This is a genomic window from Wolbachia endosymbiont (group A) of Pogonocherus hispidulus (assembly GCF_964028195.1).
Classification (GTDB): domain Bacteria; phylum Pseudomonadota; class Alphaproteobacteria; order Rickettsiales; family Anaplasmataceae; genus Wolbachia.
Window position 1 is genome coordinate 692,056 of sequence record NZ_OZ034750.1, and the last position, 57,671, is coordinate 749,726.

Genomic DNA, 57,671 nt, shown 5'->3' on the forward strand with positions numbered 1-57,671 from the left:
TCACTTCTCCTTCTTTGTTTTGTAATATTTGTGGTATTAGCGCTGACTTTTCCATCAGCATATGTGCAAACTGTGAAATCATATGCATGAAGCGAAGTTCAGGATTAAGCCTGTGAAGTAACGAATTAGGAATGTCGTTTAAAAATCGCGCTATATCTTTCAATACATTTCTACTTAGCATAAATAAATTAGTTGTACCATTGCTCACTTGAGTAAGGTAATGCTGATCATTAATGAATAGTTGAAATGTTTGCCAATTCTCAATATTTCCCCATCTTTCAATAAATAGCTCCTCTTCTGATAGTTCCTTCTTAGAAGCTGGATAGTACACTAATTTTCCTGCAGGATACTTTTGCCAGTGCTTATAAGCTATCTGTAAAATATTATGGAAGTTTTTTTCAAAAAAAAGTGGATTATCTGTTAAAATACTACTGATACAATCAAAAAGGTTAGGAATAGTTGATAAATCAATATCATTTAAAATTGCTTGGTTATGTATTCTAATTTTAGAACATGCCTTAAATATATCATCTATCTTTAAAATGTTTTGAGCATTTTCTAATTTTCCATTCCCAAAATCATCGATAAGTGCTGACAAATTACAATTATGAATATTAAAAATCATGAAGGGGTTTTTATCAATTTCTGCAGCAATAAGATAAATTACAGCAGCAATGTGTTTACAAGGCATAGCCCAATCAGGACAGTTGCAATTTGCATTCATCTCTTCCCAATTTGAAGGAAACAATTTAATCCCAAGATCATTAAGCTTATCAAACAAGCTGGTTGGTAATTGCCTATTTATTAATTTAGATAGTATAGAAGGTGAAGTTTCAATTATTTGGCGAATAGTATGTTGTTCTGATGAACTTAATTCATTAAGTATAATTTCGACTTTATATGGGTGAGCACGAATTTTATATGCTGAGCTATGAACTTTAGCTGTAACTATGTGACCATTAATTTTAATACCAAAAGCTCGACCAGTATTAGCACAAGTTCTGCCACGTGGAAGACGGTTATCATAATCAATTCTATTGAAGCACTGAAGCCATTTCTCTCCCCACCATGTTCTTCCATAGATAGTCATTTTTTAAAATCGTATATTTCAATATAAATAAATTGAATATTAACCTTATAGATAATTTTTTTTAAACCCACCTTAGAAAAACTATAGTGTTTCTTCAGAGCAAGCTACCAATTTTAGAACGGTTTAACATCAATTACTACTATAAAACGCCAACAGAAATAAGTTAAAATAAGCATTTGTTTGTTGCTATAGATCAAATTTACTTATGTTGAGCTGCATAAAAGTGCAACCAAGACTATACAAAAAGACTTAAAACTCTCAAAACCTTATGAATTTATATGTAACCAGTGCTCCTAATTTATTTACAATTCATCACTCTCTGGGACCATACACCATAAATTGGGGTTAAAAGGTTTGCTTGGCAAAATTAATGTTTAGTGCTATACTTAATTAGTTATTAATAGAGGATTAAAATATGGTTATTCGAGCTGATTCCCTGGATTCAAGTTGGGTTGATGTAAGCGGAGAAATAATTGGAACTGAAGATCGTCACCATTCTAGAGATTCAGGCATTGAAGATCAACCTGACCAAGACTCTACAACTACATTAGAATTTAAGCTGACACAATCTTTGCTTGATCAGGTAAAAGCTGATAAAAATGATCCCAGTGTAAATTCTGGTAAACAAGCGTATAAAGATCTTCCTAGAATGAGTTTTGTAATCAATGGTCAAGCTATAGATAAGGAATTTGTTAGCCAACAGTGCAATACGCATAGTGAAGGAGTTAAAGATGACAATTACCGCCAAACTGCAAAGCAAGTCTTCACAGAAATGTTCAAGCATGCTAAAGCAGAAGTTCCAAACGATCACATACTGGAAGAATTAATTACTAGTTGTAATCAAGCGGGGTATGAGTTTGCGATGTATGGTCAAATTCAGCCTATACTTGCTCAGTATAATTTAACACCAACAATTCCTGAAAAAACAATGGGCATTCATTGTAATAGTGCAAATTCTGTAAGTGTTGAGTATAGTGAGGTTATAGTTGTAAAAAATCCAGATTCAGAACAATTGGAAGAATATAAATGTGATAGTAAGCTAAGGTTCACGCTTAAGTCTCAAGATGGTAAAGTAGAGTATGAAAATGGCAAAGTAACATTTACCGTTCCTCAAGAATTAAATAACTACAAAACTGATGGTAAAAGTTTATTAGGTGATATTAAGGAATGTTTTGAAGATGTTGATAACCGAACTATTGAGGATTTAACCGATAACATTGGTGATGAACGTCAGTTTAATGAGGAACCTAATGGAGATGATTCAAATCTAGAACAAGATGAATTTGAAATAACTGATATTCAAGAAGAGCAAGGGCCAAGTGTTTTAGGATCAAATAGAACTGAAATTGCAGGATTTAGCCAAGAGAAGTTATTAGAGATCATCAATTTTGTTAAGGTAGGCTATTATGTTGGTGATTATAATCTTAATAATAAAAAGTTTTCTGAGTTAGAGGAAAGATCTTATAGAGTTCCAGCTAAACTTAAGGAAGAAGGTTATAAAATAATTCAATTCTATAATATGCGTGATAATGAACAACCATATCGACATGCTGGTTATGTTTTTATAAAAGATAAGGGAATAACTATAGTTTACCGCGGTAGTCGTAATTGGTTTGACTACATGAAAGATGCTGAAATGATTTTGACTAGTTCAGGTGAGCTTTTGCCTGAAGGTGGAAAAATCCATTCAGGTTTTTACTCTTTATTTAAAGATTCTTGGGAAAGTGTTTACAAGATATTAAAAGGATATGCTAATGATCAACAGTTAGAAATTAAAGATTTTAAAATTAACCTTACAGGTCATAGTATGGGAGGTGCTATTGCCACCATAGCTGCTCTATGTTTAAGTGTAAGAGAGGGTGCAGAAGATTTTCATGTTGCAACTTTTGCTTCTCCAAGGGTTTTCGATTCTGCTGCTGCTGAGGTTTATGAAGAGCGCCTTGGAAAGAAAACTATTAGAGTAGTTAATCAATCAGATTTCATACCTTCATTACCACTTGGTTCTATGGGTTATAAACACGTGGGTGAACAATTAAGAATAAGTAGTAGTTCTTCACTTTATGCTCATCCATTGGACGTGTATCGCAATCTTATTGCAAATCTTAAACCTGACCAATTTAAGTCTGATAATAGTGTATCTATATACTATTATCTTTCTTACCTTGTTACAGTATTGTATAATGTATCCACTGTACCAAGTTACCTCATTCCAAATACCCATTCAAATGGTGATGAGCAATATTTTAAACAAGTAAAGAACAAACATAAAGATGCTTCACTTTCTGAAATGATGAAATATTCTGGATCTAGTAATGAACAGAAAGTAGTAATTTATGAGGATTCTGAACCTGGTGAAGACGGGTTTATAATCTTTCACACACTTGATAACTTGTTAGCCATGATGCTATCTTTACCTAGACATGGAAGAGGTGAAGGGTTAAAAGTTAACGTTCCTGATATTGCTTTTTTTGTTAACAATAATTATTATCTCAGTGGAAACACTATTAGTCTGAGGCTATTGAAAACCTTAGTTGATAACTATCCAGGAAGCTTGGCACTTATGAAGAAAAAGAGTAATAAACTTAATGGAGGTTCTTCTTCTACCGCAGCTATCTCAACGTTAACAATAGCTGAAGTTTCTTCAACAAATTCATCTTTAGGTGATCATAGCAATAATAATGTACAAATCGCAGTGCAGAGTGATGAGAATCAGCAAATGAATTCTGAAAAAGCTGGTAGCAGTAACACTCCAGGAATTCCTGAACAAATACTTGTACCAAGTAATGAAAAAGAGCTTGTAGCAAGTACAGGTTACGGTATGGGAGATGTCATTACCAAAACAGGAAATGCAGGAGATTTGCGTGTTGCAACTTTGGGTGCTCAACAGGTTGTTCCTCGTGGAGGGACTGTTAGTACTATTGAAGCATTAAAGAATTTGCCTAACAACAGAACAATTAAAATTTTTCTCCTTAATGGTCAGAGTGTTGCTCAAATTTTTAAAAAGTCTGATCGAGAGGTCGAATTTTCTTTCTCTAATGGTAATACCTATGAACTTAATTTGCATTTGATTAATGAAGAAAGTCTAAAAGTGCTATTTAATAAAGAAAATTCAGTTCTAGCTAATGCTATTAATGATTTTTCTACTGTTAAAATGCCAATTTTAGAACAAAAAAGTGGTAAGAATGAACAAGCTCCTATTCAATTAGCTGGACATGTAATACGAGAGGATTCCATACAAGTAGTACAACCGAAAAGTTTAGTAAATATTAGGGATAATAATGTTCAACTTGTAAACGAAAGTGATCAACCAATTCAGAATGATAATGTAGTAGCTTCTATTAGTAGCGATGATAATCATAGTGATTCAAGTAAAATTCAGTTAGATGAATCACGAACTGGTAGCGATCAAGTATCCAATCAATCTACCGGACATATAACAAAAATGGATAATGAGCAAGCTCCTCTCAGTGAGGGTAATTCTAAGCTTGAAAGTGATCAACAAGATCCACAACCAGAAGTTTTACCTATAGTGCTCAATGGCAATCCTAATAATATAGCTGTTACAAATGAAAATGTTAAAATGCCAATTCTAGAACAAAAAAGTGATACCAAAACCAACAACAAGCAGTCTACGAATCCAAACAATGTAGGTGTTACTGCACCATCTGTTCAACCAGCTCCACCTAAAAGTGTAGATAAGAATAGTGGTAAAGAAGATACACAATCAAAATCAACAGGGGTACATTTAGTAGCTAGTAAAAACCCTAAACGAGTAAATAATGCTCAAGGTAACAGCAAACAACCTAGTTACAACCCTGCTCCACAAAATGCAAAAAGTAAGTTGCCTGTGATAGCTGCTTCTATGTTAGCAATAACTGGAGTTGCTACAGGGATAGCTATTGCAGTTTACTTGGAAATGCTAATGGTAGGAATAGCAGTTGGAGCTTGTTGTCTGGTTGCTGCTGCAATCATATACTATTGTAATAAACCTTTAAATTCACTTGAAGGAAGTAGTGTTGATAAATTTACAGATGGGGCTTATTACACAGCGGTAAATTAAGGAATAAATATTATAGTTTACCATTTAATAATTTATTATCATTATGTTAATTATCATAAAATAAGAACCAAAGCCTGATTTAAAATGCGTACTCGATAAATACTTCTACGAAAGTACTATTGCTGATGTTTCAAGTAATCTACTGCTTACCAGTTATGATATACACAACAACTGTCGTGTGTCCAGAAAAGGCGAGTATGTTCAGTGGGAGGTAGACCCACCAGGATAAGAGTCGGAGTCCTGTAGCTAGGGTAGCAATATGGAGGGAAACCAAGATATTGAAGCCTACCGACAACGTTATCGTAAGGATAATGGCGAATTATCAGGTTGTAGCGAAAGCGAACACATAGGTGGCCTCGAAAGTGTGTAAAACTAAAGGCTGAGCTCACGGCAGTTGGGTGAAAGCAACATAGATAGCTGAAATACGAATGATACAGCATATCTACTTTAGCGGGGTGGTAGTGATGACATGATAATAAGGGAATACGAGGCAACTGGAGAAGCCCTCCTCATCCCAAGGAGAAATACCTTGGAGTGGTAGGTTCTATAACTGGAAACAGGAAATGAACTGAAGATGAAAGGGTGGCGGATGGGTGTGTAGTAGTGACGAAGTGAGGTAACGCTCATGGAGCAAAGGCACCCTACTAGTAGGAATCTTTTAACAAAAGGGAGGTAAAGGTAAAAATGATAAAAATGCCAATTAAATTACAAGACCTGAGAAGGAAGATATATACCAAAGCGAAGGCAAAACCGGAATGGCGATTCTGGGGAATCTATGTTCACGTATGTAAGATGGAGACGCTAGAAGAAGCATATAAGCTGACAAAGAAGAGTAATGGGGCACCAGGAATTGATAAGGTGACGTTCGAATCGATAGAAGCAGAAGGCTTAGAGAAGCATCTTCAACAAATCAGACGTGAACTAATAACCAAGACCTATAACCCAAATAGGAACCGGAGAAAGGAAATACCAAAAGCTGGAGGAAAACTCAGAGCGTTGAACATACCCTGCATTCGGGATAGAATAGTGCAAAGCGCACTAAAGCTAATAATTGAACCAATATTCGAATCTGACTTTCAGGACGGATCATATGGATATAGACCTAAGAGAAAAGCGCATGAAGCAATAAGCAGGGTAGCGAAAGCAGCAATCAAAGGCAATACAAAAGTTATTGACGTAGACCTAAAGTCCTACTTTGATAATGTGCGACATCATATTCTTATGGAAAAGATTTCCAAAAGGGTAAACGATAAAGAAATCATGCACTTGATTAAGCTAATCCTCAAAGTAGGAGGGAAACGAGGAATAGCACAAGGATCACCACTTTCACCACTACTAAGCAATATATACCTCAATGAGGTGGATAAAATGCTAGAGAAGGCAAAAGAGGTGACTAAAGAAGGAAAATATCAACATATAGAATACGCTAGATGGGCAGACGATCTAATGATACTGATAGATGGACACCAGAAATGGGAATGGCTTGAAAAATCAGTGCACAAAAGGTTACAAGAAGAATTAGCAAAAATAGAAGTAGAAGTAAACGAAGAAAAGACAAAAGTGATTAATCTTAAAGAAAAAGGGACATTCAGCTTCCTAGGATTTGATTTTCAACAGAACATCACAAAACAAGGAAAGTGGAATGTGAGGATAACACCCAAGATGAAAGCACGAACAAACCTACTTCAAAAATTGAAGGAAGTATTCCGCTGTTATAAATCGCAACCAATAGGAAAAGTGATTCATATCATTAATCCGATATTGAGAGGGTGGACAAACTACTTTAGGATTGGAAACACAAATCGAAGCTTTAGTTACGTCAAACATTGGGTAGAGAAGAAAATAAGACGCAATCTAATGAGAGCCAGAAAAGCAAAGAAAGGATTTGGCTGGAAGAGATGGAGTAGTGAATGGATATATAAAACTCTAGATCTTTATTCAGACTATAGAATAAGGTATTACATTCAGAAAGCCTTACCAGCACAATATGTTATAAATTTTGGTAAAGAAACTACTAGGAAAGCGTAGTGCGGGAAAATCGCATGCTGCGTTTGATGAGGCGGGAGCTGGAAACGTGAATATGGGAATTTTGGATTGAGGCCCAACATGAAAATAATGGATCAGCCACCAAACCCTAAAGAGGCGCGCCAGTTCTCGACCCTACCATTTTTCCTTAAAAGTTGGAGAGAAAACAGGAATTTCATCAAGTTAAAAGATGCACTCAGAGCAACAATAGCAGCACCAACTTATTTCTCCCCTAAATACTTAAAAATCAATCAAGAGGAAAGAATGTTGATAGATGGAGGGGTGTTTGCCAATAATCCAGCGGCGTGTGCAAGTGGCAAGAGATTATTTCCAAATGACAACATTATCCTGTTATCAATAGGTACTGGAGAAACAACCAAAAGTATAACTAATTCAAAGAGATTGGGAAAAATAGGGTGGATAAAGCCACTATTACACGTAATATTTGCCTCTGGACTGGACTGGACTGCGTAACTGAATCAAGTAATAGGTGATAGATACATAAGAATACAATCACAACTGAAAGTAGCATCAGCTGAGATGGATAATATTACATCAAAAAATATTAAATGTCTACAGCAAGAGGCAAATGCAATGGTAGAGGACAATCAGAAAGTGATAGAGAAATTCTATGATCTTATATCTTGATACGTAGAAATGCCAAAAAAATTCTGTAGCAAGGGATATCTCTTCTCCAAAAAAATGTTTTAAGAAGCTAAGCCAAAAACACTACTTAAAAAAAATGATTTACTGACAATTGCCATATTCGTCAAGTTAAGAAGTGGCATAAGAAAGAAGAGAAACGGTAAAAATTATTTTAGATATTAAATGATAAAATTAGTAATTTATAGACTCTTTTAAAAAAAATTATCTCATTTCAGATCAAAACTTCTCAAAAAAATAAATAAGATACCTACCTTAAATGGTTGCTATATTGGGTGTATTCTTTTAACTTGACCCGTATGCTTTTTTGGACATTTCTGAAATATTCAAAAATTTCAAATTCAAGTTTATATGATAGCGATAGTTCAAAACTTTAAACGGATAATTAAAATTACCTTCTTATATCTTTATTTGTTGCTACCCAAAAGTATACTATACTTGTCTCATTTTCACTATTCATACTTTTTCAACAGTCCGAAGACTTGATCTGACAAATCAGCTGTCATAACCTATATGAATCACACACTTTTAAAAATTCCTTACCTATTCTATGGTCCTTTCCCATACTTATGTCAATGCAATCAACGCTTACATTGTACCAGATACTACTCCTAATCCTTAAAAATGTAGCTTAGCATCTAAAATAAACATCATTAACAATTTGAGTCATACACTTTTGTTGTTACACTATTTTTCTTAATTGCCTTACCTTCCGAATAAGCTATAAATAAGGTTGATGGTATTAATATCAAAGTACCATATAAAGCACTTTTATCAGGTAATTCATTAAATATAACGTATGCTACTATTGCAGAAATTATTAGCTCTATGTATCTATACGGTGCAAGTGCAGTAGCATCAGTAAGAGCAAAAGCTTTTAACATGAAGAACAGAATTAGGTTTGAACTTATTCCTAAAATCAGCAGTAATATTAATTCTGACAAGGAAGGCATATGCCAATAAAATAACAAAGATGGAGTGGAAAAAATTGTTGTTGTTAGAGCTGAGTAAAATAATATACTTATTATTGTCTCCTTCATTACAAGCTTCTTATTAAGTACATCTAGTATAGCGAAGATTAATGCGGATACAATAAAAATAAGAATTTTAGGATTAAAATCCTCACTATAAGCTTTAGTAGTAATAGCAATACCAATAAAACCAATGACAGCTACTACCCATCTTTGCCAAATTATATTTTCTTCCAGAAAAGGAATTGCAAGAAGCATAACAAATAATGGTATTGAGAAACCTATAATTGTTGCAGTTACTATTGGGCAAATAGTCAACCCATAGGTCCATAAGGTCATTCCACAAAACAACAATGCACCTCTAGTTATTTGAATAGATATTCGACTTGTTTTACAAATTCCTATTCCATAGTAAAATATAAAAGGTATAAGAGTAATAGTGCTAAATAAAAAACGGAAAAAGATTATCTCAAAACTTTGAAGGTGTAAACCGAGACACTTTGATATAGTATCATTAACTACACTACTAAGTAAACTGAGTATAAACCAGGTAACTCCAAGCAAATAAGCTCTTAGTCTGTGATCCATAAAACTCCAAATTTAATATTTTATGAGATAACTTTACTGTACAAAAGATCAATAATAGAAAAGGTTTCTTCTATCTACTGTTTAACCATATTCATAAATATTTAGTAGAAATAATTTGAGAAGTGTTATATAAAATGCAGCTTTATTGCATAATTTTAATAAACAGAAATGCTAACTGATTTTTTTGTAATATATGATAATACTTGCGAATACTATCACATTATCAGGAAAAGTAATCGGGAGTACTGACGGCTGTGGCGATTTTACCAACTAGCTCCTCTGCTAGCATTAGCAATATGTGTTTTCAGCATCAATTTTAAAAGCATTAAATTTGAAGTTTATCAAACAACACGAATTAGCAGCAAAACTTTATGAAAATGCTTCAGTTGAGTTAGCTAAACAAGGATTTAGAATGGTTAATATATTGACTATTTTTACTTGTATCTTAAACACAATTCAATTTTCACACTCATCGGCAGTTAGGCCACTTGCTCGCACGATAATATCAATAGCAATACCTGCCTTAACTAGATCTTTTGCAACCTTGATTTTCTCTGCTTTTTTAACTTTTTCCTTGCCATTTTTCATACTTTCAGATAGAGATTTGACTAGTGATTCTTGTTCTCTGTACTCATCCATTAAACTCAATAGCTTTTTGCTTTCTCTTGTTTTAGGTAGCAGAACTTTAATATTCACTGATAATTCTCCTGCTATTTCATATAATTTATCTAATGATATGGCAGTATACCCTTTTTCATATTCGTGTATTTCCTTGAGCGTTAAATCAACTTTATCCGCCAAATCTTTTTGAGTGTATCTCCTTATCAATCTCCATTCTCTTATTCTTTGTCCTATTCTGTAATATATAGAATCAGTGCAGATTTCTCTCTCTGTACTATCATACTCGTAAATAGATAAACCCGTTGCCTGGGAAATAACATCAATAGAAACTCCTTCTTTCACTAGATTTTTTGCTATTTCCAACCTTGCCTCTTCTTGATTAATTTTTTCGCTAATATGAACAAACCTGACTAATGAAGGTACTATTTTGTCTAACTTTTGATTCTCGTATATTTTTGTTAGATAGAGTATTTCCTCGTCTTCATCTTTATACTCTCTTACTACTACTGATTCAGGTAGCAGATCTGTAACAGTAGCTGATAATGCTTTTGCTATTATATATAATACTTCAACAGGAATAGCGCTATAGCCACTTTCGTAGCTGTTCACCTCTTGATATGTTAAACCTATTTTACTTGCTAATTCTATTTGAGTATGCCCTCGCATTAACCTACAATTTTCTATTTTTTGCCCTATTTTGTAGCTTATAGGACTAACATCACTTACAGAAACAAACATGTATACCTCAATTTAAAAAACAATCTTTTTGATCAGCAGATAAACCAACTATTTGCAAAATAATATCAATAGAAATTCCCCCTTTTACTAGATCCTTTACAACTTCGATTCTTTCCGCTTTTCTCACTTTTTCTTCACAAATACGTATCTCTTCAAACAAAGATTTTATTAGTGCATTACGTAGTTCTTGGCTCTCAATTTCTTTGTATTCTTTAATCAAATCAGGTAGCTCATTTTCTATCTCATCTCCTGTTAGTTCAAGTAGGTCCATGATGTTAATTGATAACACCTTTGCTATTCCGTATAATTTATCAAGTGGAACAGCAGTCCTTCCTTGTTCATAGTTGCTTATTTCGTGACGGGTTGTATTCATTTTCTCTCCTAAATCTTTTTGAGTATACTCTCTCACTAGCCTCCATTCTTTTATCTTCTTTCCTATTTTGTAGTATATAGAACCAACTTTTTCTTCAACACATTCATCAGCAGACAGACCGATTGTTTTTGCAACAACATCAACAGAAATTCCTGCTTTAACCAGACCCTTTGCAATTTTTATTTTTTCCGATTTTCTACTACTTTTCTCACTAACTTGGACAAATTTGGTTAGCAAACAAAACATCTTACGTAACTCCTGATCGTTAATCTTTTTATATTCTCTTACTAGATTTAATATTTCTTCTTCATCTTCAAGACAGCTTTTTGATACAGGAATAAGATCCGTAATACTGATTGATAGTGCCTCAGTTATAGCATACAACCTTTCAATTGGAACTCTACGATTCCCTTTCTCATATTGCAATATCACCCAGTATTTTACACCAATTTTCTCTGCTAAATCTTTCTGAGTGTACCCTCGCTCTAACCTCCAGCTTTTTAATTTTTCTCCCACTTTATAATCTAGACTTTTTTCCACAAAAAGAACCTTGCATATAATATTTTCTATTATAGCTCAAAGGCTCCAGATATAATAGCCAGACTCTGGAACCTTTAAATTAAAGTGCCCTACAAGTTTCTTTACTATTTTCACGTACTTTGTCTGCCCATGAAAACAATTTTTCACTTGGGCTATCAACCTCCTTCATAAGCTGCTTGCTATTCCATATGCCACACCTCATAAAACTTCCCTTTTCTACTGCTTCTTTAAGTTTTACTCCAGCAAAAAGACAATTTTTTCCTATTTCTTCTCCTCTTTGTTGTAGTTCAGCCCACATTTCCTTGTTTTCTACTCTGACTTGTACTTGATCATATTTTTTTACATCGTGGTACAATATAATATTTAGCTTACCAATGCTTGTAGGAAATTCTAACATGATAGAGCTGCCATCTGAAATATCGGTATAGTTTCTTATACCTCCCTTCTCACTTTTAACTTCAACTGCATCATTACCAATTTTTAAAATATTACTTCCTAACTCTCTTTTTACTTCCAGTATTTTGGCTACTTCTATCTTACTATCCTCGGAAAATTCTATATACGATGTTGTATTGTCTATCTCGACATCTATTAATGCTCCTTCTTGAATAGCACTTTCACCAATTTTTCTCAAATTCTCAAGCTTCTTGTCTATATGAAGCTGAACTTCTCGTTGTAGCTCATTATAGATTTCACCTATCAGTTTATTCTGCAGTAGAGTATCATGAAACTCTGCGCCGCTTAGCATTAATTTACGTATTAGCTTTTTTCGATCAGCCTTATCAAATTTATGAAAATGTGTACCCAATACTACATACTCTGCAATGCTCCATTCCCCATCGTTATATGCATTTATTCTTGCTCCAGAGGCTAGTACTTGGTCTATAGTTTTGTGCAATTCATTTACGTTTTTTGCCTCTACCACAGCACTCTTAAACCAGCTCAACTTTTCGCTTTCGCTTATACTTGGCTTTATTTTTTGCAAAGCTGAAGCAAATGGATTTAGCCCTTCTGGATAATCTGCTTGATTACTCAAAGGTTTTGTGCCATAAATATAGTCAAATCCTTTCCTATAGTTGATTTGGTTTTCGCGAACTTCTCTACTAGGGAAAGGTACTACTTCTTTATCTCCAAGCTTTTTAGCATTATTAATTTTGCTTACAAAGGTAGGCTGCTGGCTAGTACGACCAATTCCTACAATAGCATTTAACATCTCACCTTTTGATAATCTATCAAGATCAACGTTTAACTCGTAAACACCCCCCTCTTTATCACTAAAAGGTACAATTATTTTATTATTCATATTAGCCTCCGCTATTAAATATACTTTCTAAGTGTATAGTTATTATACACTGTATTACTTATTATAAATTATAGTGAGTAGATTTGCAAATACTTTCTGCTATAACAATCCGTTTTCTCTAAAACTAAAATAGCCACTACTTGTGATGATAATATGATCAAATAATCTAACGCTTACAGTACTACATGCTGCTGCTAAGCTCTTCGTTACTGCTTGATCTTCTTCTGATGGTTCTAAACTTCCTCCAGGATGGTTATGCGATTATACATATTGATACTCCTATAAAAAATTTGGGTTGTTGAGTTTACCATTTTTAAAATCCATAAGGGTTCTAACAGTTTCTGGTCTATCTTCAAATAAATACTTGCCTCTGGTTTTGCTATAGTCTTTTTGTATTTTTATTTTATCTCTCCTTATTCTATCGTAAAGCCACTGCCTGGAAACTTCAAGGATTTTTGCAACTTGTGAAATAGTAAGGTAGCCAGGCACTTTAATGGGGTGTGATTGCTCCTTTTTTCGCATAATATTATTTTTTAACCGAATATTTTTTACTGTATTTTCTAAAACAATATTCTTTGATTGTGAGGGAGAACGATACCCTTGTGTTTCTAAGTACTTGGCAATTTCTATATCCGTTTTACCCTCTTTACTTGACTTTATTATCGATTGCTCCATTTCTGTTGCAGTAGTCAATGCACGAAAGGAGCTTACTGGAATAGGAGCATGGAAAGTGGTAGTTTCTCTACCATGCCATACAATACGTATCTGCAAGCAATCACGCATGATTCGGTGTGCTACTACCTTATCAATCAGACAACGAACAAAAGATTTTCTTTGCTGACGTGACAGAACTGACTTATGCCAAATTTCTGGTAGTTTCTTACCTACATCTAAAAATATTGTTTTCAGTTCCTCGGATAATTGAGGAGTAGGTTTACTTGGATACTGACGTTCAAATGTAATTTCCGCTTGCTTGAGTTCATTCAATGCCTGTTCCCAACGTCTTTCAAGTTCTGCAGCTACAAGACGATTGTCAGGATCAACTTGATTAAATTGTCGTTCTGCCAATCTTACTTGGTATCTTAAGCGTTCTAATTGTTGTAAATGAGCTTTATTAATTTCTTGTTCAGATTGTAGCTGCGAGTTAATAGCCTTAGTATAAGCATCTAGCTCAATTTGACTAAGTGCTGCAAAAAATTTAGGAATTACTTCATTATCAATAATATCAGCAGGTAAAAACTGACATGAAGGGGAAAGATCACGTTGATGTTGGTAACTGCATTTATAATGATTTCCTCCTTTATACTGTACTATCATTTTGTGTCCACATTCTCCACAATAGATTATTCCATGTAATAATGCTGCACCTGGTCTAGCTATTCCACGTGTTCTACAGCGACGGTAATCCGCATGATTATCTTTAAGTATGATCTGAATCTTTGTAAAGGTTTCCCAATCTATGTAAGCTGGGTATTTATCTTTAATTAGAACTTTCCATTCTTCCATTGGTAGTCTTTTTGTTGTTTTATTAGCAGAAGATAGTTTGTGACGCGTAGTACAAGAACGACCATAAGCAAATGCTCCAGCATAAGCAGGGTTTTTGAGCATTGAGATAATTGCGTCAAAAGTTGGTTTTTTCCAATGCACTTCTTTAAAATTGTCATACCTAGGAATGGTAAGTTGGTTATTGTTAAAATACCTTACAACTTGTGCTGCTGTTCGTTTTTCTAGAAAAGTGTCAAAAACAAGCTTAATATGCTGCTGAACTTCAAGGTTAGGATCCTTACTCACGGAATCATCAATGTTACGAACGAAACCCACTGGAAGAGATAAGGCTAAATCTCCTCTGGTTGCCTTATTTACTAGTCCAGCATTTAGTCTGGCTCTTATAGTAGATAACTCCATTTCAGCAAGCTGTCCTTTCAGACCAAGTAACAACCGACCATTAATAGTACCAGGGTCATACACACCATCCCGATCAGCTATCAAACACTGTTTATAGCCACATATATCCAATAACGGATACCAATCAGAACAATTACGTGACAAACGAGTCACATCGTAGGATAGGATAATCCCTACCTTTGATAAAGTGACTTTAGCGAGAATCTCTTTATACCCTTCACGCTTTTCAGCACTAGCACCTGTTAAGCCGAGATCATTATCAATAACAACAATATTATCAGCTTTCCACCCAAGATCAATAGCTCTTTGTTTCAGCGCATACTGTAACTCCAAACTTTCTTGATTGCTCAGTGCTTGATGAGGTGTTGATTGTCTTATGTAAATTATCGCTTCGCGTGTTAAATGTTGTGCTGTAATTAGCTCTGATGTATTCATGGATGACCTCTTTGGACACTAATAATATGTTTTCTAAAATTTCTGATTTGAGACATTGCGGCATTTTTTTCCACACTCTATTTGGTTTACATGGCATAATTTATACTCCTTTGCTAAAGAAACAAATTCGTATAATGAATCCCATGTTAATTTACTTGTGAGAAAATCTTGCTTACTGGCTAAGTTGGTAGCAAGAAACGGGATACGCAGAATTATGTTATTACGATGAATAACAAATACATTACTACTACAATGGGCTCTTGAACTGATAAAGGATATAGGAAAAGTTCTGCCAAATAGCGGATGAGTTGGATCTGTAACTGTAATCTCTTTTTGGTTGTTGAATGGGGTATTAAGGTGGTTGATCGTGCGATATTATTATTGACGTCGCTTTTCTTATTAATGCCTTTCTTGTTACTTCTCTTATGTAAAAGGGTACCTTATCCACTGTACCAGTGAACACTTCTTCCCCCTTTAAACGGCACTTTTGATCAAAATATATTATTTTCATCTTTTCCTCCTCTGAATAACCAATACTCACCCTTAAATATTTTACGATGATTTCCAAGTTATCCATTACAGGTCCTTTCTTTAACTCTTCTCTTGGTACCCTCTTTGAAGCTTCCTTTAGGCATAAAATTACTGCTACTGTAGAGTCAGTTATCCCTTCTATAGTTTTCAAATCATCTATTTCCTGGCCTAAAACTCCTCCTATTCCAAAACTATCTATTAGCTTTCTAGCAATAATGCGAGCTTCTTCCCTATCATGTACTGCACTTAGAAACGTTTCTATTACTTCACGATCAAGTAGAGCTTTACCGTTGCTTTCTAATGCTCTGAACTCTATTTCTTCTCTACGATCTCTACTACTTTTCTTATTATTCATAAAAATTACCCTTCACTAATAACAAAATGTTTTTATATATTTACTGCTGTTTTTTGTCAGCATTGGCATAAGGCCATAGCTTTTGAGTGAAGTCAAATCAATTTTTCAATCTTTTTTACTTATTTTTTTATCAAAAAGTAAAGATATTAATATATGCTGATTTTTTTTATTTAAATTTGTTGAATTTCGTCTAAAGAGATGCCTACTGTTTTTAAAATAATATTGATAGAAATTCCTTCCTTAACTAAATTCTTTGCAATTCTCATCTTTTCTACTTTCTTCACTTTCTCTTTGTAAACTTGTATGCTTTCAAACAGAGATTTTATTAATACATGACGTAGTTCTTGGCTTTTAATCTTTTTATATTCTTCTATTAACCTTGATAGCTCTGCTTCACTATTCTCATTTTCTCTTGTTTCTGGAAGCAGATCTGTAATATTAATTAATAGTACCTTTGCTATTTCATCTAACATTTCAAGTGAAACAGCAGCTCTCCCTTGTTCATACTCATATATTCCTTGATTTGTTATGCCAACTTTATTCGCTAAATCTTTTTGTGTATATCCTCGTATCAATCTCCACTCTTTTATCCTTTGCCCTACTTTGTATGGAATAGAAATTTTTTTCTCATCATTATCATATTCATCAATAGATAAACCGGTCGTTTGAGAGATAACATGAGCAGAAACTCCTTCCTTAACTAAACCCTTTGCCACCTCTACTTTTACTGCCTTTCCACTTTCTTCCTCACTAATACGGATGAATTTAGTTAATAAATAAAACGTTTCACGTAATTCTTGATCCTTAATCTCTTTATGTCTTCTTACTAGATTTAGTACCTCCTCTCCCTCATACCCTTTCTCATTTGATACTTCTTGTCCGCAAGCTAGATCTCTAGCAGTTGTTGATAATGCTTCTGCTAATTCATATAACTTCTTAATTGAAATTCTGCGTGTTCCTTTTTCATATTGCAGTATTACCTGATATGTTGTTCCGATTTTTTTTGCTAATTCTTTTTGAGTATATTTTCTTTTTAACCTCCAGCTTTTCACTTTTTCTGCTATCTGATACCTTATAGAGATATTTGCCATAAATATTATACAGGTTAATACTACCAAATAAAGATATACAAAAGGGATGCTTCTTTCTATGTTTGAATTTTAGTTGAATATTTCTTCACAATTGTGTATAATTATTAGTGCTTTCTAGGTTAATTCGTCATGGCTTTTTCTAAATTTCTTGATCCAAAAAACGACCTTAGTTTTAAAAAAATATTTGGCTCTGAAAAGAATAAAAATATCTTAATTCACTTCCTCAACGATATCTTAGGCTTTTCTACTTCTGATCAAATAATAGAAATTGAATTCCTTAGTACTATCATGGATCCTGAAATTGCCTCTGACAAACAAAGTATTGTTGATGTTCTTTGCAAAGACTCCATTGGTAATAGATTTGTCATCGAAATGCAGCTCGCTCGTGATAAAGGCTTTGAAAAACGTGCTCAACTTTATGCTGCTAAGGCTTACTCAAGACAACTAGATAAATCTGGTAATTACATTGATCTTCAGAAAGTCTTCTTTATTGCTATTTCCAATTGTAACCTTCTTCCTGAAGAAGTTGACTATATTTCTACTCATAATATACGCGATATCAAAACCAATGGGCATTACTTGAAAGATCTACAATTTGTCTTTATTGAGTTGCCTAAATTTACAAAAAATAGAGTAGAGCAGTTAGAGAATACTACAGAGAGATGGTGTTTCTTTTTTAGTGCGACCCTGAAAGTCGTGGTTTTGTGGTGGTTAAATTCCACTTTCCCTAGACATCGGGGATAATGTATATCTCACATTTTAAAGGGTGGCAACCTTTGGGATGCAAGCATGAGATAAAAGCAGGTAACACTAAACCTCATCCTGCAAACAGAGTTAGATATGATTACGAGAGGAACCTATGTTTGAATTGTCGTCAAAGCATAGTATGCGAAAAGAGGTTGAACTACGCATAGACCAAAATGGTACGAAGCAAAAGGGGAACTAAAGATTGAAGACTTTAGTTATTGATGTTCCCAGCTTCCGGCAAATAGTAGGAATCTAAGTTTAACGTGAAACGAAGCCATGGAACGGAGTAACCACATAAAAGCTCTTATATTCATAAAAATATAAGTAGGTAGCCAACCACAAGCTGCTATGTGGAAGGACTGTTTAAGAAGCTAATGCCCAAAGTAATATCTGGGATACGCAGACGTAAACACTTTAATTTGGAAGGTAAAGTGGTGAATAGTAGTGAATATGTTATGGACCAGCAAAAAGCTAGGTATGAATGGAATGGAATTCCTTGGCGAAAGCTGAAGAAATCTTCATTTAAGCTACAAAAACGAATTTACCAAGCTTCTAAATGTAATGATATCAGAAAGATGCATAATCTTCAGAGATTATTACTCAAATCAACAAGTGCAAAAACACTCGCTGTTAGGAAAGTAACACAGGACAATAGGGGGAAGAAGACTGCAGGTATTGATGGAAAGGCTAATCTTAATCAAAAAGAAAGATTACAACTATCATATTCTTTAGATATAAAAGAAAAAGCAAAGCCATCAAGACGCGTCTGGATCCCAAAACCTGGTAAGCCATCGGAGCATCGCCCGCTTGGTATACCTACTATATCGTGTCGAGCAAAACAAACACTTGTAAAAATGGCTTTAGAACCAGAATGGGAGGCAAAACTTGAGCCAAACACTTATGGTTTTAGACCTGGTAGATCATGTCATGATGCAATTGAAGCCATATTTGATGTGCTAAAACAGAAAACAGCATATGTATTAGATGCTGATATTTCTGGATGTTTTGACAATATTAACCATAATAAACTGCTTGAAAAGCTCAATACCACACCAACGTTAAAGAAAATCATAAGAGGATGGTTAAGGGCAGGCGTTATGGAAGATGGAAAGTTTCAATCCACAAAACGTGGTACAATTCAAGGAGGGACGATCTCACCGTTGCTAGCTTGTGTTGCATTACACGGATTAGAGCAACATATCAAAAAAGCATTAACAAACGAACTCTTTCAATGCATGAAAAGAAAATATGGTAGGATATCGCATAAAAATGCGCAAAAGTCTATTAGTGTAATTTTCTACTGTGATGATTGTGCGCCGTAGAAACACGGAAAGTGTTGAAGCTGTGCAGTAGATGAGGGAGGGCCCCTCGGAGCCGGTTTGCAAGAGCAGGCTTCAAACAGCCATAAGCTGCTTTGGTAAAGAGCTAAGGTAGTGAGCGTTATGGAAAAGGCACAATTATGTGTCATGTATGAAATAGAGAGACGAACGCAAGTGAACCACTGATGAAGTGTCGAAAGCGTAGAGACGACGTCAAAACCAGGGGGTAGTCGTTAACCTGGGATGAATCTACAGGGAGCTTGTTTACTGGGTAGGTGGCGTCCGGCATAAAAGTGGCGTGAATCTATTTTAGGCTATTGCATGGAACTACGGGAACCTGTCGTTTCGATGAAAAGGGAGAAGTCCAAAGAGCTGATCTCTGAGGATGAGAGTACCGATGCGAAAAACAGGGGCGGATTAGCTCGTAGTAGCGAAGAAGTTTCTGTAATGGAAATGGAGTGAAGGGGCTAAGTTATTTAGTTTTAATTATTTATCAACCGAAAGGGAGGAGTTAATGAATGAAACAAAGTCTTTTGATATACCAAAGCAACTTATTTGGAGAGCTTATAAACAAGTATCGAAAAATAAAGGTGCAGCAGGTGTAGATGAGGTCTCGATAACAAAGTTTGAAGAAAATCTAAAGGATAATCTATACAAATTATGGAATCGGATGTCATCCGGAAGTTATTTTCCAGAGCCGGTAAAAGCTGTTGCGATACCAAAAGATACAGGAGGGCAAAGAATTTTATGTGTGCCTTCAGTATTCGACAGGATAGCGCAAACAGCAGCTACAATGTATCTTGAGCCGTTAGTAGAACCGAAATTTCACGAAGATTCATATGGTTATAGACCAAATAAGTCTGCGCTGGATGCGGTATACACAGCACGGAAGAGATGTTGGAAAAATGATTGGACGGTAGATCTTGATATATCTGGATTTTTCGACAATCTGGACCACGATTTAGCACTGCAGGCTATCAAGAAACACACAGACTGCAAATGGGTCATACTGTATGTTGAGAGGTGGATGAAAGCCCCCATTCAGCAAGCAGATGGCAGTAGGGTAACAAGGGATAAAGGAGTTCCGCAAGGAGGTTCAATAAGCCCAATCATTTCAAGCATATTTATGCACCATGCGTTTGATATGTGGATGAAACAAAATTATCCAACAGTACCATTTGAAAGATATGTAGATGATGCGATAGTGCACTGCAGAACTAAAAGACAGGCAGGATTTATGAAAGTAATGATTGAAGAAAGATTGGCTAAGTGTAAATTGAAGTTACATCCTGAAAAGACACAGATTGTGTACAGTAAGGATGATGATAGAAAAGAACAATTTCCTAAACAAAGCTTTGATTTTCTAGGTTATACTTTTAGACCTAGAGTAGCAAAGAATAAGATGAGGAATTATTTCATCTCATTTCTACCTGCAATTAGTAACAAAGCCAAGAAGAAGATCAAGAAAACCATAAAGTCATGGAGAATACATCGGATTACATGGACCACACTAGAGGAAATATCGAAGAAAATAGATCCAATAGTCAGAGGCTGGTTTCAGTACTATGGCAGGTTTTATAAATCAGAGATGTATCCATCTCTCAGAAATATAGAGAGATACCTCATAAGATGGGTCAGGACAAAATATAAGAAACTTCGTGATCACGGAAGACTAGCAAAGCAATTTCTAGGAAAAGTGAGAAAGAGGTCTCCAAGTATTTTCTATCATTGGACACTTGGGTTAGGATCAAAAGGCTAAATAATGGGAGCTGTATAAGCCGAGAGGTTTCCGTGCAGTTCTGCGAGAGACTGGTGGGGAAGTTCCGCCGGTCTACTCTCCTTGTCGTCATACATGAAAGTGAAGAAATTATTCTTAGGGCAAAAGTTCTAGTTGAAGAATGGTTAAAAACCATTGGATTAGAATTAAAGCCTTCTAAGACAAAAGTTTCTCATACATTAAAAATCATTAATGGAATAAAACCAGGATTTGATTTTCTTGGATTTTCAATAAGACAATATCCAACAAAAGAAAGTAAGAAAGGTTACAAATTATTAGTAAAACCAAGTCGTAATTCTATAAAGCAGCATATATTTGCTATTAAACATAAACTTAGAGAAATGCGTGGGGCGCCACAGGAAGTAGTAATAAGGAATCTCAATCCAATCATTAGAGGGTGGAGTCAATATTACTCTTCGGTAGTTTCATGTAAAATCTTTAGCTCATTGGATAATACTATACATAGAAAGCTCTGGAAGTGGGCAGTCTTTAGGCACCCAAACAAAGGGAAATGCTGGATAAAAAGAAAATACTTTAAAAAGTATAATAACGATAACTGGCGTTTTATGACAAGTAACAAGATACATCTTATTATACACAGCGATCATGTTATTAAACGACATATCAAAGTGCAAAAAACCAGATCTCCATATGATGGTGATTGGGTTTATTGGGGTAATCGTCTTAGAGAAATACCAGATAAGCCATCAAGAGTAATAAAACTATTGAAGTTACAACAAAGTAAATGCGGTAATTGTAGACTATGGTTTGAAAGTGATGATATAATAGAAATACATCATAAAGACCGGAATAGACGAAACAATATGATCAAAAATTTATCTTTGTTACATGGGCATTGTCACGATGAATTACACAGGAGGTGTGCATGACAAGCACCAAATTAGAGAGAAGCCGTATGAGGCGCAAAGTCTCACGTACGGTTTTGAAGCTTACTATTACCCATAAGTCTAAAAATGGAGAAAAAGCTGCTATTTTACTAATTCAACTTTCTATTATAAATAGATCTATGGTCTAAAAATGGAATATATGATGAAAAGAAATATAAATACCTCAACTGGCGAATGGGCAGAAAGTGAATTTGGAATTGTTAATTTTGGTGATATAAGATTAAGTAAGAGGCTTTTAAAAATAGTTAATAGTTTTGCTGAATCGCCTGAGCGTTCAATAAATCAAGCTTGTGAAGATTGGCATCAAAGTAAAGCAGCTTATAGATTTTTCCAAAACGATGCCATTTCTGAAAGAAAGATATTAGACAGTCATATAATAAAAACCGTTGAAAGAGCTAAAGAATACTCAACTATCTTAGCTATCCAAGACACGAGTTATATTTCATATAAAAATCATAAAAAGACCGAAGGATTAGGGATTATAGCAGCAAGATTAACATCTAACAACTAATTTTAAAACCCATGGATTAGTGATGCATACAACGTTTGCAGTTACAACAGAAGGGCTACCTATAGGATTATTAGATCAAAAAATTAGTACTAGACCTCCTGTGGCTGAAGACCTAAAAGAGTTGAAAAGAAGAAGCCATAATACTGCTATTCCTATAGAAGAGAAAGAAAGCATACGGTGGATAGCATCACTTAAAGATTCTACTCACTATCCTGGATTAAAGAACGTTAAGGTAGTTACCGTTTGCGATAGAGAAGCAGATATTTATGATTTATTTGAAGTCGCTTCCACTAATCAATCTCTTTTTGTAGTAAGAGGAAATCAAAACAGAACAGTAAATAAGAAGTCGACTTATTCTGAAAAAGGTGGTGAAAGGTTGTGGGATTTAATGAATCGCATGTCTTGTCAAGGAGAAATACAAGTAAATATTCCTGCTCGCAATGATAAACCTCAAAGAATAACAGTTTTAGAAGTAAAGTTTAGTAACTTTGTGATGAATGCATCAAAAAATAATGCTAGACGTAAAACCCGAAAACTTCCTAATTTAAGTTTAAATGCTGTCTATGTTATAGAAAAATACCCCCCATTTGGCGAAGAGCCTATGAACTGGATTTTGTTGACAAATATAAATATTAATAATTTTGAAGAAGCAGTAGAAAAAATACAATGGTATTGCTTAAGATGGAGAATAGAGGTTTTTCATAAAATTTTGAAATCCGGTCTTAAAGTTGAAGAATGTAGGCTCCAAACAGCAGATAGATTAATCCGCTTTCTTACAATTATGAGTATAATTGCATGGAGAATATTTTTTATCACACTAGTAGCTAGAACAAATCCAAATCTTTCTTGCACTGTCATACTGACTGACGACGAATGGAAGGTTTTATATACCAAAATGCTTAAGACAAAAAACTATCCTGAGACTCCACCACCTATAAGAGAAATTGTGAGGTGGATAGCCAAATTAGGAGGGTTTTTAGCTCGCAAAAATGACTTAGAACCAGGCCCTATAGCTTTGTGGAAGGGATGGAAACGTCTCTTTGATTTAGCAGAAGGATGGAGACTTGCTCATGAATTTTATACTTGTGGGTAATAGTAAGGGGATGACAGGAGCACTGCCATTAAGTTAAGGAAATAGGAGTTAAAATTCGACCAAAAATATAAGTAATTTTGTAATGATGACAAATATTATGGTGAACCTTGAGGGAAGTAAAATTCAAGGTAGTGAAAAAATAACAACTGTAGGTTATTGAGTGAAAGATGTAACCTCTAACAAAAAGATATCTTAGGTTCAAAACACATGTTTTCTAGTTCTTTTTTGGTAGTTCAGTGAACGAGTATCAGTTACTTTATTACGCTCGACCTTCCTTCCTTTTCTCACTACTAAAGTATTCATCAAAAATAACTGTGATAATCGATCCATAATGCAGTCTATGTCTGACTCTGTAGAAAAAACATCGAAAGCTAAATTTTTTATTGCATTAAATGAGACAGATTTATTGAGGGAGTGTTAAATAAACTGTGTCAAACCGAAAAAAAAGTAATAAATTGATATAAAAAAATGGAGGTTTGACAATGAGTCAGAAAGTAGTAAACAGAACTACCGGTTTGGTAGATTATAAAGAATTAGAAACAAATATCCTGTCGTCTATACGAGAAGGAAGACCGTTGAAAGGAAGAGATGGAGCATTAACACCGTTTATAAAAAAGTTGCTGGAGGTAAGCCTGGAAGGTGAAATAGAAAACCACTTGTCGGCTGAAAGCGAAGAGAATAATCGAAGAAATGGGAGGAATGCAAAGACTTTACGTACAAGCGCAGGGTCATTTGAGCTTTTGACGCCAAGAGATAGGGAAGGAAGTTTCGAACCACAAATAGTCAAAAAAAGGCAAACAAACTTACATCCAGAGCTTGAAACGAAGATTTTGAGCACATTTGCCAGTGGTATGGGCTATAGAGATATAGTGTCACATGTTGAGGAAATTTATGATCACAAAATATCGGCGGCAGAGATATCAAGTATTACTGACAAATTGCTACCAGTAATCAACGAATGGCGTAGTCGCCCGCTGCAGTCTGTATATCCGATAGTTTTCATGGATGGCATGTTTTTTAAAGTCAAAGAGGACGGGCATTGCGTAAGTAAATGCATGTATAACATATTAGGCATAGATCAAAATGGCAAAAAAGAAGTATTAGGTTTTTATTTGGCTGAAAGTGAAGGAGCTAACTTCTGGTTGGGAGTGCTAAATGACCTCAAAGAAAGAGGAGTAGAAGATATCCTTATTGCCTGCGTTGATGGGCTGAAAAGCTTTCCTGCAGCTATAAACAGTGTCTTTCCTAATGCGGAAGTGCAGATGTGTATAGTGCATCAGATACGCAACTCACTGAAGTATGTGGCCAGTAAAGATGCGAAGAGTTTTTTGAGCGATTTAAAGAAGGTATATCAAGCTTCAAGCAAGGAAATTGCCGAGAATTATCTGTTGGAATTGGATGAAAAATGGGGCACAAAGTACCCTATGGTTATAAAATCTTGGCAGAATAATTGGGAAAACTTGTCTGGTTATTTTAAGTATTCTGGTCCAGTTAGGAGGATAATCTACACCACCAATCCCATAGAGGGGCTACATAGGCAAATTAGGAAATTCACTAAGACCAAAGGCTCATTTACCAGCATAAATGCCTTGTATAAGCAGGTATATTGTGCTATAAAGAAGGCAGAGGAAAAGTGGACGATGCCTGTACATGATTGGGCATTAACTATCTCTCAACTTGATGTTTTCTTTCCTGGCAAATTGAAAATTGAGTTGAACTAAAAATGCGGTTTGACACAGTTTATTTAACACTCCCGTTAATGTGCTGCTGTGTGTAATCTCATTCCTTTGATCAACAGTTAGAGCAAACTTAAGAGGATTTCCAAGTGCATCAATAAGTGCATGTATCTTAGTTATGAAACCACCTTTGTTTCGCCCTAAAGCTTCTTTCTCCTGGGAGTGTTTTGTATAGCCAGCTGAACATTGGTGGATCAATTATAACAGTTTCTAAATCTGACCCTCGTTTTGCGTACTCCAATAAATTCTTCCAAATATCCCTTTCGCACCACCTCTTAAATCGTTTGTGTATACTTCTGTAATTGCCATAGATTTTTGGCAAAAGCCTCCACTGTTTGTGCCATATGCCACACTGCTTCTATTTAAACGTTTTTCGTCTTTGCTATGTATTCCTTTCACGCTTTTTATGAACTCTAAAATTTGTTTCCAATTTCTTTCTTTTATATAATATTCCATTCGTAGTTTTTCCATTCTTATGCTCATTAGATTAAACTACCTCTTTCTTATTTTTTGTTCACAGAGCCTAGTGATGCTAGAATTTTTTTTGCGTAAGTTTCAGTTTCAAAACACACTACAAAATTTTTGGTTTAAATCTTTTTCAAACTATAAGTCCAACGTATATCAGTAAATAGAATAGACAATAATTAAAGTAACCTATATGATGAGAAAAAAACTTTTCTTGTTTCATTCTAGCTAATGTTAAAGGTGTATATTGATTTTTCATGTAAAATTTTAACCTTCACTCTTTTTTTTCATTTGCCACTTCTTGCAAAGGAAAAACCAGATATGTTTTACGATCAAAACAGTGGTTTGCAGCTACCACTACCTAGTAATATGATTATAGGTGATAATAATAGTGCCCTGATAACTCATTACAAAAGTGATTCTCTCATAAAAGACTCAAGAAAAGTTGTCTCATTCGAAATTGATAAGTCTGATATCTACCACTATTACATAAGAGGAGATGTGCTAATTAGCAAGGGCGATGTTTCAGAAGAAACATGTTATAGTAGTTACCCAACATGTATGAATTACGAACGTCATGTTAACAGTACAGGAAAAGTGTTACCAGATAAAATATTGATAAATGGATATCACTTTATATATCTTCATGCAAGTGAAGGTGCAGCAGGTACTGCTTATGATACATATATATACAGAGGTATGATTGATGACAAGTGTGTTTTCTTTGACATTTACTCGCGTCAGGTAAATCCTTATAACTACTTAGATACTACTGGTGATGTATCTTCAGTACAAAATGCATACCGCTCTTTTAATAATGATATTGAAACTGTAAATAATATTATAAGAAATACAAAGTTTAATATTAATAAATAAGTTTATTAATAGGTAAAAAATAGATCATTCGCTGTCATTTTTATGAAAGGTCACATTATCTGTGGGTTAAAGTAAAGGATAGAGCCAACCCATAAAGCCAAACTCTGAGTATTATCATACAATCATTCATTGAATAAAAAAATACTCTACCCTCTTATGCACCATAACAAGTTAGCCTCTAATATATTTAGGATATATTATTCCACCTTTAAAACTTGTCAATTACTATTGTAGAAAATTTTTCTAACCCAAAGTAGTTTATGGCAAAAGCTTCTCAATAGAATAAATGTATAACCTTTTACTTATTTTTTAATTTTGTTTTTGTCATAAGCGTGTCTTAATTCTTATCGTAAAATAAATTACTACTAATTTAGTATTATATATCGCTAAAAATTTAAATAATACAACCATTCCCAGCACTCAAAATCAAGGACGGTGAGAACAAGTTTCTTTGGGATGGGATGGTCTAGCACTGGATTCGTGCGAACTTCTTCCAATACCTGAATGGTTTTTTCTTGAGTCATAACTGTACTCTGCTGGCATTTTACCTTCTTGTTACCCTAAATCACTATCTTATCTTGTTCCCACTATTATGGAAAGGGCTATATCGCTGGGAAGTAGAACGTAAAAAGGCTATTCTTGCTTATGAAGCGCTACTTTATACGGCATAATATCGATTAATCTTTTCTTTATTTATTTTTCCAACTTTTCAATCGTTATCTTTAATCAATTATATTTTTCATTTTGTAAATTAAAAAATTTAGCTTATCCTTTTCAAATAACATTAGCATGACTTACCTTTTTTTCGGGTCTAGGAATTGTCTTCTTGAATTCTATGGTATTTTGTTTAACATTGACGCAAGAGTCTGGGATCCAGTTTTCCATATAATCTCATCGAAAACGTTGTATTTTAACGTAAAACACCTATTTTTATGCTTACCAACTTAATAAAATTCCTGGATCCCAGTGTCTGGGCACTGGGATGACAGAAGAAGGAGGCACTGGGATGACAGAAGAAGGAGGCACTGGGATGACAGGAGAAGGTACTAGCCTGACAACCGTCATCCCGCTACGTGTTAGCGGGATCTAGAGATACCGTGACGGTATGACGAGGGAGAACAGTTAGCGGCTGAGATACTGCGAATGAATCGCGGTATGACGTAGGGAAACCTTTCTTGGGTTAGCTATAAAACTAATCAGCATCTTGTTTAGCACATACAAATTAAGTTTCACAAATATAGTGCTAAACCTTGACATGCTATAGCTACTTCTTTCAATTTAGTGGTGGGTTTTGACAGTACACATGCTATTTTATCAGCTATCAACTCAAGTGTCACAGAAGTTACAATCGCTTTAAGTATCACAGAAGTTACAATTATTGCATCTATATTCTGTGCTTTAACATTTGTTCTACCTTCTATTAGAGGCTTTACCCCCCCCTACATCATTACGTACAGCAGTATGATTTATTTCATTTTCAGTTCCACTACTATGCTGCAACAAGATATCCCCATTAACTTTTATTTCAACATTTTTGTCACTACTACCATTGTTAAAATTTAATCCCTCATCTCTTCTACTTTGTCTTTTTTGTCTTTTTTCTTTTAATTTTAATTCAGTTTCTCTTTTATCAAGGGTAGGAAATGGGATGTGAGTTTTTTCCTGACCATCTTGATTTATAGCTCTTGTTATATTGACAACTTTGTTGCTTTTACATGATATTGTATAAGTAAGTGGTGTGTAGATTTTTTCTTCACTATCTTGATATTTTATGGTTATTGTTGCATTAAGAATGTCTTTCAGAATATCATTTTCTTCAGCTATGTCTAAAATTTTTTGAATAGCTTTGCGATCATGTAATGCGGCAAGTAACTTATCAGTTACTTTTTGATTATTTTGATGTTTTATGGTTATTGTTGTGTTAAGAATGTCTTTCAGAATATCGTTTTCTTTAGCTACTCTTAACATTTTCTCAACAGCTATACTATCTTTACGTAGTATAGCATAAGCAAGTGGTGTAACAGTTGATTCTCTATCTTGATGTTTGCTCACTTTCGTAGCAAAAATCTTTTGTCTTTCCTCTTCAGGCATTTTTTTTAGTTCTTCAGCAATGCTATTTTTTTTGTCTTTCATTTTTGACACTAATTTTAAAATATTTTTTTTATTTTTTTTTTCTAATGTTGAACTATTTACCTCATAAGTCATTTTTTTCCCCAAGATCTTTTTTAAACTAAGCATAACATTTCCTCTCTTCGTGGTTATAATATTTGCTTTTATGAATCAGTTGTGTTGATAATGTATTAATTGCATAGTTAAGACACTGTTTTATAAAGTAAAATTTTAGTAGACCACCTTACAAGAACGTTTCTTGCCAATTCTGAATCGGAAAAAAAGACGCAGTAAAGTCATTTGTAAGGGAAGAATGAAACTTGTAGCTATAGCTAAACTGACTTACGACAATTTGAAAAACGACAAATTCGTCATTCCGCTGCTTGTTAGCGGCTAAGAGATACCGCGGCGGTATGACGGTTTGCGGTGGCATGACGATAAGGTTCCAGTGTCAGCTACTTGAATGACACAGTTTTTGCTTAAACCCGTAACGTTCGTGCATTTTGCTAAAAGTTTAAATATCAACATCATGCACGTTGAGTGCATTGCTATTAATAAAATCACGGCGTGGTTCAACTATATCACCCATTAATATTGAAAATATGGAATCAGCTTCTTCACAATCTTTTATTTCAACCTTCAATAAAGTTCTAGCCTCAGGATTTAACGTAGTATCCCATAGCTGATCAGCATTCATTTCACCAAGACCTTTAAATCTCTGCAAAGTTAAACCCTTTTTACCATAGTCCATTATTATTTTTGCAAGCGTACTTGGAGAAGTGATTCTTATTTCAGTTTCTTGTGACTTAAAAAATGAATCACCATTAAATAAATTACTTATACCATCAAGCAAACTTAATATGTTTTGCATATCTTTGCCTTCAAGCATACTAAGTGCAAATATATATTTGTCTGCCAATCCTTGAAATAATTTAGAGATGTGAATTTCTTTTTCTTCATCTTTTATTTCTACTTCCCAAGTGTATTCGCTATACATTAACTTCAAATATTTTAATATTTCATTAGCCGATGATAGAGCATTCTTTTTGCTTAAAATTAGCAATGACTCTAAGAGATTTTGTGGTATTTCTCTATCATAATTTTTGCTAATATTAGAAATGCTAACGCATTTATTCAAAATAAGGCGCAAGTCGTTAAATTCTGTAGCTGTACCACTTAGTGTTAATCTTTTAACTGCTGAGTTTATTATATACTCTTCAAAAGTTTCGTCATCTTTAATATAAGTGTCTTTAGCATTCTTTGTAACTTTATAGAGGGGTGGCTGTGCTATATATAAATATCCCTTATCAATTACTTCACGCATATGTCGAAAGAAAAAGGTTAGAATCAAAGTCCTGATATGTGATCCATCAACGTCTGCATCTGTCATGATGATAATTTTATGATATCTAGCTTTTTCAATATCGAAGTGTTCACTCCCTATTCCAGCACCAATTGCAGTAATTAAAGAGCCTATTTCTGCAGATGAAAAAATACGATCTAAACTTACACGTTCTACGTTTAGAATTTTTCCTCTTAAGGCAAGCACTGCTTGTGTTTTACGATTACGCCCCTGCTTTGCAGTACCACCTGCTGAATTACCCTCTACTATAAATAATTCCGATAACTCAGGGGCTTTTTCCTGGCAATCAGCAAGCTTTCCTGGCAGAGTTGCAATATCAATATTGTTTTTGCTTTTAACTAACTCTCGTGCTTTTCTTGCGGCTTCTCTTCCTTTTGCTGATCTGATTGCTCTTTCTACTATACTTGCTGCCAATTTGGGATCAGTTTCAAGGATTGTGCTCAATTTATCAGAAACTATGCTCTCCACAACTGTACGTGCTTCAGAACTAACTAGTTTATCTTTTGTTTGTGAAGAAAACTTAGGATCAGGCATCTTGAGAGATAAAACACAAGTTAAACCTTCTCTAACGTCCTCTCCAGTTAAATTTACTTTTGCTTTCTTTAAAAACCCTTCATTAGTTGCATAGTTATTGATACATCTGGTTAAAGCGGATCTAAATCCTGCCAAATGCGTACCACCATCTCGTTGCCTTATATTATTCGTGAAGCATAACATATGTTCATAGTAGGAATCATTCCATTCCATCGATATTTCCAAGCTGATGCCAAGATCTTCTGCATCTCCTTTCATACTGGCAATTTTAGTTACATGTGTCTTATTCTTATCTAAGTACCGCACAAAATTCGCTGTACCAAAATTGTCTTTAGATTGATTGCTCTGATTGAAATGAGATTCTGTATATGGTTCATTGCGCAGATCACGTAAAGTAATGTCGATATTTGAATTTAAAAATGCTAATTCTCTTATACGACTTTCAAGCGTTGAGTAACTGAAATTAATGCCATTAAAAGTCTCTGTTGATGGCATGAACGTGACTTTAGTTCCTCTTTTGTTTGTATTTTCGTTGACTACCTTTAAAGGTTCAATAGACTCACCATCTTCAAAACGCATAAAGTGTTCTTTCTTATTGCGCCAAATAGTTAATTCCAACCAGCTTGATAATGCATTCACAACTGAGATTCCAACACCATGTAATCCCCCAGAAACTTTATAGGTATTACTGTCAAATTTACCACCAGCATGGAGTTGAGTCATTATTACCTCTGCTGCTGATATTCCTTCTTCTTCATGAATGTCAGTTGGAATGCCACGACCATTATCAGTTACAGATACCGAACCATCTTTATTTATGCTAACTTCAATTTTATCACAATATCCAGCTAAAGATTCATCTATTGCGTTATCAACAACCTCATATACCATGTGGTGCAAGCCAGATCCATCGTCAGTATCACCAATGTACATACCTGGACGTTTCCTTACAGCATCAAGACCCCTTAAGATTTTTATTGCATCGGCATTATAACTATTTTCCATTAGATTGCTTCATTTATACACGTTAATTGATGTTACATTCAGATATACTAGTTAGCAACATTTTTAAACTGATAACCCATGTTAAAAGCACAACTTTACGAATGCTTATTTTTGAAGACAGCAAATAGTGTCATTCCAATGTGTCTTCCATAACTGTACGAACATTCATTTTTGAAGGTAAATTGCACAACAGATGATGTCATTCCAGTGCTTGACACACAACTGTACGAACATTGTGATTTTGGCCCATCAGGAGGGTGTCATCCCAGTGCTTGACACTGGGATCCAGGAATTTTATTAAGTTGGCAAGCATAAAAATAGCTGTTTTATGTTAAAACACAACGTTTTAATGATTATGGAAAGGCTGGATCCCAGTGTCTGGGCACTGCCCACTGGTGGCCCAAACTACAACGTTCGTACAGTTGTGTGTGTCTTCCCGTGGAGATTGCTCTCAAAATTATAATGCTCATGCAGTTGCGTGCTCGACTAATTAACAGAAAAATCTATAATTCAGTTTACGTATTTTCTTATCTCAGCCAAAATCTTATCAGATTGACTTTCGTCTGAATTTAAATCAGCTGCAAAGTGTGTAACATATCTTCCTCCAGGGCCAATAAGATATATTATCGAAGAATGGTTGATTTCTTCTTCTCCGTCTACTTTGCTTGCATATACTTTATATTTCGCAACTACTTCGTCTATTTTTTCTCTTTCACCAGTTAACATTTGTATTCTATGGTCAAATTGCTGCTGAAATTCTTTAAGTCTTTCCGTGCTATCGCGCTCAGGATCAACTGTGATGAAGAATGTTTGTAGCTTGTTGTTAGTTTTCTCATCTAACTTTGCAAGTGTTTCTGAAATTATCCCAAGGTTCATAGGGCAAATTCTTTTGCATGAGGAAAACCCAAAGAAAATCATCATGTATTTATCTTTAAAATCACTACTGCGCAGGATCTGTCCGTCCTGATTAATTAAAGAAAAATCTCCACCTATCTTAACTTCTGCGTTGTGAATCGCTGCTGGGGCAAATATGCCTTTTTTAGTGAAATAACAATAACCTAAAAAAACAACTGCTAATGCTGCTAGCACATTAGATGACAATCTTATAAACCTTACCATTAAAATGCTCTCAGTAAAATCAAATTGTATCTTTATTAGTTGACCTATTCAATATATTTATTCCAAAGTGTATTGTTAATTTTGTCTAACAGTTTTTTATGTTCATCAATTTCTTCACTATTTGGTGAATGTTCTCTGGGAGTTAGATTACGCACTTTATGCTGAACGAATGTAGAGTTGCTGTCCTGATTGCATTCATTATCAAACAGAAAGGTTTGTAAACCTCCTGTAAGCTCAACATATACCTTTGCAAGCAATTGAGCATCAACTAGTGCTCCGTGCAATTCTCTATTCTCTAGCGATATATCAAAACGCTTACATAATGCATTCAAAGAAGCAGGTGATCCTGCGAATTTTTTCCTCGCAAGAGGTAATGTATCTAGCACTCTATCTGAGGAAATTAACCCAGCATTCAGCTTGCTTAACTCCATGTTAAGGAACTTAACATCGAATTCAGCGTTGTGAATTACCAAAATATCATTAGATATAAAGTCAAGAAATTCAAGTGCAACATCTGAAAATAATGGTTTATCTTCTAAAAATTCTTCACTAATACCGTGAATCTTAAACGAGTGATAAGGTATATCTCTTTCTGGGTTAAGGTACCGATGGAATACTTTACCTGTTGGAATACGATTAATTAATTCCACACACCCTATTTCAATAATTCGATGACCAGATCCAGTGTCAAGACCTGTCGTTTCAGTGTCAAGTACTATTTCGCGTAGCTTGCTTTCCATGGTTAACTCTAAATAAAACTAATCTTACTTGTCATTTGTCTTATCATTGTTTGTCTTTTTATAATTAATAGAAACAAGCAACCAGCTTGGGTCTGATGAATTAACATTTTTTTTGAATTGCCATACATCCTCAACTTTATTAATGGTGGATGTACTACCTGATATTATATTTTCTGAGCTATCTTTAATAAAGTTAATTTGCTCTGAAAGGAAATATACTGCAATAAACACTACATTTTTTACTAGCTTTATTTCTAAAATCTTTTGTGAAACGACAGAAACAATTATAGATTCGTACACCTCTTTACGATGTTTAATCTTCTCTACGAAGTTGTTGTATAAATCTTTATCCAAGAGAGATTTTAACTGGGACAAATTTCCTTGATTGAAATATTTTATTATTAATTCAAAAGCTATGTTTGAACCTTCTATAAAGTGGGAAATAGAAAAATCTTTGTTTTTTTTTAATATTTGCTCATAAGTAACTTTTATTGAATTTTTATCATTGCTATCAATGTAACCCTCAATGTTTTCTACTACATCTTCTCTACTTCGGCTTACATCCAATACATTAGTTAGCTTTTTTAGGTTGAGATTGGCTGACCTTCCTAAAGAATTATACAAACGTGAAAAAATGAACGCCGCTAATAAAGTATATATTACAAGCTCTATCATAGTAACTCAACTCCTTGGCATATAAAGTATCCGAACATTATTAATTATTAATGAAAATATGTTTTTCATATCAACTCATAATCAGGTTTGCTATTCGTTTGTAAATGAATATATTATATAAGAAAGTATTAAATATCTCAACTTAATTAAAGGAGACGTAAGAAATGCCACAACAAAAAATGAGAATTCACGGTCAATATGTTAAAGATCTATCGTTTGAGAATCCGAATTCGCCATTCCTTTCTTCGAATAAAGCTCCCGATATTAATGTAATGGTTAATATCAATTCAGCGAAATTAGAAGGAATGGAAAACAAAGAAGGAGTGAATGAAGAAAAATCTTTCCATGAAATTACTTTACATATAGAAGTCAGAGCAACGATAAAAGATGAAGGTATAAAAGATGGCGTAGCTTTCATTTGTGAGACAAAATATTGTGGTATTTTTTCAATAGAAAATTTTAAAGAGTTGAGTGAAGAAGAGGTAAGACAAGCTTTATTTATTGGCGGACCTACTTTTCTTTTCCCTTTTGCAAGAGAAATAATTGCAAGAGTTACAAGTAGTGGTGGATTTCCCCCATTGATGCTGGATCCTATAGATTTTGAAACTATGTACGAGCAGCAAAATCAACAACAAAAAAGTAACGGTAGTAATTCCAATTTTAACTAATATGATGTAACCTGATGAATAATTCTTTAAACGCAAAAACAACTTTAAACATTGACGGGAAGTCATACAACTACTTTAGCCTAAGTAGTGCTAGTGAATTTTTAGGGATAGATGTGACTAAATTGCCCTGCTCACTTAAGGTTCTGCTTGAAAATTTATTGCGCAATGAAGATGGAGTAAACGTAAAGCTGGATGATATAAAAATACTAGCAAGTTGCGTTAATAAACACGCTAATCATGAAATTAGCTACAAGCCAGCAAGGGTGTTGATGCAAGATTTTACAGGGGTTCCTGCTGTCGTCGATTTAGCTTCTATGCGGAGTTATGTCAAGAAAAATGGAGGCGATCCAAGCAGCATAAATCCGTCTGTGCCCGTTGATCTTGTGATCGACCATTCTGTTCAAGTAGATAGTTATGGAAGTGTTTCCGCATTCAGTAAGAATGTTGAGCTAGAAGTAAAAAGAAATTTGGAGAGATATCAATTCTTAAAATGGGGAGAATCATCCTTCACAAATTTTAGAGTAGTGCCGCCTGGCACAGGGATTTGCCACCAAGTGAATCTTGAGTATTTAGCGCAAGTTGTGTGTAATAAGGATGGGGTTTTGTATCCTGATACTTTGGTTGGTACGGATAGCCATACTACGATGGTTAACGGGTTATCAGTCCTTGGTTGGGGTGTTGGAGGCATAGAAGCTGAGTCTGTGATGCTTGGTCAACCAATTAGTATGGTGATTCCAGAAGTAGTTGGATTTAAATTAATTGGCAGACTGCCGGAAGGAGTAACTGCGACTGATTTAGTGCTAACAATCACAAGTATCCTCAGAACAAAAGGCGTTGTTGGTAAATTTGTAGAATTTTATGGTAACGGGCTGGATTATTTGTCTCTGGCAGATAGGGCAACTATAGCAAACATGGCCCCGGAGTATGGCGCAACTTGTGGATTTTTTCCAATTGATCAGAAAACACTCAATTATTTACATTTAACAGGGCGATCAGAAGAGTTAATCAAATTAGTTGAAATCTACTCAAAAGAGCAAGGACTGTGGCGCAGCAGTGACGAGTTAGCGTTTTTTGACACACTAGAGCTTGATTTATCAAGCGTGGAACCAGTAATGGCTGGTCCCAAAAGACCACAAGATAAGGTTTTTCTTTCACAAGTGGCAGAGTCTTTTTCTAAATCATTTTCAGTTAATGAGTCAAAGGAAAGCGATAAACTCCAAGATGGAAGTGTAGTTATTGCAGCAATAACAAGCTGCACTAATACCTCAAATCCAAGTGTGATGATTGCTGCAGGTCTTGTAGCTCGTAATGCAATTAAACTTGGATTAAAATCAAAGCCTTGGGTTAAAACTTCTCTTGCTCCAGGGTCACAAGTTGTAACAGAATATTTAGAAAAGTCTGGATTGCAGGTAGATCTAAATGCTTTGGGTTTTAATCTAGTTGGATATGGTTGCACAACTTGCATTGGGAATTCTGGTCCACTTAATAAAGATATAGAAGATGGCATTAAAAACAAAAATTTAACTGTTGCTGCAGTTTTATCTGGTAATCGTAACTTTGAAGGAAGAATTCATCCGTTAGTCAAAGCTAATTACTTGGCATCTCCGCCACTTGTTGTTGCATATGCACTTGCTGGTACTGTGCAAACTGATTTGACAAAAGATTCAATATGCAAAGATAAGAATGGAAATGATGTCTATCTCAAAGATATATGGCCAACAAACAATGAAATCGAAGATTGTGTTAAAAATGTGGTAACACGTGAGATGTTTATACAAAAGTATAAGGATGTTTTTTCTGGTGATGAACATTGGCGAAAGATAAAGTGTGAAAAAAGTGAAATCTATAATTGGGATGCAAATAGCACTTACATACAAAATCCGCCTTATTTTGATAATTTATCACCTAAAAATAATAAAGATAAAACAATCGATATAAAAGGTGCACAAATATTGGCAATGTTTGGCGATAGCGTAACTACTGATCACATTTCCCCTGCTGGAAATATTGCCTCAAGTAGTCCTGCAGGTATATATTTAAAAAATCTTGGAATTGAGCCACAGGACTTTAATTCGTATGGGTCTCGTCGTGGTAATCACAATGTAATGATGCGTGGGACTTTTGCTAACATTAGAATAAAAAATGAAATGGTAAGCATCGAAGGCGGCTATACAAAATATATTCCTTCTCAAGAAACTATGTCGATTTTTGATGCAGCAATGCGCTACAAGGAAGCTCTCATCATTGTGGCAGGAAAGGAGTATGGCACAGGTTCAAGTAGGGATTGGGCAGCAAAAGGTACTTTATTGTTGGGGATTAAAGTTGTAATTGCAGAAAGCTTTGAGCGTATACATAGGGCCAACTTGGTCGGCATGGGTGTTCTTCCACTTATATTCCAAAATGGAATAACCAGAAAGATATTTGATGGTAGTGAGATAATAAGCATAAAAGGTGAAATAGTGCCAAGTGGAAATTTAGAATGTATCATCAAAAGAAAGGATAGTTCAAAGCAATCAATTCAACTCAAATGCTGTGTACAAACTGCAACTGAGATTAAATACTTGATGTGTGGTGGAGTGTTAAGCTACATACTTCTCTTGACTTAGTAAAGTTAAGTAAGTACTAGACTTCTTTTAGCCAGCCCTGGCTCTTTTATAAATAATGATTTATTCTACGCGAAGTTATGATATAATTTTAGCTTACATATAGTAAAGGTGTTTTATAGATAATTATGATCAGCTCTATACAAGAACCTAATGAACTCAGAAAACGTTTACAAGGATTTTATCGTACTGATGAAAAGAGTTATATACGTTATCTTGTAGAAAAAGCAGAGCTTTCGGCTGATTCAAAAAGTAGAATTTATAATATTGCAAAACAAGTTATTGAAAAAATTAAACACAATAAATTAAGTATTGTAGATTCCTTTATGCAGCAATACTCGCTTTCTAATGATGAAGGAATAGCATTGATGTGCCTTGCTGAATCGCTACTTAGAATACCCGATGATTATACAATAGACGAAATAATCAAAGATAAAATTGCCAATCAGGAATGGAATAAATATTTAGGGCACTCTTCTTCGTTGTTTGTCAATGCTTCCACATGGAGCTTGATGATAGGTAGCAGTATATTGAGAGATAATGAAGGCGATTCGAAGTTCTATTACGCAATTTCTAAGTTACTTAAGAATTTAGGAGAACCGATCATTCGCAAAGCAGTAAAACAAGCAATGTCTATGCTTGGTAATCATTTTGTTGTTGGAGAAACCATAGAAGAAGCTTTAAGGTATGCAAAACTAGATGACAATAGTAAGTTTTTATACTCTTTTGATATGCTTGGCGAAGCTGCTCACACAGCTGAAGATGCAGAAGAGTATTTTAATTCATACATGCACTCAATAAAAGCTATAGGTGAATCCACTGAAATAAATGATTGTTTTAAATCGCATGGAATTTCAATCAAATTGTCTGCATTACATCCACGTTATGAATTTGGTCAATTCGATAATATAGCTGAAGAGTTGAGAGCTAAACTGCTAGAGCTTTGTCATGAAGCAAAAAAATACAACATTTCATTATGCATAGATGCAGAAGAAACAGAAAGGCTTGAAATGTCCTTAATCTTGTTTGAACAATTACGGCTTGATGAATCACTTTCTGAGTGGGAAGGGCTTGGCTTGGCTGTACAAGCATATCAAAAACGTGCTTTATCTGTTCTTGACTTTGTAGAGGATGTTGCTATTCGATCAAATCATAAAATTATGGTCAGACTTGTAAAAGGTGCATATTGGGATTCAGAAATCAAGCGTGCGCAAGAATTGGGATTAAATGATTACTCAGTATTTACAAGAAAAAGCTATACTGACGTATCTTACCTCGCGTGCGCACAGAAACTTTTGAGTAAACCAAACAGCTTTTACCCATGCTTTGGAACTCATAATGCCTATACTTTTGCTTCTATCATGGAACTTGCTGATAAAAACCACCCTGGATTTGAATTTCAACGCTTACATGGAATGGCAAAAGACTTATATGATTATGCAATGTCAGAGCTTGCAACAAATGTTAGCTGTCGTGTCTACGCACCAGTTGGTAAACGTAGTGATTTATTACCATATCTTGTTAGGTGTCTTCTTGAAAATGGAGCTAATAGTTCGTTCGTCAATCAAATAAATGACCCTAACGTTAAAATTGATGAGCTAATTTCAGATCCACTGGAAAAAGCTATAAATTTTAATTATGAACCTCATCCAGGCATTCCGTTACCACAAGATATTTTGGGACCAGAAAGAAAAAATTCTTTGGGAATGGATATTAGTGACTCGGTGATAGTCTCACAATTTGCAGATGATATAAAGGGCTTTAGTGAAAAAAAATGGCAAGTTGGGCCGATAATTGACGGACAGTCACTTTTTGATGATGCCAAATTTACTGAAGTGGTGAATCCTGCACATTTAGAAAATGTAATTGGAGAAGTGTCAAATACAACAAGTGCTCAAGTTTTAAACGCTCTTGAAATAGCACATAATGCTTTTACTAAGTGGCAGAATGTTTCAGCAGAAAAGCGCGCTAAATGCCTTGAAAAAGCTGCAGATTTGCTTGAAGAAAGGATGAAAGAGTTAATTTACATTCTGATTGTGGAAGCAGGAAAAATTTTATCCGATGCAATAGCAGAAGTAAGGGAAGCAGTCGACTTTCTGCGTTATTATGCAACGATAGCAAAGAATAAACTGAGCGACTGGAAAAAATTGCCAGGTCCAACGGGTGAAGATAACTTCATCTTTTTTGAAGGCAGAGGAGTTTTTTTATGCATATCACCATGGAATTTTCCACTTGCTATCTTCATTGGGCAGGTTTCAGCTGCACTTGCAGCAGGTAATGCAGTGCTGGCAAAGCCAGCAGAACAAACGCCGATTATTGCTTATAAAGCCATTAAGATACTACATGAAGCTGGAATACCCAAAAATGTATTACATCTCATCCCAGGGGATGGTGGATACTTGGGTAAAACACTAGTGCCAGACAATAGAATTGCCGGAGTAGCTTTTACTGGCTCAACACAAACTGCTCAAATAATCAATAAAATGCTTGCAAATAGGGATGGACCTATTGTGCCGCTTATTGCTGAAACTGGTGGGCTCAATGCTATGATCGTTGATAGCTCTGCTCTCTTAGAGCAAGTGGCTATGGATGCTTTGCTTTCTGCGTTTCGCAGTAGCGGTCAGCGCTGTTCTGCACTTAGAGTGCTGTTTATTCAAGAGGACATAGCAGAGAAGCAGATAAAAATGATATGCGGTGCAGCGCAAGAACTAAAGATTGGTGATCCAATACAACTTAGCACTGATATTGGTCCAATAATTGACAAAGCATCTATCGATATGCTCACTCAACACACGCAAGAAATGTCAGAGGATAAAGATTCAAATCTATTATTTAAAGTACCCATGGATGCAAATTCTCATAATGGTCACTTCTTTCCTCCGTATATTTATGAAATACAAAAAATTTCACAATTAAAACAAGAAGTGTTTGGTCCTATTTTACATATCATACGTTTTAACAAGTCACAATTAAATGAAGTTATAGGTGATATAAACAATACAGGATATGGGCTTACATTTTCTTTGCAGAGCCGTATACAAAATCAGATCGATTTAATAAGCAAAAAAATATCAGTTGGAAATGTCTACATCAACCGTAACCAGATAGGTGCAGCAGTTGGGATACAACCATTTGGTGGTAGAGGACTATCTGGCACTGGGCCAAAAGCTGGTGGTCCTCATTATTTACAGCGTTTTTCTACAGAAAAAGTTGTAAGTGTTAACACTACAGCATTCGGTGGTAACACCACACTTATGTGTTTGGATTAATTTGCGGGCCCTAATTTTTCTCCTATCTTACTCCTAACTAGACGTTCGTGCAGTTATGCGCGGTATCTCATCCGCTAACAAGTAGCGGTATGACGAGCTTATCGTCATACCGCCACGAACCGTCATACCGCCGCGGTATCTCAAAGCATAGATCCCGCTAACAAGTAGCGGGATGACGAGTTACTATACCGCCGCGGTATCTCATCCGCTAACACGTAGCGGGATGACGGTTGTCAGGCTAGTACCTTCCCCTGTCATCCAAGTAGCTTCCTTCTCCTGTCATCCAGCCCTTCCATCCAAGACGGTGTCATTCCAGTGCCCAGACACTGGAATCCAGAAAACTTAACTTTATACCAGGTAATAAGAACTGGATCCCAGTGTCTGGGCACTGGGATGACATCCTCCTAGTAGAGATCGCTTTTGTAATTGCAACATTCGTGCAATCTTTAGCCATAAATATTTAAGAAATTTACCAAACGAAAAAAAAGGCAAAAGAAGCCCTGTGGTGGTTGGCTATTTACTATGTACTAAAATATCGGCGTTTTTTTATTCTAAAACGCTTGATTAAGAGCGATTTAGCTGCTTTTAACTTGCAACTAACCTACACCGCAAGTGTTTAAGAAATTTACTAAACAGAAAAAAAGGCAAAAGAAACCCTAGGGTAGCTAGTTATTCACTATCCATTTTTTAAGTTGGCGTTTTTTTATGTTTTAAACGCTTTATAAGCGCGTTTCAGCTTATGTAGGTAGAAATTTTAAAGACATAAGGTGCACATAGTGCAAAAAATTAAACATGATACGCCAGATACGTGAGTTTTTTTGTCATTTAATCTGTACAGAGAAGATAAATAAATAGCTTCAGTCTCATGACGTGTATAACAATGTTACAAAAAATAATATCATAGAATTCAATAGGATAATCCCTAGAGAATTACTCATCTACAAAAAGCCAAATCGTGTTAATGCTGTTTAGATGTAAAAGATAAGCTAAATCTTTACAGGGAATTTAAAACAGTAGAATACCTTTGATTGAAAGAAAGAACCAAACTAGGCAACCTAACCGGTTTGCTATTTCAATTACTACAACTAATACCAAATCTCAATGGTAATTGGATAAATGAAAAAGAGCGCTTTCTGCCTATAGCTAGAGGTTCAAGCGAATTTATCGTATGTCCTATTTGTCTTCCCAATAACGAAGTTTGGTATAAATCAATAAATCTTAATAGGGGGAAAAACATTATGAAAACGTCAAAACTGACTGGTGAATTAGTATGTGATATATATGAGTTAACAAATAAAGATAGAAAGAATATACAAAAACTAGCAAGAAAAATAGAAGAAGGGGAAGGTGTTGCCGAAAAGTTCAAAAATGGAATATTCAAAAATTCCAGCTATAACGCAAGCACGATTCTTTTAGCGAAAATAGCTTACAAATATCAGGGTAGAGAGGAGACATTGTCACTACTACATTATGCTATAAGTCATAAAAATAATCAAGCTGTAAAAGATCTTTTAGAAGAAGCCAAAAAACAAAAACTATTAAAGGAAGTTCTGAATGAAGAAATGACCACAAAACATTCAGATGGTCGGGAAGAAAATCATACAATACTTACAGATGCTATATCACGTAGAGACAATGACATTATGAGAGCAGTGTTAAAAATCTCTGAGGAAAATGGTATCTTGAAAGAGATTGTCAAAAAAAGAATAACGATAAAACATTCAAATGGCAAGGAAATGACTTACACCCCATTCACCTATGCTGAAGCGTGTGAAAATAGTGAAGCTGTAAGAGAACTGGGAAATATTCTTAATAAGAGAGCAACCCAGCAGTCCACTGTTGTAACAGCCAAAACTACTACAGCTAGAAGTGAAAAAGTGCTTCAAGATACTATCGGTAATATCGAGACACCGGCTAACGCATATGAAAATAGTAATAAAAGTAGTCTTGAAGAATCTATAGAACATGAATATCTTGAGCCATGCGAAAATAGTAATGAAAGTAATACAATAGCTATAGAGCACATCGCTGCTTCAATAGAAAAGCTTGATAATGCTGGAATATGCGAAAAAAATGAAACTGCTGTAACAGAAACTGACATACAAGAACCAAATGCTTCCAACAGCCTTTCTTCTGCTGCATGTTTTGATAATGGGTCTAGCAAAGAAAATACTGCAGACAAAAAAGAAAAACCATCAATGCAACAAAGACGAGCAATCTTGGCTGGTAGTGTTGGTGCGGCATTACTAGTCAGTAGTGTTGTAGCTTATATATTGAAAATGTATGCCATAGCGATTATTGGGGGAAGTGTTGGATTAGCGTGTATAAGTTTTGCGTTGTATGATGCACTAAAGCCCAGCACACAGCTCGAGAAAGTGGAAAATGTAGAGCAACTAGATGTTAAATCTCTTCCTAGTTTGTGAAGCTACCGAAATTAATATATTTACTATTATTAATAACAAATAAATATTTAAAAAATCTCTTGACTTCCGCCAAAATAGATGGCTTTATGCCAATACTACTAAGAAAACAGTAGTAAACATTTGGAAGAATTGAGTCTTTAATGAGTGGGGATTTGTATGAATAATAGTAATAATAACAATAAACGTAAAAAATTAGAAGCAGGAAGCAACAATATAATAGAACGGCTTCTATTAAGGACCCCTGAGCAGCTAAAACTATACTGCAAACTGTTCGATAATGAGAAAAGACAAGATCTTTATCAAAAGGTGCTGAAGGAAATGCGTGCAAATTCAGAAGTTAATCAGTTGAAGAAGCTGAACGAAATAGCTGCTGTCATAGAAGAGGCCATTGAAGAGGGAAGAAAGTGAGGTTGTTAATTAATATATATAAGATATTAGCATAATTATGAATGCCCTCATGAGAGAGAATGAGCAGTGCATATAGGAATTTATACGGGTTTTACAGTTAATAAAAAAATAATGTTTGTGTCTGTAGAATGGAATAGTTTTTAGTGAGGTTATTATGATAAGTGTTGAAAAAAAGAATAGTGCTAAAGAAATATCTGATCAAAGTGCAAAATATCTGAATGGTGATACTAGTATTGTAGGCAAAATATCTTTAGCTACTGAAAAAGATCTTTTAAATGCTCAAGATGAGAATGGTTGGACTCCTTTGCATCATGCTGTACATTCAGGAGACATTGATTTAGTAAAATCTCTAATAGATAGAGGTGCTAACCTTAGTATTACTAATTACTGTGCAAAAGATACTCCTGTATCACATGCATTCCAATATGGTCCTGTTGAGTTAGTCAAATATTTTGTAGAAAAGTTAGGTATTGATCCTATGACAATCAAAGAATATGACTTTACTTTACTTAGCCAAGCTGTTGTAGGCGGTAACATGGATACTATAGAGTACCTGCTAAACCGAAAAGGTAGTACTTATAATGGCAATAACCTGTTGGAAGTAGCAATATTTTGTAGCTACTTAAATATTGTTAAATATTTGGTAGGGGAGAAAGGAGTTGATGTAAACTTTGCGGAGGAAAACGGTTGGACACCTTTACTCCACGCTGTTGGGCGAGATGAACTCGACATAGCATGGTATCTAATAGAGATGGGAGCTGATGTGAATGCTACAGATGAAGATGGTACTACTGCACTACACATGGCTGCCGAAGATTGTAACTTTGACATGGTCAGATGTCTTATAGAAAATGGGGCAAATGTAAATGTCAGAGACAAGTATGGCAAAACACCACTGGGCTTGGTTACACCAGGTGAAGATATAGCGGAACACCTTATCAGTTGTGGTGCACATATTTAAATGTTTATGTCTGTAGAATGGAATAGTTTTATTAATTTAGTGAGGTCATTATGACAAAAAAATATGTTGAAAAAAAGGATAATGTTAAAGAAACGTCTAATCAAGACAAAAGGCTATATGCCATGGCAAGGCATCTGCATGGTAAGTTCAATCCACCTGATACTTTGCATTCAGCCGCTGAAAAAGGTGATTTTTATCTAACTGTATATATTTTAAGTAAAGGAGCTGATTTAAATGCTCAGGATGAATGTAATTGGACTCCCTTGCATTACGCTGTCTATTCAGGAAATGTTGATATAGTAAGATTTTTAATAAATCAGGGTGCCAATTACAATATTACTGACAATGAAGGTACTCCCGTATATTATGCATTTCAATATGGCCATGTTAGAATAGTCAAATATTTTATAGAAGAAAAGGGTATTGATCCTATGGCACCAATTAATGAATATGGCAGTACTTTATTTGGTGAAGCTATTGTAGGTGGTGGCTTGGATACTATAGAGTATCTGATGAGCCGAAAAGATGTCACTTATGACTGCAGTGATCTATTGAAAATGGCGATATCAAATGGCCACTTGGACGTTGTTGAATATTTGGTAGAGGAGAAAGGAGTTGATGTAAATTTTGTGGGAGAAAACGGCTGGACACCTTTACTCTACGCTGTTGAGCGAGATTATATTGAAATAGTAAAATATCTAATAGAGATGGGAGCCTACATAAATACTACAGCTAAAGATGGCACTACTGTACTACACATAGCTGCTGAAGATTGTAACTTTGACATGGTCAAATGTCTTGTAATAAATGGGGCAAATATAAATGCCAGAGACAAGAATGATAATACACCGCTATATTTGGCTACTCAAGATAGAGAATATCAAGATAAAGATATTAAAGAGGACGTGAAGGAGTACCTTATCAGTCGAGGTGCACACATTTAGAAAAAGGTCTTTTACTACCGGAATTTTTTTGTTTTGAGGAGAAAATATGACAATTAATAAAAAAGGCATACAAGTGATTTACATGGATGCAGAGTGTAACACAATTACAGAAAATACCTACGGTTATGAGTGTATAGAAACTGTACAAAGTGTTATGAAACAGATAGTGCTGAAAGAGGCAATAGCTTCAATAAAAGTTACCCATTATCTCATTGTATCAGAGCCATCAAAAGGTGATATGAAAATTGCTAAGGACCTTGTCTTAATCCTACCAAATATAGGGGTAGAACTAAAAGATTATACCATGGTTACACAAAGTGGCTATGTAAGTCTGATTGAGCAAGGTTTAACAAAAAAACTTATGGTTATTTGGTATTGCTAGGAGGATACAATGAAGCACAAAAAATATTTCGATACACGATTACCAATCACTAATGACTCAAAAAAGTTAGCTGAGTACTTGATGGAACAATCAGATAGAGAACACTTGAGAGTATTTTATATGGATGAAAGGCATTATTTATTGGCAGAAGAAGTATATGATATTTTTAAAATAGATGAAACAGCGATATATACGAGAAAGCTTATGGAGCAAGGATTAAGAGTAGGAGCAAGTTCTATGATAGTATCACACAACTATCCGGAAAGGGAAGCACCAACGGAAGGAGATGTATCAATTGTAAGAAAGCTGGTGATAGCATGTCCAAGTGTAGAAATAGATCTAGTGGATTATAAAACAGTGACAGAGTATGGCTGTTTTAGTTTCAAAAAACAGGGTTTAATACAGGAAGGCTATACAATTATTTGGAAAGATGAAGTAGTGTGGAAAGATGACAAAGAGTATAAAAACGCAATTAGGGAGGATAATTATAAAGTTGAAAAACTGCACTAAGCTCTGAAAGTGACTTTAATAGAATCTTAGGTTAAAGAGTATATCTTTGTCTCAAAATATTTTAAAGAGACATGACTACTGATACAAGGTCTACAGACTACGAAGTAGGGAAAAAATTAAAACATGAGAGGGAAAAGCAAAGACGTACTCAGGCAGGTCTAGGAAGTAAAGTCGGAGTATTAGAGAAGCAAATGTCCAGATATGAGCGAGGGGAAAATCCGATTTCAATCATTACATTCTGTATGATAGTAGTGGAACTAATGATTGATATGGCAAAACTACTACCTGAATCCACGGTATCAGAGAAAGGTAAGGTAGAAAAAACATTAAATCTAGTTAGAGAATGTAAAAAATTTAGGAACCAGGAATTATGTAAGATGGCCTCTGCATTAAACAAATCTATCCAGATGGGCGAAGAAGAAGGTAAAAAAGCAGAAGTAGCAAAGAATCTACTTAAAGCGGGTATTTCCCTTGATATCATTCTCCAAACAACAGGCTTGTCTAAAGATGAACTTGAGAAACATAATAAAACAGAGATAGTTAATTTTATAGCCTATAAAACAGGGGAAAATATGAAAGACTGGAGGCTAGCAAGAGGACGTTCTCAGAGGAAATAAAGTCGGTTTAACAGGTGGTCAAATAAGACGCTATGAGCAAGGAACCCATATCATGACAATAGGAAAACTGCTTAGCATAGCAAACAACGCATGCCAAAACTCTACTGCCAAAAATTAGTGAACTAATAGAAAAAGGCAATGTTGAAATTGAAAGAAGTAATGAGGGAGAAAATGGAGTACTAGATTTAGTGAGAGAGTATAATAAAATTGAGGATGAAGAAATACGTGATAAATTTTATTCATTAATTATGTCAGTATCTAAAAGAATACAGATTGATAAAGAAAAGGGTAAAAAAATAGGGGAAATAGAAGTGGCAAAGAACCTACTTGAGGTAGGTATTCCTATTAATGTAGGCAACTGGCCTACAAAATCTTAAAGCTAGTGGTATGCTTGAAAAACCATAAGGGTCAAGTAATTTTTTTTAATAAGATAATTTCTTTGAAGTATCTCTTAAGCTATTAACTTAACATCACCATAGGATTTAAAACATTCCCCAAAAAATGTTAAAGCTATTTTAGTAAAATACTCAAAACTTGACCCTAAGCAACTTTGAGTTCATGCTCCTGGTACTCTTGCTTTACCTTCCTGCATAATCGCTTTTGAAGGAAATATATTACTGGATGGAGAGCTCACTATATCACCACACTTTAAACCTTTTACTGCTGCTTTGACTCCTTCTGAGACTTTTTTAGATAGACTAATTGTTTCAAAAGATTGACAAAGTTTTCCAGACCTTTCAAAATATCCCTGTTCAATAGCACCGTAGACCCAATATCCACCAAGTGAGCAATTCTCACCTAATTCTTCTTTACAATTTTTGAACTTTTCCAGTATTTCCTTTTTATTACTAACTTCTACTATTATTTTATCTTGCTTGTCAGGGTACAAATTAACTTCTAATTCTCCTAAACTAGTATAGAAAGTTAACACTATATTACTATTGTCCGCAAGATCAGTGTAATGCCTTATGTCATTGTTCGTTATAATTTCCACCTCACTTTTACCGATCTTTATTATATCTCTTCCGTATTCTATTTCTCCTTGAGTTAGCCCTAAATCCCTTGCTCCATTTGTGATCTTTGCAATATCTATTTTGCTATCCTCCGAGTATTCCAAGTAAAAAGTAAAGCTATCCATTTTTGCATTTTTTACTCTACCAGTAGCTGCACTTTTAACAATTTTCATAAACTCTAAAGTATTATTGACATATTCTTCATGAGCTTTTTTCATATTGGTTTTATGGTCTTTAAACTCTGATTCCAATGCATTAATTACTTCCATACTATCTTTATTATAAAGCACTGCTCCTTTTGATACTAATTTACATATTATATCACTAGCAACTTTAGGATCCTTTTTTAATTCACTAATTTCTTTTATTCTTTTTATCACATAATCCATAAAACCATATTTTTCATACATTTTTCCATATAGCTTTCCTTGATGAGGAAAATTAAACCTCATTTTACACTCTATAGCTTTGTTTACAACTTGTTCCAGCTCATTAATGTCTTGAGCTTTATCTACTCTACATAGGAAAAATTTCAAAATTTTCTGCTGGGTTGGTATTAAATCATCCCATAAAGTCCTAGATTTAAACAAGTGCTCTTTGCTATCTAACTCCTTGAAATCCTTTGCTCCCGCTACCAACAACAATCTCTCTGCTTCTTTACAACAAGTTTCATCACTATGAAAAACATCTCTGATATATTGAAAGATTCGTAACTTCCCTTCATTGTTATGAAGGCTTAAAACTCTCTTTAAGTCTTGAGTACCCTTGCGTTCATTCAAAAACTTTTCTAATACAGTAAGACCTTTACTTAGAGAAGAAGGGTTATCTTTGTCAACACCACCAAGAATACAGTCTAATTCTTGCTGCAACCTTTTTTGATCCTCAGTTAAAAGATAACCTTCAGCATAGTAGTTACAATTATCAATTGCTATGTCTAGTGGGATCTTTCCTTGTTTATCACATATATCAGACCTAGCTCCACTATCCAGAAATGAAGAGATGAGATCATTGTAATCAGTGCTTGCAATACAATGTAAGGGTGTTTTTCCTTCATTATCTTGCTCATTAAGATTAGTTCCTTTTTCCATAAGAGAAGCTACACTATTAGGTCCAGTAGCATAATGCAAGGGTGTCTTTCCTCTATCATCCTTTACATTAGGGTTAGCTCCTGCCTTCAAAAGTAAAGCTACAGAATCGTCATATTCTTTTTCTACCCCAGCTATACTTGATATTATGTGTAATACTGTTAATTTAGATTCTCCTCTTCTAAGATTAAGAACTTTTTCTAGATCTTGATTATCTCCATTGTCTTGTAAAAAATTTCTAAGTCTCACAATATAACCATTTTCATTATAATCACCTTCATCACTAAAAGACTGGTATGCTTGGAGGATACTGAATAATTCTTTATTTAATTCTCTTTGACTTGGTGTTAGAGCAGATATGCCAGTAAACCATATGCACATTAAGTTAAATGTATCTCCTCCAACAACATCAACTAAAGAACGATCATCACGACATAGCAATGAGTATTTAAGTGATTCATATTCATCATCCCTTTGCTCTTTTCGAAACTGTTTTAAATTATCACTTCTGGTTAGTTTTTCTAAGTACTTTAGGGTTCTATTTTTATTTCCCAATAAAAGATCTGCTTCCTTTTCCATTAAAGCATATACTGCTTCTTTATGACCATTTTCGGCAGCAAGAGATAATGGCGTCAACCCCTTTTTATCTATTATATTAATTTCTGCACCTTTTTCTAATAGAGCATTCATTGTCTTTATATGACCATTTTTAGCAGCCATATGCAATGGGGTACGCTTCATCCCATCCACCGCATTAACCTTTGTACCTGCGTCTGTTAGGGTTTTCACTATCTCTGTATAACCTCCTTTGGCAGCTAAGTGTAACGGAGTCATCCTGTCTAGATCTACTGCATTGACCTTTGCATCTGCGTCTGTTAGGGTTTTCACTATCTCTGTATAACCTCCTTTGGCAGCTAAGTGTAACGGAGTCATCCTGTCTAGATCTACTGCATTGACCTTTGCATCTGCGTCTGTTAGGGTTTTCACTATCTCTGTATAACCTCCTTTGGCAGCTAAGTGTAACGGAGTCATCCTATCTAGATCTACTGCATTAACCTTTGCACCTATTTCCAATAGAGTCTTCACTGCCTTTATATAACCATTTCCAGCAGCGATATGCAATAGAGTACATCTCTCTACGCAATTGTTTATCCAATAATTCACATTAAAATCAAATTTTTTCCACTCTTTATACGTGGTTGGGTCTATTGCTTTTAACTTCTCTTTTATTTTTTCAATTATGTTATCCCTATTTAAATCATTGTCGGAATTTATTGCACTTAGTATTTCTAACCACTTATGATGTATCATATTTCTACCCCATGCTATTGAATTGTTTATATTTAGCTCTTGCCACTACACCTAGCAGCACTTGTCTCACAACCACATTTTTTTAGCTCTTCCATATTTAATTTGTCACTAAACACAATTAGCTACACAAAAACCCATCTACTGTCAAGACGTATCAGTGGATGTTGCCTACTTACGTTGGACTCGCTTAGCCTATTACTAGGCTTTAATGCTACATCTTATCAGTGATACCTCCAGTCCGACCTAATTTTGAAATGGATGTTATAAGTAACTCAATATTATCTTCTTGCACTTTATCCAGTTTAGTTCTTTTAGCAGCCTGTGAAGGAACATCATTGTTTGCATCAGAAGCAACACGCTTTTTATTAAGAAACTCAACTATACCTGGATGACCACACTCATTAGCGATATCTAAAGGAGTTTTGTTGTTAACATCCACTGCATCAACGTTAGTTCTATTTTCTACAAGATATTTAGCTATATCTAAGGAGCCACATTCAACAGCAAGGTGTAAAGGGGTACTGTCATCATTATTCTTTGTATCAATGTAAACCTTTTTTTCGCCTGTAAGATCCTCTACAAAATATCTAATTATATTTAAGTGGCCACATTCAGCAGCAGAGTGTAAAGGAGTATAACCCCATTTATCCCTCGCATTAGCGTTAGCTCCTCTACCTACAAGATATTTAACTGTCTCTAAGTTGCCACCCTCAGCAGCAAAATGTAAAAGAGTGTGATCACAATATGATTTTATACTAACGTTAACCTTTGTGTGGTTTATAAGGTATTCAACTATGTCAAAGTGACTATTTTGGGCAGCAATGTGCAAAGGAGTGCAGCCATCATTATCCTGTGCATCAACGTTAGCTTCTTTATCTACAAGATATTTAACTATATCTAAGTGACCACGTTCAGCAGCAAAGTGTAAAGCAGTGCAGCCTGAGCAGCTCTTTGCATCAACGTTAGCTTTTTTTTCATCTACAAGATATTTAACTGTCTCTAATTTACCAAGGCAGACAGCTGCATACAGAAATGTCTCTTCTACACCTATATCCTCCTGAGAATGTAACATGGCGGAAGCGTATTCTGTGTCCAATTTACTGTCAAACCACTCTTCATATACATCTTCTAAATCTTTACCTTGTTGTTCTAACTCTTCTTTTATTCTGTTAATTATATGTTCCTTATTTTTAGCACTTATTAATGATTCCAGTAACTGATCAAAGTTCATGATTTCACCTCATCTTAAAAATCCATATCTTAATTATTACATGATTGATGTCAAAATCAAGAATTTTATATACCTTCTCCAGAATTATAAGTGATTGTTTCAGTTTGTTGTAGGTATAAGGCAGCAACGTATTTGCAATTCTTCTTAGCTAACCAAGGGAAGCTTGACTTGAAATAATATAGGGACGGTATTAATCAATAAAAGTTGATTCCGCTCTCAGCACCAAGTAGACCTTTCTTGTGTTAGCTATAGTCTCTGTAGACAAAAAACATGAAAAGGGGAATGAGAATAAAGAGGTAGTCTTTCCTTCTTTCTCTCCTACTTTTCTTTAACTTGACTGTATGGTTTTTGATATTTCTTAGCAAACTTTTCTATCCACTATTAAGTAGGTTGGCAAACAAATGTTTTTTCGTTTATACTAATTTCATTTAGTTTATTGCCAGGCTTCGGTACTACATATGTAATACTGCCAGCAACAGTTCCAGCTGCTAACGCAGCAGCTACAGCTATGCCAGCTATAACTAACATTGATAACCCAACATTCGCAGCAAAACATCCAATAGCCACTGTCAACATGGTTATTATGCCTACAGAGAAGCCAATTTTTACCGCTTTATTAGCGATATGTTTGGCTTCCGCGTTTGATGTAGCTTGCACTATACCCTGTTTACTATTCTCAACAGCCATATATAAAGGAGCTTTGTCAGCATTATTCTTTGCATCAGCGGCAACCTTCTTTTCATTTAAATACTTAACTATATCTGAGCAACCATTTTCATTAGCAACATCTAAAGGAGTTTTATTATAATTCCTTGCATTAAGGTCAGCTCCATTTTCTACAAGATATTTAACCATATCTAAGTGCTTGTTTAAAACAGCATGGTGTAAAGGGGTATTACCAATCGAGTCTTGCACATTAAGAGGAGCTCCGTTTTTTATAAGATATTCAACTATGTTTAAGTGACCTCTTAGAACAGCATGGTGTAAAGGGATATTACCAATCGAGTCTCGCGCATTAAGAGGAGCTCCGTTTTTTATAAGATATTCAACTATGTTTAAGTGACCTCTTAGAACAGCATGGTGTAAAGGGATATTACCAATCGAGTCTCGCGCATTAAGAGGAGCTCCGTTTTTTATAAGATATTCAACTATGTTTAAGTGACCTTCTAGAACAGCAAAATAGAAAGCAGTGTAGATATAACTGTTTTTTGTCTCAACATTAGCTTTTTCTACAAGATATTTAACTATGTTTAGGTGACCATTTGAAGCAGCACGGTGTAAAGTGATACTACCAATCGGGCCTTGTAGATTAAGAGGAGCTCCGTTTTCTACAAGATATTCAACTATGTTTAAGTGACCCTTTGAAGCAGCAGAGTCTAAGGGAGTATTATCATCCCTGTCTTGTACATCAAGAGCAGCTTTGTTTTCTACAAGATATTTAACTATGTCTAAGTAACCACCTTTAGCAGCAGCATGTAAGGGGGTAGTGCCACGATAGTTCTTCATGTTCGGATTAGCTCCGTTTTTTATAAGACATTCAACTATATCTAAGCGACCACCTTCAGCAGCAGCGTGTAAGGGAGTATTATCATCCTTGTCTTGTAGATTAAGAGCAGCTTCGTTTTCTACAAGACATTCAACTATATCTAAGTGGCCACTTAAAGCAGCAGCATATAAAGGAGTATCACCATCCTTGTCTTGTAGATCAAGAGTAGCTCCGTTTTTTACAAGATATTTAACTATGTCTAAGTAACCACCTTTAGCAGCAGCATATAAAGGAGTATCACCATCCTTGTTTTGTAGATTAAGAGCAGCTTTATTTTTTATAAGACATTCAACTATATCTAAGTAACCCTTAATGGCAGCAGCATATAAAGGAGTATCACCATCCTTGTCTTGTAGATCAAGAGTAGCTCCGTTTTTTACAAGATATTTAACTATGTCTAAGTAACCACCTTTAGCAGCAGCATATAAAGGAGTATCACCATCCTTGTCTTGTAGATCAAGAGTAGCTCCGTTTTTTACAAGATATTTAACTATGTCTAAGTAACCCTTAATGGCAGCAGCATATAAAGGAGTATCACCATCCTTGTCTTGTAGATCAAGAGTAGCTCCGTTTTTTACAAGATATTTAACTATGTCTAAGTAACCCTTAATGGCAGCAAAGTACAAAGGAGTAAAGCCGTGATTGTTCTTTGCATTAGGATCAGCATGATTTTTTATAAGATATTCAACTATACTGAAATTATTCTTGCGAACAGCAATGTGTAGGGGAGTATTATCATTCGTGTTTTGTAAATCAATAGCAACATTTTTTTTACCTACAAGATATTCAACTATTTTTAAGCGATCCATGGAAGCAGCTACATGCAGTAAAATAGTCTTTACATCCATTTCATGATCGGAAAATATTATGTCAAAATCTTGTTCTTTTAGCTGATTTTCTATTCTATCAATAACATTACTCTCATCTACACCATCTTGTATTATTACACTTAATATTTCTTGCAACTCACTTGAATTCATAATTTTACCTCAATTTAAAACACGCTTTGATCATTATATACCTGATACAAAAGTCAAGAATTTTATATGTCTTCCTGAAAATTACGAGCGATTGTTTTAATTGCTCTGCTTGATCGGTAGAAGGAGCATATTTGTGCAATTCAATAGAAACATGCCTTTCTTCAGAGCCACAAAAAATCTAATTATTTACTTTCTAAAAAACACAAAAAAGTACGTATATTTGTGAGAGCTTTTTACGTAAAAGGGGTGTTTCAAAAATAAAAACGTAAAATTGTTGCAACAAAGCCAAGCAAATTAATTCGTATATAAATGTGGCTAAAGTAGGCTAATGTAGCTGATTTTGCGGTATAATAAAATTACTATATAGAAAAATTTGCACAGAACAAGCGGTAGACCAACTCATCCCAAGAAAAACACTTCTCACCACCCTTGGTTTTGAGTGCTGGAAATGGGTGTATTGTTTAGTTTTTTAATAAGACACGCTACTAAATTAATAGTAATTTGTTTTAGAATAACCAAAGAAGAATTAAGGCAAGCTTATGACAAAAAACAGAATATAAAAGCAAACAAAAGATCTTATATTGAGCCTGTCAAGAAGCTTTTATTGAAAATTATTTTAGTTAGAAAATTTTTCTACAATAGTGATTGACAGGTTACAAAGATGTATTATCATGTTGAAAGTGATATAGAATGTATAAATCATCATAGTTCTGTATCTTAATAAGCTTTTGTTTATGGGGGGAATTATGGATTTAGATGATCTGACTAAGGTAGCTTTCTCTATTGTTAAGGATGATGATCCTTATAAAGCATCTAAACAACTTCAAATAAGAAATTGGGGGCGGGGGTATTTGGAGACTATCAATACCGGAAATCTTCCCTTTTTTCTTGATATATTATCAGATGAAGAATGTTGGGAAAAAACCGATACAATACATGGCATTAAACTCAATAGAAGAGTAGTTGCTAAAAAGATGATAGAACCTCAGAGTTGGAAGGGTACAAGTAATCCACTGAAGGACTTTTATCTTTACCAAATCGCATGTTGGTGTTGCTTAGAAGAGGATATAATCTCTCTATTTGAACATTTTAAACAGGAAGATAAAATAAAAGATGGAGATTCAGACGCAATAAAAAAATTAGTCAAATCAGTAAGTGGAAATTGGTGTAAAGATGCAATGATGCAATTTTGGTCACATTTCATTAGTGGATACATTTCAGAGTTAGATCTAAAAGATCAGCATCCTTATGTCTTTGGTTTACACCGTGCAGCAATAAGTTCGAGGAGAAGACGTGTAGAAGCGGTGGAATTCTTTTGGAATAAGATAAAATCATTACCTGAAAGTGAGTTAAGTGCTCGGGAGAAAGATGAGGTTTTTATGAAAATTGCAGTGCATGCAGCACATGATAATGGCTATCCTGATGTATTTGAATTTTGTTTAAGTCAGATAAGTCCTGATAAATATCCAGAGCTTTTGAAAAGAGATTTAGAAAAGAATGGTTATTATGGATCTTTAAATAGAATGAAGGACGTGCTTAGTTTTGATAAATTTCAGGAATTATTTGATTGTTTAAAATCAAGTGAAATTTCAGAAGATGATTATTCTCTTTGGTTGAAATTCATGATAAAGGACTGTCCAGAGCATTATTTAGGTGCTGGTGTGGAGGTTTTTATGCATATGTGGAAAAAAGAAGGATTTGATAATCATCGTACCTTCACATTGGACGAGGAAATGATGGAAGATTCTTCTTTTCAAGGAAAATTTTCAGTACATTTGGTTGAAAAAGGTTTTATGAAGCCAGTGTGGGCAATGTTAGATAAGGCTAATTCTAAGCAAATCAAGGAGTTTATGTCTTCTGAGAAAGCAAACTGTATACATTCTATATTAGAACAAAGAGATAATCAATCATTAAATAAGTTTTTAGGCTATGGTAAGTCTGCTGGTGAAAAACTCGATCAAAAAAACATACCTGGCCCAAGTAGTGATTTAGCTGAGGTAGGGATTAGTAAACAGTCTTATGTGGGGTTAGGTGATCATTAAAAATATTATATGTCTAAAAGGAGGGTTATATGCCTAAAAGAAAACAAGGAGAAGTCGATAATCAAGGAGTGCAGGATTTTGAATTAATAGAGCTACTAATTCGAGAGTCAGTAAAAGCTGGCCCAAGTACTTCAGTTCCAAAAGGGAGTGATTTTGAATCTTTCAAAGCAAGGTTTCAATCGTATGTTGACCAGGTTCCATCGTATTTACATTCAGTAGGTAAAGAAGGATTTTTTCCTCATTTCTTTCTAGGAAGTTTTTCTACTTTGATAGACACAGAAATTGCAGCAAAGCTGAACATTGAGAAAATATATTTTAGTTTTGACAGTTCAAAGACTCTAAAAGTAGCTGTTATTAAAAAAGGAGAAATCAAAAGCCCAGAAGATGCTGCTGATAAAGTAAAGCTCTTTGTTATTGCAGAATCTGGTAGCACAAGAAAAAAGTTTAGTTATGGTGAGCTAGATAAAATATTAGGCAATACTAAAGTTGCCAGGAATGATGTTGTGAGGCTAGCTAGAGATCAAGGTAAGCTAGGTGTGAGATTAGTAGAAATCACTAAAGAAAAAGATGCCAAAGGGAAAATGGCAGGAATATCTGTTAATGTGGAAAATAATAAATTGGACAATGATGCTTCTACAATACATGAGTTTAAGGAAATAAAAAAGGGATTATGGAATAATCCAGAAAGTGATATAGCAAAGCTGACTAATCCTGATGTGGAAAAAGTGAAAAAACCTGTTGAAAATATTCTAAAAAAAGTTAGTAAAATTCACTCTGAACATAAGGATTCACTTGTCTATGGTCAAGAAGTAAAAGAAGCAGCACATCATGGATTTGTAGCAGGAGCTTTAGTGAATTTCCGCTATAGGTATAATCTCAGGGTTTACTTAGAGCAATTTGCAGGGAGAGGTTATGCTGATATTGTTCTAGTGCCTCGTGGCAAGGATAGGTCATTAAACGCTGTTCCAATTATTATTGAATTAAAAGCAGGAACAGCTGCTGGTACAACGCCAGGTAATGCATTAGAGCAAGCAAAAGATTATGCAAAAGGTTTTCAGCCAAACACAATGCGTGTTTTAACCGTTTCAGATAATGTGCTTTGTGTAGGGTTAAATTTGGATTCAACTGAAAAGTTTTCAATGTATATATCACCTCGTGAAGACAGAGAAATTGCTCTACCTACAATGCAAGCACTCTTGAAGGAAGCTTCAGATTGGGATGGAAGACAAGATACGATCACTAATGTTAAAGAAAAAATAAAACAGCCACTAGAACGTATTTATCATACATTTCCCGGTACACCAGAGAAAGGAGGTAATTACTTTAGTAGATTTCTCTTGGGGCAACTCCTTCTTGCTAATGAGTTCGAGAGAATTAATTTAGAGAAATCTGTATTTTTATATAATGAGTAC

Annotated in this window: 40 protein-coding genes and 5 pseudogenes (2 of these 45 only partly in view); 25 read left to right on the forward strand and 20 right to left on the reverse strand. The window is 34.8% G+C overall.

The window, feature by feature from the left end:
- Positions 1-1,090, reverse strand: partial view of a DEAD/DEAH box helicase gene (locus ABWU58_RS03290; RefSeq protein WP_353283600.1) — the 5' portion only. The gene continues 2,426 nt to the left of window position 1, outside the view; the window shows 1,090 of its 3,516 coding nt (coding positions 1-1,090); the start codon lies at positions 1,088-1,090; its stop codon lies beyond the left edge, outside the window.
- Positions 1,091-1,505: 415 nt separating this feature from the next.
- Here ABWU58_RS03290 and ABWU58_RS03295 point away from each other — a divergent pair, with 415 nt between their 5' ends.
- From ABWU58_RS03295 to ABWU58_RS03305, 3 genes and pseudogenes are all read left to right on the forward strand, one after another.
- On the forward strand, positions 1,506-5,150 hold the full coding sequence (locus ABWU58_RS03295; RefSeq protein WP_353283601.1) for a lipase family protein: 3,645 nt from the start codon (positions 1,506-1,508) through the stop codon (positions 5,148-5,150).
- Positions 5,151-5,834: 684 nt separating this feature from the next.
- Positions 5,835-7,178, forward strand: coding sequence for a group II intron reverse transcriptase/maturase (gene ltrA / locus ABWU58_RS03300; RefSeq protein WP_253308914.1), 1,344 nt, complete (start codon positions 5,835-5,837; stop codon positions 7,176-7,178).
- A gap of 138 nt (positions 7,179-7,316) precedes the next feature.
- Positions 7,317-7,823: pseudogene (locus ABWU58_RS03305) on the forward strand (patatin-like phospholipase family protein); the annotation flags it as partial.
- A gap of 668 nt (positions 7,824-8,491) precedes the next feature.
- On the opposite strand, the gene ABWU58_RS03310 reads toward ABWU58_RS03305, so the two are convergent.
- The 8 genes and pseudogenes from ABWU58_RS03310 to ABWU58_RS03345 form a co-directional block, all read right to left on the reverse strand.
- A complete protein-coding gene (locus ABWU58_RS03310) occupies positions 8,492-9,397 on the reverse strand; it encodes a DMT family transporter (protein ID WP_353283602.1) in 906 nt (301 codons plus the stop codon).
- Between the two features lie 456 nt (positions 9,398-9,853).
- Positions 9,854-10,756, reverse strand: coding sequence for a helix-turn-helix domain-containing protein (locus ABWU58_RS03315; RefSeq protein WP_353283603.1), 903 nt, complete (start codon positions 10,754-10,756; stop codon positions 9,854-9,856).
- 7 nt (positions 10,757-10,763) lie between these two features.
- Positions 10,764-11,669, reverse strand: coding sequence for a helix-turn-helix domain-containing protein (locus ABWU58_RS03320; protein ID WP_353283604.1), 906 nt, complete (start codon positions 11,667-11,669; stop codon positions 10,764-10,766).
- Positions 11,670-11,748: 79 nt separating this feature from the next.
- On the reverse strand, positions 11,749-12,972 hold the full coding sequence (locus ABWU58_RS03325) for a hypothetical protein (protein ID WP_353283605.1): 1,224 nt from the start codon (positions 12,970-12,972) through the stop codon (positions 11,749-11,751).
- A gap of 99 nt (positions 12,973-13,071) precedes the next feature.
- Positions 13,072-13,233: pseudogene (locus tag ABWU58_RS03330) on the reverse strand (JAB domain-containing protein); the annotation flags it as partial.
- Between the two features lie 18 nt (positions 13,234-13,251).
- Complete coding sequence (locus ABWU58_RS03335) at positions 13,252-15,312, reverse strand: recombinase family protein (RefSeq protein ID WP_309165575.1); 2,061 nt, start codon at positions 15,310-15,312, stop codon at positions 13,252-13,254.
- Positions 15,313-15,664: 352 nt separating this feature from the next.
- Positions 15,665-16,198 carry a JAB domain-containing protein gene (locus tag ABWU58_RS03340; protein ID WP_353283606.1) on the reverse strand — a complete coding sequence of 178 codons (534 nt, stop codon included), beginning with the start codon at positions 16,196-16,198 and terminating at the stop codon, positions 15,665-15,667.
- A gap of 170 nt (positions 16,199-16,368) precedes the next feature.
- Positions 16,369-17,289, reverse strand: coding sequence for a helix-turn-helix domain-containing protein (locus tag ABWU58_RS03345; RefSeq protein ID WP_353283607.1), 921 nt, complete (start codon positions 17,287-17,289; stop codon positions 16,369-16,371).
- 129 nt (positions 17,290-17,418) lie between these two features.
- On the opposite strand from ABWU58_RS03345, the pseudogene ABWU58_RS03350 reads away from it, so the two are divergent.
- From ABWU58_RS03350 to ABWU58_RS03375, 6 genes and pseudogenes are all read left to right on the forward strand, one after another.
- Positions 17,419-17,967 (forward strand): annotated as a pseudogene (locus tag ABWU58_RS03350) (Rpn family recombination-promoting nuclease/putative transposase); the annotation flags it as partial.
- Between the two features lie 443 nt (positions 17,968-18,410).
- On the forward strand, positions 18,411-19,358 hold the full coding sequence (locus ABWU58_RS03355; protein ID WP_353283608.1) for a reverse transcriptase N-terminal domain-containing protein: 948 nt from the start codon (positions 18,411-18,413) through the stop codon (positions 19,356-19,358).
- A gap of 318 nt (positions 19,359-19,676) precedes the next feature.
- Positions 19,677-19,817, forward strand: a complete 141-nt coding sequence (locus ABWU58_RS03360) for a hypothetical protein (RefSeq protein WP_019078704.1) — start codon at positions 19,677-19,679, stop codon at positions 19,815-19,817.
- A 52-nt stretch (positions 19,818-19,869) separates the two neighbouring features.
- Positions 19,870-21,114, forward strand: coding sequence for a group II intron reverse transcriptase/maturase (gene ltrA, locus ABWU58_RS03365; protein ID WP_353276809.1), 1,245 nt, complete (start codon positions 19,870-19,872; stop codon positions 21,112-21,114).
- A gap of 53 nt (positions 21,115-21,167) precedes the next feature.
- On the forward strand, positions 21,168-22,022 hold the full coding sequence (locus ABWU58_RS03370) for a group II intron maturase-specific domain-containing protein (protein ID WP_353283609.1): 855 nt from the start codon (positions 21,168-21,170) through the stop codon (positions 22,020-22,022).
- 157 nt (positions 22,023-22,179) lie between these two features.
- A pseudogene (locus tag ABWU58_RS03375) lies at positions 22,180-23,644 on the forward strand (IS4 family transposase).
- Positions 23,645-23,842: 198 nt separating this feature from the next.
- On the opposite strand, the pseudogene ABWU58_RS03380 reads toward ABWU58_RS03375, so the two are convergent.
- Positions 23,843-24,058 (reverse strand): annotated as a pseudogene (locus tag ABWU58_RS03380) (IS4 family transposase); the annotation flags it as partial.
- A gap of 68 nt (positions 24,059-24,126) precedes the next feature.
- Between ABWU58_RS03380 and ABWU58_RS03385 the strand changes: the two are divergent.
- Positions 24,127-25,365, forward strand: coding sequence for an IS256-like element ISWpi15 family transposase (locus ABWU58_RS03385; RefSeq protein ID WP_353283610.1), 1,239 nt, complete (start codon positions 24,127-24,129; stop codon positions 25,363-25,365).
- A gap of 225 nt (positions 25,366-25,590) precedes the next feature.
- On the opposite strand, the gene ABWU58_RS03390 is transcribed toward ABWU58_RS03385, so the two are convergent.
- The gene (locus ABWU58_RS03390; RefSeq protein WP_353283611.1) at positions 25,591-25,836 is read right to left on the reverse strand and encodes a hypothetical protein; all 246 of its coding nucleotides are present in this window, start codon (positions 25,834-25,836) and stop codon (positions 25,591-25,593) included.
- Between the two features lie 330 nt (positions 25,837-26,166).
- Here ABWU58_RS03390 and ABWU58_RS03395 point away from each other — a divergent pair, with 330 nt between their 5' ends.
- Entirely contained in the window at positions 26,167-26,721 is a 555-nt protein-coding gene (locus ABWU58_RS03395) for a hypothetical protein (protein ID WP_353283612.1), read from the forward strand.
- 1,410 nt (positions 26,722-28,131) lie between these two features.
- Here the strand turns inward: ABWU58_RS03395 and ABWU58_RS03400 are convergent.
- From ABWU58_RS03400 to ABWU58_RS03420, 5 genes are all read right to left on the reverse strand, one after another.
- Positions 28,132-28,926, reverse strand: a complete 795-nt coding sequence (locus tag ABWU58_RS03400; protein ID WP_353283613.1) for a hypothetical protein — start codon at positions 28,924-28,926, stop codon at positions 28,132-28,134.
- A gap of 418 nt (positions 28,927-29,344) precedes the next feature.
- Positions 29,345-31,732 carry a DNA topoisomerase (ATP-hydrolyzing) subunit B gene (gene gyrB, locus ABWU58_RS03405; RefSeq protein WP_353283614.1) on the reverse strand — a complete coding sequence of 796 codons (2,388 nt, stop codon included), beginning with the start codon at positions 31,730-31,732 and terminating at the stop codon, positions 29,345-29,347.
- 510 nt (positions 31,733-32,242) lie between these two features.
- Positions 32,243-32,851, reverse strand: a complete 609-nt coding sequence (locus ABWU58_RS03410) for an SCO family protein (protein ID WP_174515950.1) — start codon at positions 32,849-32,851, stop codon at positions 32,243-32,245.
- Between the two features lie 44 nt (positions 32,852-32,895).
- Entirely contained in the window at positions 32,896-33,591 is a 696-nt protein-coding gene (gene dnaQ / locus ABWU58_RS03415; RefSeq protein ID WP_250295339.1) for a DNA polymerase III subunit epsilon, read from the reverse strand.
- A 24-nt stretch (positions 33,592-33,615) separates the two neighbouring features.
- The gene (locus ABWU58_RS03420; RefSeq protein ID WP_353283615.1) at positions 33,616-34,266 is read right to left on the reverse strand and encodes a Tim44/TimA family putative adaptor protein; all 651 of its coding nucleotides are present in this window, start codon (positions 34,264-34,266) and stop codon (positions 33,616-33,618) included.
- Positions 34,267-34,430: 164 nt separating this feature from the next.
- Between ABWU58_RS03420 and secB the strand changes: the two genes are divergently transcribed.
- The 3 genes from secB (at position 34,431) to putA (ending at position 40,806) form a co-directional block, all read left to right on the forward strand.
- On the forward strand, positions 34,431-34,934 hold the full coding sequence (secB, locus tag ABWU58_RS03425) for a protein-export chaperone SecB (RefSeq protein WP_353283616.1): 504 nt from the start codon (positions 34,431-34,433) through the stop codon (positions 34,932-34,934).
- Between the two features lie 14 nt (positions 34,935-34,948).
- On the forward strand, positions 34,949-37,540 hold the full coding sequence (gene acnA / locus ABWU58_RS03430) for an aconitate hydratase AcnA (RefSeq protein WP_353283617.1): 2,592 nt from the start codon (positions 34,949-34,951) through the stop codon (positions 37,538-37,540).
- A 125-nt stretch (positions 37,541-37,665) separates the two neighbouring features.
- Entirely contained in the window at positions 37,666-40,806 is a 3,141-nt protein-coding gene (gene putA / locus ABWU58_RS03435) for a bifunctional proline dehydrogenase/L-glutamate gamma-semialdehyde dehydrogenase PutA (protein ID WP_353283618.1), read from the forward strand.
- Between the two features lie 307 nt (positions 40,807-41,113).
- On the opposite strand, the gene ABWU58_RS03440 is transcribed toward putA, so the two are convergent.
- Positions 41,114-41,260, reverse strand: coding sequence for a hypothetical protein (locus tag ABWU58_RS03440; RefSeq protein WP_353283619.1), 147 nt, complete (start codon positions 41,258-41,260; stop codon positions 41,114-41,116).
- Positions 41,261-41,834: 574 nt separating this feature from the next.
- On the opposite strand from ABWU58_RS03440, the gene ABWU58_RS03445 reads away from it, so the two are divergent.
- The 8 genes from ABWU58_RS03445 (at position 41,835) to ABWU58_RS03480 (ending at position 47,428) form a co-directional block, all read left to right on the forward strand.
- The gene (locus ABWU58_RS03445; RefSeq protein ID WP_353283620.1) at positions 41,835-43,229 is read left to right on the forward strand and encodes a hypothetical protein; all 1,395 of its coding nucleotides are present in this window, start codon (positions 41,835-41,837) and stop codon (positions 43,227-43,229) included.
- A gap of 156 nt (positions 43,230-43,385) precedes the next feature.
- A complete protein-coding gene (locus ABWU58_RS03450) occupies positions 43,386-43,637 on the forward strand; it encodes a hypothetical protein (RefSeq protein WP_353283621.1) in 252 nt (83 codons plus the stop codon).
- A 154-nt stretch (positions 43,638-43,791) separates the two neighbouring features.
- Positions 43,792-44,598 carry an ankyrin repeat domain-containing protein gene (locus ABWU58_RS03455; RefSeq protein ID WP_353283622.1) on the forward strand — a complete coding sequence of 269 codons (807 nt, stop codon included), beginning with the start codon at positions 43,792-43,794 and terminating at the stop codon, positions 44,596-44,598.
- A gap of 50 nt (positions 44,599-44,648) precedes the next feature.
- The gene (locus tag ABWU58_RS03460) at positions 44,649-45,542 is read left to right on the forward strand and encodes an ankyrin repeat domain-containing protein (protein ID WP_353283623.1); all 894 of its coding nucleotides are present in this window, start codon (positions 44,649-44,651) and stop codon (positions 45,540-45,542) included.
- A 46-nt stretch (positions 45,543-45,588) separates the two neighbouring features.
- Complete coding sequence (locus tag ABWU58_RS03465; protein ID WP_353283624.1) at positions 45,589-45,924, forward strand: JAB domain-containing protein; 336 nt, start codon at positions 45,589-45,591, stop codon at positions 45,922-45,924.
- A gap of 9 nt (positions 45,925-45,933) precedes the next feature.
- Positions 45,934-46,434 carry a JAB domain-containing protein gene (locus ABWU58_RS03470; protein WP_353283625.1) on the forward strand — a complete coding sequence of 167 codons (501 nt, stop codon included), beginning with the start codon at positions 45,934-45,936 and terminating at the stop codon, positions 46,432-46,434.
- Between the two features lie 71 nt (positions 46,435-46,505).
- Positions 46,506-47,051, forward strand: coding sequence for a hypothetical protein (locus ABWU58_RS03475; protein WP_353283626.1), 546 nt, complete (start codon positions 46,506-46,508; stop codon positions 47,049-47,051).
- 188 nt (positions 47,052-47,239) lie between these two features.
- The gene (locus ABWU58_RS03480) at positions 47,240-47,428 is read left to right on the forward strand and encodes a hypothetical protein (protein WP_353283627.1); all 189 of its coding nucleotides are present in this window, start codon (positions 47,240-47,242) and stop codon (positions 47,426-47,428) included.
- Positions 47,429-47,607: 179 nt separating this feature from the next.
- On the opposite strand, the gene ABWU58_RS03485 is transcribed toward ABWU58_RS03480, so the two are convergent.
- The 3 genes from ABWU58_RS03485 to ABWU58_RS03495 form a co-directional block, all read right to left on the reverse strand.
- Positions 47,608-50,460 (reverse strand): ankyrin repeat domain-containing protein, encoded by a 2,853-nt coding sequence (locus tag ABWU58_RS03485; RefSeq protein WP_353283628.1) that lies wholly within the window; start codon positions 50,458-50,460, stop codon positions 47,608-47,610.
- Between the two features lie 211 nt (positions 50,461-50,671).
- Positions 50,672-51,691, reverse strand: coding sequence for an ankyrin repeat domain-containing protein (locus tag ABWU58_RS03490; RefSeq protein ID WP_353283629.1), 1,020 nt, complete (start codon positions 51,689-51,691; stop codon positions 50,672-50,674).
- 381 nt (positions 51,692-52,072) lie between these two features.
- Positions 52,073-54,217, reverse strand: coding sequence for an ankyrin repeat domain-containing protein (locus ABWU58_RS03495; RefSeq protein ID WP_353283630.1), 2,145 nt, complete (start codon positions 54,215-54,217; stop codon positions 52,073-52,075).
- Between the two features lie 448 nt (positions 54,218-54,665).
- Here ABWU58_RS03495 and ABWU58_RS03500 point away from each other — a divergent pair, with 448 nt between their 5' ends.
- The 3 genes from ABWU58_RS03500 to ABWU58_RS03510 form a co-directional block, all read left to right on the forward strand.
- A complete protein-coding gene (locus tag ABWU58_RS03500) occupies positions 54,666-54,866 on the forward strand; it encodes a hypothetical protein (protein WP_264735771.1) in 201 nt (66 codons plus the stop codon).
- Positions 54,867-54,963: 97 nt separating this feature from the next.
- Positions 54,964-56,259 carry a hypothetical protein gene (locus tag ABWU58_RS03505; protein WP_353283631.1) on the forward strand — a complete coding sequence of 432 codons (1,296 nt, stop codon included), beginning with the start codon at positions 54,964-54,966 and terminating at the stop codon, positions 56,257-56,259.
- A gap of 29 nt (positions 56,260-56,288) precedes the next feature.
- Positions 56,289-57,671, forward strand: the beginning of a protein-coding gene (locus ABWU58_RS03510) for an ankyrin repeat domain-containing protein (RefSeq protein ID WP_353283632.1). It continues 9,606 nt past the right edge of the window; the window shows 1,383 of its 10,989 coding nt (coding positions 1-1,383); its start codon is at positions 56,289-56,291; the stop codon falls past the right edge of the window.

Coding starts and splice junctions, on each gene's coding strand:
- ABWU58_RS03440 (WP_353283619.1), bottom strand. CDS start 41,260: ATGGCTAAAGATTGCACGAATGTTGCAATTACAAAAGCGATCTCTACT.
- ABWU58_RS03335 (WP_309165575.1), bottom strand. CDS start 15,312: ATGAATACATCAGAGCTAATTACAGCACAACATTTAACACGCGAAGCG.
- gyrB (WP_353283614.1), bottom strand. CDS start 31,732: ATGGAAAATAGTTATAATGCCGATGCAATAAAAATCTTAAGGGGTCTT.
- secB (WP_353283616.1), top strand. CDS start 34,431: ATGCCACAACAAAAAATGAGAATTCACGGTCAATATGTTAAAGATCTA.
- ABWU58_RS03355 (WP_353283608.1), top strand. CDS start 18,411: ATGCCCAAAGTAATATCTGGGATACGCAGACGTAAACACTTTAATTTG.
- ABWU58_RS03400 (WP_353283613.1), bottom strand. CDS start 28,926: ATGACTTATGAGGTAAATAGTTCAACATTAGAAAAAAAAAATAAAAAA.
- ABWU58_RS03295 (WP_353283601.1), top strand. CDS start 1,506: ATGGTTATTCGAGCTGATTCCCTGGATTCAAGTTGGGTTGATGTAAGC.
- ABWU58_RS03410 (WP_174515950.1), bottom strand. CDS start 32,851: ATGGTAAGGTTTATAAGATTGTCATCTAATGTGCTAGCAGCATTAGCA.
- ABWU58_RS03345 (WP_353283607.1), bottom strand. CDS start 17,289: ATGGCAAATATCTCTATAAGGTATCAGATAGCAGAAAAAGTGAAAAGC.
- ABWU58_RS03360 (WP_019078704.1), top strand. CDS start 19,677: ATGGAACTACGGGAACCTGTCGTTTCGATGAAAAGGGAGAAGTCCAAA.
- ABWU58_RS03495 (WP_353283630.1), bottom strand. CDS start 54,217: ATGAATTCAAGTGAGTTGCAAGAAATATTAAGTGTAATAATACAAGAT.
- dnaQ (WP_250295339.1), bottom strand. CDS start 33,591: ATGGAAAGCAAGCTACGCGAAATAGTACTTGACACTGAAACGACAGGT.
- ABWU58_RS03465 (WP_353283624.1), top strand. CDS start 45,589: ATGACAATTAATAAAAAAGGCATACAAGTGATTTACATGGATGCAGAG.
- ABWU58_RS03390 (WP_353283611.1), bottom strand. CDS start 25,836: ATGGAATATTATATAAAAGAAAGAAATTGGAAACAAATTTTAGAGTTC.
- ABWU58_RS03490 (WP_353283629.1), bottom strand. CDS start 51,691: ATGAACTTTGATCAGTTACTGGAATCATTAATAAGTGCTAAAAATAAG.
- ABWU58_RS03340 (WP_353283606.1), bottom strand. CDS start 16,198: ATGAATAATAAGAAAAGTAGTAGAGATCGTAGAGAAGAAATAGAGTTC.
- ABWU58_RS03315 (WP_353283603.1), bottom strand. CDS start 10,756: ATGTTTGTTTCTGTAAGTGATGTTAGTCCTATAAGCTACAAAATAGGG.
- putA (WP_353283618.1), top strand. CDS start 37,666: ATGATCAGCTCTATACAAGAACCTAATGAACTCAGAAAACGTTTACAA.
- ABWU58_RS03475 (WP_353283626.1), top strand. CDS start 46,506: ATGACTACTGATACAAGGTCTACAGACTACGAAGTAGGGAAAAAATTA.
- ABWU58_RS03500 (WP_264735771.1), top strand. CDS start 54,666: ATGGGTGTATTGTTTAGTTTTTTAATAAGACACGCTACTAAATTAATA.
- ABWU58_RS03395 (WP_353283612.1), top strand. CDS start 26,167: ATGTTTTACGATCAAAACAGTGGTTTGCAGCTACCACTACCTAGTAAT.
- ABWU58_RS03460 (WP_353283623.1), top strand. CDS start 44,649: ATGACAAAAAAATATGTTGAAAAAAAGGATAATGTTAAAGAAACGTCT.
- ltrA (WP_353276809.1), top strand. CDS start 19,870: ATGAATGAAACAAAGTCTTTTGATATACCAAAGCAACTTATTTGGAGA.
- ABWU58_RS03505 (WP_353283631.1), top strand. CDS start 54,964: ATGGATTTAGATGATCTGACTAAGGTAGCTTTCTCTATTGTTAAGGAT.
- ABWU58_RS03310 (WP_353283602.1), bottom strand. CDS start 9,397: ATGGATCACAGACTAAGAGCTTATTTGCTTGGAGTTACCTGGTTTATA.
- ltrA (WP_253308914.1), top strand. CDS start 5,835: ATGATAAAAATGCCAATTAAATTACAAGACCTGAGAAGGAAGATATAT.
- acnA (WP_353283617.1), top strand. CDS start 34,949: ATGAATAATTCTTTAAACGCAAAAACAACTTTAAACATTGACGGGAAG.
- ABWU58_RS03325 (WP_353283605.1), bottom strand. CDS start 12,972: ATGAATAATAAAATAATTGTACCTTTTAGTGATAAAGAGGGGGGTGTT.
- ABWU58_RS03385 (WP_353283610.1), top strand. CDS start 24,127: ATGAGTCAGAAAGTAGTAAACAGAACTACCGGTTTGGTAGATTATAAA.
- ABWU58_RS03455 (WP_353283622.1), top strand. CDS start 43,792: ATGATAAGTGTTGAAAAAAAGAATAGTGCTAAAGAAATATCTGATCAA.
- ABWU58_RS03470 (WP_353283625.1), top strand. CDS start 45,934: ATGAAGCACAAAAAATATTTCGATACACGATTACCAATCACTAATGAC.
- ABWU58_RS03485 (WP_353283628.1), bottom strand. CDS start 50,460: ATGATACATCATAAGTGGTTAGAAATACTAAGTGCAATAAATTCCGAC.
- ABWU58_RS03420 (WP_353283615.1), bottom strand. CDS start 34,266: ATGATAGAGCTTGTAATATATACTTTATTAGCGGCGTTCATTTTTTCA.
- ABWU58_RS03450 (WP_353283621.1), top strand. CDS start 43,386: ATGAATAATAGTAATAATAACAATAAACGTAAAAAATTAGAAGCAGGA.